The sequence below is a fragment of the Collimonas sp. OK607 genome, assembly GCF_900111995.1.
Lineage (GTDB): Bacteria > Pseudomonadota > Gammaproteobacteria > Burkholderiales > Burkholderiaceae_D > Collimonas.
Genome location: NZ_FOKF01000002.1, coordinates 230,285 through 287,455, shown reverse-complemented (window position 1 = coordinate 287,455; position 57,171 = coordinate 230,285). Strand labels below are relative to the sequence as shown.

At 55.8% G+C, this 57,171-nt stretch carries 54 protein-coding genes and 2 tRNA genes (2 of these 56 only partly in view); 20 read left to right on the top strand and 36 right to left on the bottom strand.

Annotation, left to right across the window (positions count from 1 at the left end):
* From BM029_RS03010 to rpsF, 5 genes are all read right to left on the bottom strand, one after another.
* Positions 1-407 carry the 5' end (the start) of a replicative DNA helicase gene (locus BM029_RS03010; protein ID WP_092351574.1) on the bottom strand. Its footprint begins 994 nt before the window's first position, so 407 of the gene's 1,401 nt are visible here — the first part of the coding sequence; its start codon is at positions 405-407; its stop codon lies off the left edge, out of view.
* Positions 408-536: 129 nt separating this feature from the next.
* Complete coding sequence (gene rplI / locus BM029_RS03005) at positions 537-989, bottom strand: 50S ribosomal protein L9 (RefSeq protein ID WP_092432494.1); 453 nt, start codon at positions 987-989, stop codon at positions 537-539.
* 26 nt (positions 990-1,015) lie between these two features.
* Positions 1,016-1,300, bottom strand: coding sequence for a 30S ribosomal protein S18 (gene rpsR / locus BM029_RS03000; RefSeq protein WP_038488337.1), 285 nt, complete (start codon positions 1,298-1,300; stop codon positions 1,016-1,018).
* 33 nt (positions 1,301-1,333) lie between these two features.
* Positions 1,334-1,678, bottom strand: a complete 345-nt coding sequence (priB, locus tag BM029_RS02995) for a primosomal replication protein N (RefSeq protein ID WP_244544874.1) — start codon at positions 1,676-1,678, stop codon at positions 1,334-1,336.
* A 63-nt stretch (positions 1,679-1,741) separates the two neighbouring features.
* On the bottom strand, positions 1,742-2,110 hold the full coding sequence (rpsF, locus tag BM029_RS02990) for a 30S ribosomal protein S6 (RefSeq protein ID WP_038488331.1): 369 nt from the start codon (positions 2,108-2,110) through the stop codon (positions 1,742-1,744).
* A 327-nt stretch (positions 2,111-2,437) separates the two neighbouring features.
* On the opposite strand from rpsF, the gene lexA reads away from it, so the two are divergent.
* On the top strand, positions 2,438-3,088 hold the full coding sequence (gene lexA / locus BM029_RS02985) for a transcriptional repressor LexA (RefSeq protein ID WP_092432492.1): 651 nt from the start codon (positions 2,438-2,440) through the stop codon (positions 3,086-3,088).
* Between the two features lie 30 nt (positions 3,089-3,118).
* Here lexA and BM029_RS02980 read toward each other — a convergent pair whose 3' ends face one another.
* Positions 3,119-3,898, bottom strand: coding sequence for an RNA methyltransferase (locus tag BM029_RS02980; protein WP_092432490.1), 780 nt, complete (start codon positions 3,896-3,898; stop codon positions 3,119-3,121).
* Between the two features lie 150 nt (positions 3,899-4,048).
* Here BM029_RS02980 and BM029_RS02975 point away from each other — a divergent pair, with 150 nt between their 5' ends.
* The 3 genes from BM029_RS02975 (at position 4,049) to BM029_RS02965 (ending at position 7,132) form a co-directional block, all read left to right on the top strand.
* A complete protein-coding gene (locus BM029_RS02975) occupies positions 4,049-4,852 on the top strand; it encodes an inositol monophosphatase family protein (RefSeq protein WP_092351569.1) in 804 nt (267 codons plus the stop codon).
* A gap of 169 nt (positions 4,853-5,021) precedes the next feature.
* On the top strand, positions 5,022-5,489 hold the full coding sequence (locus tag BM029_RS02970) for a VOC family protein (protein WP_092432488.1): 468 nt from the start codon (positions 5,022-5,024) through the stop codon (positions 5,487-5,489).
* Between the two features lie 299 nt (positions 5,490-5,788).
* Positions 5,789-7,132: a DEAD/DEAH box helicase gene (locus BM029_RS02965; RefSeq protein ID WP_092432486.1), complete on the top strand. Its 1,344-nt coding sequence runs from the start codon at positions 5,789-5,791 to the stop codon at positions 7,130-7,132.
* A 396-nt stretch (positions 7,133-7,528) separates the two neighbouring features.
* On the opposite strand, the gene BM029_RS02960 is transcribed toward BM029_RS02965, so the two are convergent.
* From BM029_RS02960 to BM029_RS02925, 8 genes are all read right to left on the bottom strand, one after another.
* A tRNA-Arg gene (locus BM029_RS02960) sits at positions 7,529-7,605 on the bottom strand.
* Between the two features lie 114 nt (positions 7,606-7,719).
* A tRNA-Pro gene (locus BM029_RS02955) sits at positions 7,720-7,796 on the bottom strand.
* Positions 7,797-8,131: 335 nt separating this feature from the next.
* Positions 8,132-9,451, bottom strand: coding sequence for a phosphate regulon sensor histidine kinase PhoR (gene phoR, locus BM029_RS02950; protein WP_092432484.1), 1,320 nt, complete (start codon positions 9,449-9,451; stop codon positions 8,132-8,134).
* A complete protein-coding gene (locus BM029_RS02945; protein ID WP_092351562.1) occupies positions 9,448-10,146 on the bottom strand; it encodes a winged helix-turn-helix domain-containing protein in 699 nt (232 codons plus the stop codon). Before BM029_RS02945 ends, phoR (BM029_RS02950) begins: the two co-directional genes overlap by 4 nt.
* 58 nt (positions 10,147-10,204) lie before the next feature.
* Positions 10,205-11,542 carry a phosphoglucosamine mutase gene (gene glmM, locus BM029_RS02940; RefSeq protein WP_092432604.1) on the bottom strand — a complete coding sequence of 446 codons (1,338 nt, stop codon included), beginning with the start codon at positions 11,540-11,542 and terminating at the stop codon, positions 10,205-10,207.
* A 65-nt stretch (positions 11,543-11,607) separates the two neighbouring features.
* On the bottom strand, positions 11,608-12,453 hold the full coding sequence (gene folP, locus BM029_RS02935; RefSeq protein ID WP_170850958.1) for a dihydropteroate synthase: 846 nt from the start codon (positions 12,451-12,453) through the stop codon (positions 11,608-11,610).
* A gap of 154 nt (positions 12,454-12,607) precedes the next feature.
* Entirely contained in the window at positions 12,608-14,494 is a 1,887-nt protein-coding gene (gene ftsH / locus BM029_RS02930) for an ATP-dependent zinc metalloprotease FtsH (RefSeq protein WP_092412164.1), read from the bottom strand.
* Positions 14,495-14,642: 148 nt separating this feature from the next.
* Positions 14,643-15,287 carry an RlmE family RNA methyltransferase gene (locus BM029_RS02925; RefSeq protein ID WP_092432481.1) on the bottom strand — a complete coding sequence of 215 codons (645 nt, stop codon included), beginning with the start codon at positions 15,285-15,287 and terminating at the stop codon, positions 14,643-14,645.
* A 31-nt stretch (positions 15,288-15,318) separates the two neighbouring features.
* On the opposite strand from BM029_RS02925, the gene BM029_RS02920 reads away from it, so the two are divergent.
* Positions 15,319-15,789 carry a YhbY family RNA-binding protein gene (locus tag BM029_RS02920; RefSeq protein WP_092412168.1) on the top strand — a complete coding sequence of 157 codons (471 nt, stop codon included), beginning with the start codon at positions 15,319-15,321 and terminating at the stop codon, positions 15,787-15,789.
* Between the two features lie 49 nt (positions 15,790-15,838).
* Here BM029_RS02920 and BM029_RS02915 read toward each other — a convergent pair whose 3' ends face one another.
* The 5 genes from BM029_RS02915 to BM029_RS02895 all read right to left on the bottom strand — a co-directional run bounded on the left by BM029_RS02915 (position 15,839) and on the right by BM029_RS02895 (position 22,527).
* Entirely contained in the window at positions 15,839-16,300 is a 462-nt protein-coding gene (locus BM029_RS02915; RefSeq protein ID WP_092432480.1) for a DUF4149 domain-containing protein, read from the bottom strand.
* 108 nt (positions 16,301-16,408) lie between these two features.
* Entirely contained in the window at positions 16,409-16,885 is a 477-nt protein-coding gene (gene greA, locus BM029_RS02910) for a transcription elongation factor GreA (protein WP_092412172.1), read from the bottom strand.
* 381 nt (positions 16,886-17,266) lie between these two features.
* Positions 17,267-20,488, bottom strand: coding sequence for a carbamoyl-phosphate synthase large subunit (gene carB, locus BM029_RS02905; RefSeq protein WP_092432478.1), 3,222 nt, complete (start codon positions 20,486-20,488; stop codon positions 17,267-17,269).
* Positions 20,481-21,659, bottom strand: coding sequence for a glutamine-hydrolyzing carbamoyl-phosphate synthase small subunit (carA, locus tag BM029_RS02900; RefSeq protein WP_092432476.1), 1,179 nt, complete (start codon positions 21,657-21,659; stop codon positions 20,481-20,483). The genes carB and carA overlap by 8 nt, the downstream gene beginning before the upstream one ends.
* A 460-nt stretch (positions 21,660-22,119) precedes the next feature.
* Positions 22,120-22,527 carry a GlcG/HbpS family heme-binding protein gene (locus BM029_RS02895; RefSeq protein WP_092432475.1) on the bottom strand — a complete coding sequence of 136 codons (408 nt, stop codon included), beginning with the start codon at positions 22,525-22,527 and terminating at the stop codon, positions 22,120-22,122.
* Positions 22,528-22,838: 311 nt separating this feature from the next.
* On the opposite strand from BM029_RS02895, the gene BM029_RS02890 reads away from it, so the two are divergent.
* Together BM029_RS02890 and BM029_RS02885 are read left to right on the top strand one after the other, a co-directional pair.
* Entirely contained in the window at positions 22,839-23,405 is a 567-nt protein-coding gene (locus tag BM029_RS02890; RefSeq protein WP_092432473.1) for a C40 family peptidase, read from the top strand.
* A 275-nt stretch (positions 23,406-23,680) separates the two neighbouring features.
* Positions 23,681-23,938, top strand: coding sequence for a hypothetical protein (locus BM029_RS02885; RefSeq protein WP_092432471.1), 258 nt, complete (start codon positions 23,681-23,683; stop codon positions 23,936-23,938).
* A gap of 97 nt (positions 23,939-24,035) precedes the next feature.
* Here BM029_RS02885 and BM029_RS02880 read toward each other — a convergent pair whose 3' ends face one another.
* From BM029_RS02880 to pstS, 8 genes are all read right to left on the bottom strand, one after another.
* Positions 24,036-24,965 carry a patatin-like phospholipase family protein gene (locus tag BM029_RS02880; RefSeq protein ID WP_170850957.1) on the bottom strand — a complete coding sequence of 310 codons (930 nt, stop codon included), beginning with the start codon at positions 24,963-24,965 and terminating at the stop codon, positions 24,036-24,038.
* Positions 24,966-25,134: 169 nt separating this feature from the next.
* Positions 25,135-26,439 carry a phosphate regulon sensor histidine kinase PhoR gene (phoR, locus tag BM029_RS02875; protein ID WP_092432468.1) on the bottom strand — a complete coding sequence of 435 codons (1,305 nt, stop codon included), beginning with the start codon at positions 26,437-26,439 and terminating at the stop codon, positions 25,135-25,137.
* 83 nt (positions 26,440-26,522) lie between these two features.
* Entirely contained in the window at positions 26,523-27,212 is a 690-nt protein-coding gene (locus tag BM029_RS02870) for a winged helix-turn-helix domain-containing protein (RefSeq protein ID WP_092432466.1), read from the bottom strand.
* A 53-nt stretch (positions 27,213-27,265) separates the two neighbouring features.
* Positions 27,266-27,970 carry a phosphate signaling complex protein PhoU gene (gene phoU / locus BM029_RS02865; RefSeq protein WP_092432465.1) on the bottom strand — a complete coding sequence of 235 codons (705 nt, stop codon included), beginning with the start codon at positions 27,968-27,970 and terminating at the stop codon, positions 27,266-27,268.
* 106 nt (positions 27,971-28,076) lie between these two features.
* On the bottom strand, positions 28,077-28,862 hold the full coding sequence (pstB, locus tag BM029_RS02860; RefSeq protein WP_092432603.1) for a phosphate ABC transporter ATP-binding protein PstB: 786 nt from the start codon (positions 28,860-28,862) through the stop codon (positions 28,077-28,079).
* A 103-nt stretch (positions 28,863-28,965) separates the two neighbouring features.
* Positions 28,966-29,847 carry a phosphate ABC transporter permease PstA gene (gene pstA, locus BM029_RS02855; protein WP_092432463.1) on the bottom strand — a complete coding sequence of 294 codons (882 nt, stop codon included), beginning with the start codon at positions 29,845-29,847 and terminating at the stop codon, positions 28,966-28,968.
* Positions 29,844-30,872 (bottom strand): phosphate ABC transporter permease subunit PstC, encoded by a 1,029-nt coding sequence (pstC, locus tag BM029_RS02850; RefSeq protein ID WP_092432461.1) that lies wholly within the window; start codon positions 30,870-30,872, stop codon positions 29,844-29,846. The genes pstA and pstC overlap by 4 nt, the downstream gene beginning before the upstream one ends.
* Before the next feature lie 188 nt (positions 30,873-31,060).
* A complete protein-coding gene (pstS, locus tag BM029_RS02845) occupies positions 31,061-32,104 on the bottom strand; it encodes a phosphate ABC transporter substrate-binding protein PstS (protein WP_092432459.1) in 1,044 nt (347 codons plus the stop codon).
* Between the two features lie 358 nt (positions 32,105-32,462).
* On the opposite strand from pstS, the gene ppk1 reads away from it, so the two are divergent.
* The 7 genes from ppk1 to BM029_RS02810 all read left to right on the top strand — a co-directional run bounded on the left by ppk1 (position 32,463) and on the right by BM029_RS02810 (position 39,178).
* Entirely contained in the window at positions 32,463-34,607 is a 2,145-nt protein-coding gene (gene ppk1, locus BM029_RS02840; RefSeq protein WP_092432457.1) for a polyphosphate kinase 1, read from the top strand.
* A 23-nt stretch (positions 34,608-34,630) separates the two neighbouring features.
* Positions 34,631-35,089 (top strand): SixA phosphatase family protein, encoded by a 459-nt coding sequence (locus BM029_RS02835; RefSeq protein ID WP_092432455.1) that lies wholly within the window; start codon positions 34,631-34,633, stop codon positions 35,087-35,089.
* 194 nt (positions 35,090-35,283) lie between these two features.
* Positions 35,284-36,519, top strand: a complete 1,236-nt coding sequence (locus BM029_RS02830) for a polyhydroxyalkanoate depolymerase (protein WP_092432453.1) — start codon at positions 35,284-35,286, stop codon at positions 36,517-36,519.
* A gap of 116 nt (positions 36,520-36,635) precedes the next feature.
* Complete coding sequence (rsxB, locus tag BM029_RS02825) at positions 36,636-37,379, top strand: electron transport complex subunit RsxB (protein ID WP_092432450.1); 744 nt, start codon at positions 36,636-36,638, stop codon at positions 37,377-37,379.
* Positions 37,376-38,026, top strand: coding sequence for an endonuclease III (gene nth / locus BM029_RS02820; RefSeq protein WP_092432448.1), 651 nt, complete (start codon positions 37,376-37,378; stop codon positions 38,024-38,026). Before rsxB ends, nth begins: the two co-directional genes overlap by 4 nt.
* 4 nt (positions 38,027-38,030) lie before the next feature.
* Complete coding sequence (locus tag BM029_RS02815) at positions 38,031-38,747, top strand: VIT1/CCC1 transporter family protein (RefSeq protein WP_092412206.1); 717 nt, start codon at positions 38,031-38,033, stop codon at positions 38,745-38,747.
* A gap of 5 nt (positions 38,748-38,752) precedes the next feature.
* Positions 38,753-39,178, top strand: coding sequence for a DUF1841 family protein (locus tag BM029_RS02810; protein WP_092432446.1), 426 nt, complete (start codon positions 38,753-38,755; stop codon positions 39,176-39,178).
* A gap of 120 nt (positions 39,179-39,298) precedes the next feature.
* Here BM029_RS02810 and BM029_RS02805 read toward each other — a convergent pair whose 3' ends face one another.
* The 3 genes from BM029_RS02805 to BM029_RS02795 form a co-directional block, all read right to left on the bottom strand.
* Positions 39,299-39,652, bottom strand: a complete 354-nt coding sequence (locus BM029_RS02805; protein WP_092432444.1) for a c-type cytochrome — start codon at positions 39,650-39,652, stop codon at positions 39,299-39,301.
* A 12-nt stretch (positions 39,653-39,664) separates the two neighbouring features.
* On the bottom strand, positions 39,665-39,985 hold the full coding sequence (locus tag BM029_RS02800; protein ID WP_092412222.1) for a c-type cytochrome: 321 nt from the start codon (positions 39,983-39,985) through the stop codon (positions 39,665-39,667).
* Between the two features lie 479 nt (positions 39,986-40,464).
* Positions 40,465-42,705, bottom strand: coding sequence for a site-specific recombinase (locus tag BM029_RS02795; protein ID WP_092432442.1), 2,241 nt, complete (start codon positions 42,703-42,705; stop codon positions 40,465-40,467).
* A 142-nt stretch (positions 42,706-42,847) separates the two neighbouring features.
* On the opposite strand from BM029_RS02795, the gene BM029_RS02790 reads away from it, so the two are divergent.
* Both BM029_RS02790 and BM029_RS02785 read left to right on the top strand, forming a co-directional pair.
* Entirely contained in the window at positions 42,848-43,702 is an 855-nt protein-coding gene (locus BM029_RS02790) for an AAA family ATPase (RefSeq protein ID WP_092432440.1), read from the top strand.
* A gap of 34 nt (positions 43,703-43,736) precedes the next feature.
* Positions 43,737-44,906: a vWA domain-containing protein gene (locus BM029_RS02785; RefSeq protein WP_092432438.1), complete on the top strand. Its 1,170-nt coding sequence runs from the start codon at positions 43,737-43,739 to the stop codon at positions 44,904-44,906.
* Positions 44,907-45,000: 94 nt separating this feature from the next.
* Here the strand turns inward: BM029_RS02785 and BM029_RS02780 are convergent, their stop codons facing one another.
* Positions 45,001-45,840, bottom strand: a complete 840-nt coding sequence (locus BM029_RS02780) for a response regulator (RefSeq protein ID WP_092432435.1) — start codon at positions 45,838-45,840, stop codon at positions 45,001-45,003.
* 354 nt (positions 45,841-46,194) lie between these two features.
* On the opposite strand from BM029_RS02780, the gene BM029_RS02775 reads away from it, so the two are divergent.
* The 3 genes from BM029_RS02775 (at position 46,195) to parC (ending at position 51,575) form a co-directional block, all read left to right on the top strand.
* The gene (locus BM029_RS02775) at positions 46,195-48,186 is read left to right on the top strand and encodes a DNA topoisomerase IV subunit B (RefSeq protein ID WP_092432433.1); all 1,992 of its coding nucleotides are present in this window, start codon (positions 46,195-46,197) and stop codon (positions 48,184-48,186) included.
* A gap of 175 nt (positions 48,187-48,361) precedes the next feature.
* Positions 48,362-49,231, top strand: coding sequence for a lytic transglycosylase domain-containing protein (locus BM029_RS02770; protein ID WP_092432432.1), 870 nt, complete (start codon positions 48,362-48,364; stop codon positions 49,229-49,231).
* Positions 49,232-49,256: 25 nt separating this feature from the next.
* A complete protein-coding gene (gene parC / locus BM029_RS02765; protein ID WP_092432430.1) occupies positions 49,257-51,575 on the top strand; it encodes a DNA topoisomerase IV subunit A in 2,319 nt (772 codons plus the stop codon).
* A 213-nt stretch (positions 51,576-51,788) separates the two neighbouring features.
* Here parC and BM029_RS02760 read toward each other — a convergent pair whose 3' ends face one another.
* From BM029_RS02760 to BM029_RS02740, 5 genes are all read right to left on the bottom strand, one after another.
* Positions 51,789-52,982 carry an aminotransferase-like domain-containing protein gene (locus BM029_RS02760; protein WP_092432429.1) on the bottom strand — a complete coding sequence of 398 codons (1,194 nt, stop codon included), beginning with the start codon at positions 52,980-52,982 and terminating at the stop codon, positions 51,789-51,791.
* A gap of 168 nt (positions 52,983-53,150) precedes the next feature.
* On the bottom strand, positions 53,151-53,609 hold the full coding sequence (locus BM029_RS02755; protein WP_092412242.1) for a RidA family protein: 459 nt from the start codon (positions 53,607-53,609) through the stop codon (positions 53,151-53,153).
* Positions 53,610-53,758: 149 nt separating this feature from the next.
* On the bottom strand, positions 53,759-54,637 hold the full coding sequence (locus tag BM029_RS02750) for a DMT family transporter (RefSeq protein WP_092432427.1): 879 nt from the start codon (positions 54,635-54,637) through the stop codon (positions 53,759-53,761).
* Between the two features lie 34 nt (positions 54,638-54,671).
* On the bottom strand, positions 54,672-55,265 hold the full coding sequence (locus BM029_RS02745; RefSeq protein ID WP_092432425.1) for a LysE family translocator: 594 nt from the start codon (positions 55,263-55,265) through the stop codon (positions 54,672-54,674).
* Positions 55,265-55,585: a DUF2917 domain-containing protein gene (locus BM029_RS02740; protein WP_092432423.1), complete on the bottom strand. Its 321-nt coding sequence runs from the start codon at positions 55,583-55,585 to the stop codon at positions 55,265-55,267. The genes BM029_RS02745 and BM029_RS02740 overlap by 1 nt, the downstream gene beginning before the upstream one ends.
* A 137-nt stretch (positions 55,586-55,722) precedes the next feature.
* Between BM029_RS02740 and BM029_RS02735 the strand changes: the two genes are divergently transcribed.
* On the top strand, positions 55,723-57,171 hold the 5' portion of the coding sequence (locus tag BM029_RS02735; protein ID WP_092432421.1) for an aminotransferase-like domain-containing protein. The gene runs 54 nt beyond the window's last position; the window shows 1,449 of its 1,503 coding nt (coding positions 1-1,449); the start codon lies at positions 55,723-55,725; its stop codon lies beyond the right edge, outside the window.

Here is a 57,171-nt window from a genome sequence, read left to right as displayed (position 1 = left end):
CCGGAAATTTCATCGGCAACGGTAATCAGCTTGCGCAATACGCCGCGGTCACGCACGATTTCTGCATAGCGGCGGATATTGGCGGCGGACGGGGTGTTTTGAGCGAGTGCGTTGAGATAGCTGAGGCCACCGACTTCTTCAGCCTTGCCGGTGCCGCTCAGCGACTCATAGACAGTGATCACGTCAGCCGGTTTGCTGCCGTTGATCAGCTTGACCATGTGCTGGAAGATGATGCGATGGTCGTAACGATAGAAATCGTCGGCATTCACAAAGTCGGCGATCTTGTCCCAGGCCGCATTATCCAGCAGTAATCCGCCTAAAACGGACTGCTCTGCTTCGATTGAATGGGGTGGTACGCGGAGGGAATCTAACTGTGGATCGGACGGTGCTTTGGAAGGTGCTTTCATGGCGCGAATTATACCTGCTTCTACTATCCGTCTTGCCACCGCTTCCCAAAAAAAGGACATAAAAAAAGCCGGGAAAACCCGGCTTTTTATTACAACAACAACTATTTTCCAGCTGCGTCCAAGACTTGCTTAAACGTGTTCGCCGATCACTGCGATAACGATGTCAACTACAACATCGGTATGCAAGGCAACAGCAACAGCGTGCTCGCCTGTGATCTTCAGTGGGCCGTTAGGCAGACGCACTTGCGCTTTTTCAACTGCGAAACCTTGCTTGGTCAACGCTTCAGCGATATCGAAGTTGGTCACGGAACCGAACAAACGGCCGTCAACACCCGATTTTTGCGAAATCTGCACGGTCAGGCCGTTCAGTTTTTCGCCTTGAGCCTGGGCAATCGCCAGCTTGGCAGCTGCTGCAGTTTCCAGATCAGCGCGCTTCGCTTCGAATTCAGCGATAGCAGTAGTTGTAGCACGACGTGCCATACGTTGCGGAATCAGGAAGTTACGTGCGTAACCGTCCTTGACGCGAACAACTTCACCCAGATTGCCGAGATTAACGACTTTTTCCAACAGAATGACTTGCATGTTTTTCTCCTATTTCAAGTCGTCAATTAAGCGTTGTGCAGATCGGTGTATGGCAGCAGCGCCAGGAAACGTGCGCGCTTGATCGCAGTGTCCACTTGACGTTGATAGATTGCCTTGGTGCCGGTCAGACGTGCTGGCATGATCTTGCCGTTTTCTTGAACAAAATCCTTCAGCGTGTCGACATCTTTGTAATCAACGCTAGCTACGTGAGCAGCGGTGAAACGGCAGAATTTCTTACGCTTGAACAGCGGGTTTTGTTGTTGACGCTTGTTTTTCAGTTTGCTTTTATCGAACTTTTTACCGAATGCCATTTTTGGCTCCTGTATTCAAATTTTGCTTAATAATTAATCTGCAAATTCAGCTTTGTTTCCCGAGGAAGCATTTGCTTCTATTGCAGCGAAATCCGTGATGTGAAATACCAGACTTCTACCGTTGCGACTCTTGCGTGCCATGAATCCTGTAAACCAGAATGTGCTGCCCAATTGCGCCTTGCTGAATCTTCCCGAAATCTCGCCTACGGCCAGCGCGGCAATTTCGAATTCAATCAAGCGTTTGATACCTGCTTCAATCGGTTCCGAGCGATGCTGCAATATCGCAGATACGATCGGGATGCCTGCCGGGGTGTAGCGTATGACTTCACGTTCGGCGACTTCGGCAACCAGTTGAAACACGTTATTGGGTTGTTCCACTCCTGACGGACTCAAAGCGAGCTTAATTTGCTATGCAATGAATGCTGGTAGCTAGCTGATAAATCAGGCAGCCGGTGCTTCAGTACGATGGCTCTTGGCAGCATCTTCCTTCTGCACAGCCTTCATCATTGGCGAAGGACCGGTTTCGGCCTTCTTCAGCTTGACGGTCAGATGACGCAATACTGCATCATTGAACTTGAAGCCGGTTTCGATTTCAGCCAGAGTTTCGCTGTCGCACTCGATGTTGAGGCAGACGTAATGTGCTTTAGCCAGTTTCTGGATCAGGTATGCCAGTTGGCGGCGGCCCCAGTCTTCCACGCGATGTACGGTGCCGCCACGAGTGGTGACGATACCTTTGTAGCGTTCGATCATTGCAGGCACTTGCTCGCTTTGATCTGGATGGACGATAAATACGATTTCATAATGACGCATGTAAGCTCCTTTTGGACTGATTGAAGAATCGCCCACCTCGGCGTCAAGACGAGTGTGGGAAGAGGAAAACCAGCAATAGTACGCGCAATTGCAACAAAACTCAATGCTTTCAGGTGTTTAGGCCAGAGGCGGCTCAAAAATGTAGTTAAAGAGCCCGTAAGAAGCGACTTAAATGCATCAAATTGTCTTGCATTTGCACAAATACTGTACAAAAATACAGACTGTTGTTATGCACAGCATTGTCCAGGCGCAGTAGCGTTGCTTTTGCCACTTTCTTTGCTGCTTTTTTCTAGCATCACCCAGTACTTTCTACGCCAAATACACACCATGATCAAATTGACCGCCCGTCAGCAACAAATCCTCGATCTGATCAAGGACGCCATCGAAAACACTGGCTTCCCGCCGACGCGCGCTGAAATCGCTACCGAGCTGGGCTTTCGCTCAGCCAATGCGGCGGAAGAACACCTGCAAGCGCTGGCGCGCAAGGGTGCCATCGTGATCGCGCCCGGCACCTCGCGCGGAATCCGACTCACCGAAAGCGCTCATCGCAACCAGGGCACACAACTGGCGCTGCCGCACCCTGCCCTGATGCAACTCAGCCTGCCGCTGGTCGGACGCGTCGCCGCAGGATCGCCAATCCTGGCGCAAGAGCACATCCAGGCCAGCTATAACGTCGACCCCGCCTTGTTCAGCGCCAAACCGGATTATTTATTGAAGGTGCGCGGCATGTCGATGCGTGACGCCGGCATCCTGGATGGCGACTTACTGGCGGTAAAAAAAACCGACAGCGCCCGTAACGGCCAGATCGTCGTGGCCCGCCTGGGCGACGACGTCACGGTCAAGCGCTATCAAAAAACCGGCTCCACGATCCAGTTGCTCCCGGAGAATCCTGATTTCGAGCCGATTATCGTGACATCCAAGCAAGAGGATTTCGTGCTGGAAGGACTGGCAGTCGGTCTGCTGCGCAGCTGGGCCTGATGCATTAGAGCCAGATTCGGTTCGCCAGACTCAGGAGCGATCGAGCCGACGCCGCTTGGTCAAGATCTGACTGGCGATACCACGCAAGATATTGACCTCTTCAGTTTCCAGCTGGGCACGAGAGAACAAACGCTTCAAGCGTGGCATCAACTTTTTCGGGCTGGCCGGATCGAGAAACTCAATTTCTATCAAAGCCTTTTCGAGATGTGCGAACATGCCGTCGATATCGGCCAGGCTAGCCGCATTCCCCTGAAAACCGATCTCCGCTCCGGCGGCTACCGGCGGCAACTCTTCGCTCGCCGCGACCCGGCACTCATAGGCCAGCACCTGTACCGCCTGTGCCAGATTCAACGACGAATAATCTGGGTTGGCAGGAATGTTCAACAGCACATTGCATTTTTCAACAATTTCGTTGGGCAAGCCATAACGCTCGCTGCCGAATATGACCGCCGCGTTCAGGCTGACGTCACCGGCAAGCTGTGCCGCCAAGGCGCGTGGCGCGGTCAACGGCGGAGAAAATTCACGCAAACGGGCGCTCAGTGCCGCAGCAAAGTTGCAACCTTCCAGCGCCTGCTCCACGCTGTCGACGATCCGCGCTGCCGCCAGAACGTCTTGCGCGCCGCTGGCAAATGCAATGGCCTCGTCCCGTTGCAACACATCGGGAAAACGCGGATTCACCAGGACCAGCTCGGAAAATCCCATGGTTTTGATAGCGCGCGCAGCCGCGCCGACATTGCCTGGACTGCTGGTTTCAACCAACACAAAGCGCAGGCGTTTGAAAAGAGACGTGTCGATTTTTGCCATCTTCATTTAAAATAGCGCCATTACGCGGATCTCATCCATTAAAAGTTGCTTATTTATTAAAATATTCATCTGGGACATCCGCCTCGTTCATTATCATTCATATAGGTGGTCCTGTTCCCGGTTGGCACAGTGCCGCCATTTTAACGGAACCCGACCATGCATCCAATGCTCAATACGGCCATCAAGGCCGCCCGTAACGGCGCCAAGGTTATCTCGCGCGCGTCTTTCGACCTCGACCTGCTGAAAGTAACAAAAAAACAGCATAACGATTTTGTCACCGAAGTCGACCAGGCTGCAGAGGCAGCGATCATTGATGTATTGAAGAATGCCTATCCGGACCACGCCATCCTGGCCGAAGAATCCGGCGCTTCCGCCAACCTGCATGACGATAATGAAAACGTCTGGATCATCGATCCGCTCGACGGCACAACCAATTTTATCCACGGCTTTCCGCAATACTGCGTATCGATCGCATTGCAACACCGCGGCCAGATCACCCAGGCCGTAGTGTATGACCCGACCCGCAACGACTTGTTCACCGCCACCAAGGGTTCCGGCGCCTATTTGAACGAAAAGCGGATTCGCGTCGGCAAGCGCGACAAGATTGCCGACGCACTGATCGGCACCGGCTTCCCGTTCCGTGAAACCGAAGGCCCGGCGATGGATGAGTACATGAAAATGTTCCGCATCATGACGCAAAGCTGTGCCGGCCTGCGCCGCCCTGGCGCTGCCGCTCTTGACCTGGCATATGTTGCCGCCGGTCGCCTTGACGGCTTCTTTGAAAAAGGCCTGAAGCCTTGGGATATCGCTGCAGGCTCGTTGCTGATCAGCGAATCGGGCGGGATTGTCGGCGACTTCACCGGCGAATCCGATTATCTGTACAAGGGCGATGTACTGGCAGGCAGCCCGAAGGTATTTGCGCAAATGGTTGGCTTACTGTCACCGTTTGCTAAAAAATAAGCTAGCTGCTGGCTAGTTAGCTGTAAGCGCAAGGGGGAACTCCCCCCCTTGCAGCAGGAAATAAAAACCCTTCTTTTTGTCATTTCAACTGCGCAGGCCAGAGACTACAATTCATGCGCATCAGCGTAATTGGACACTCTCAACGACCATCTCACGCAGGAGAACAATAATGGCAGTCAAACCAATTCCGGACGGCTATACCACCGTCACCCCCTACCTCGTTGTAGACGGCGCCGCCACGGCCATCGCGTTTTATCAAAAAGCCTTCAACGCTGTGGAAGTACTGCGTATGGAAATGCCCGATAAAAGAATCGGGCACGCAGAAATTAAAATTGGCGATTCCCACATAATGCTGGCCGACGAATGCCCGGAGATGGAAATCCGTAGCCCGAAAACACTGGGCGGAGCCGGCGTCAGCATCGTGCTGTACGTAGACAACGTGAATGTACTTTACCCGCAGGCAATCGCCGCCGGCGGCACGGAACTGCGGCCACTGCAAGACCAGTTTTATGGCGACCGTTCCGGCACCCTGAAAGACCCGTTCGGCCACGTCTGGACCATAAGCACACATATCGCCGATTATTCAGAAGAAGAAATACGCGAGCGCGCCGCTGCCGCCATGAAAAAAGCCGACTGATCGACCTTTACCTGGCGCATTACTCCCGATCGGCCCTATAGCGATCCGCTTTACTCCCCAGGCGGATCGCTAATGCCAATTTTATGGCGGGTTACCCCGCCACGCGCCGGAATTGCTTGCCTGTAGCGCTTCATTGTTATACTCTCCGGCGACACAGCACATTCTCCAGTCAAATGCTGCTGTTAAGGAGGCTGACAGCCTCCCGGGAGTCGAAACGGCTCCAATCTCCTCTAATCCCGTTTGCCTGCGACTGGCGCCTTATATAAGGCGACAGGCCGATATTATTCTATTGAGTTGTCATGTCTTTTTCTGAACTCGGCTTGTCCGAAGCCATCGTTCGTGCTGTTACCGAACACGGATACACCACCCCTACCCCGATCCAGACCCAGGCTATTCCTGCGGTATTAGCAGGCGGCGATTTGCTGGCCGGCGCCCAGACCGGCACCGGCAAGACCGCTGGCTTTACCCTGCCTGTGCTGCATCGCCTGTCGACCTCCGCAACCAACCCGACTGGCAGCCAACGCCCGATCCGTGCGCTGGTGCTGACACCGACGCGCGAACTGGCGGCGCAAGTCGAAGAAAGCGTTCGTCTGTATGGCAAATATTTGAAGCTGACCTCGGCCGTAATTTTTGGCGGCGTCGGCATCAATCCGCAAATCAAGCTGCTCAAGCATGGCGTTGATATCCTTGTGTGCACCCCGGGCCGCCTGCTGGATCACATGCAGCAAGGCACCGTCAATCTGAACCACGTGGAAATCCTGATCCTGGACGAAGCCGACCGCATGCTGGACATGGGCTTCATCCGCGACATCAAGAAGATTCTTGCGGTACTGCCGAAGAAGCGCCAGAATCTGCTGTTCTCGGCCACCTTCTCGGACGAAATCAAGATCCTCGCCGACAATTTGCTGAACTCGCCGGCCATGATCGAAGTAGCGCGCCGCAATTCCACAGTCGAAGTGATCCAGCAAAAGATCCACCCCGTCGATCGTGATCGCAAGCACCCGCTGTTGGCGCATTTGATCAAGACCCACCAATGGTCGCAAGTGCTGGTATTTACCCGCACCAAGCACGGCGCCAACAAACTGGTCGAGCAACTGGAAAAAGACGGCATCAGCGGCATGGCGATCCATGGCAACAAGAGCCAGTCGGCACGCACCCGCGCGCTGGCCGAGTTCAAGGATGGCAGCCTGCAGGTGCTGGTAGCAACCGACATCGCAGCGCGCGGCATCGATATCGATCAACTGCCCCACGTGGTCAACTATGACCTGCCTAACGTGCCGGAAGACTACGTCCACCGGATCGGCCGTACCGGCCGTGCCGGCGCCACCGGTGAAGCGGTATCGCTGGTGTGCGTGGATGAGCACCAGATGTTGAAAGACATCGAGAAGCTGATCAAACGCGAATTGCCGAAAGAGGTGGTTGCCGGTTTTGAACCGGATCCTAATGCACGTGCTCAGCCGATACAACTGCGTAGCGGTGGCGGCGGCAATCGTGGCGCCGGTGGTGGTGGTGGACGCGGACGCTCGCAAGGCGCAGCACCCGGCGCCAAGCCAGCCCAAGGCCCTTCCCGTGGACATGGCGGCGGCACTGGAACGCAAGCACGTCCTGCAGCCCCACGCCGCTCCGGCGGACGCGGTCGCTAAGACTGGCTAGGCTGAGCTAATACCAGTGCGATGCCGCCTCAAGCGGCATCGCCTAAACACTCTGCAGAACAGACAATGCACGCCGGTGAGGCCCTCTCGTCGACACGCACTCCGGCAAGTTCGCCACATCAGTACATCTGTATTTCCTAGCCATGAGCGTGATCCGCAGCGGATTCAGGCGTCATGCAACTCTTCCGGATTCAGTCATGCAGCTCCCCCAGGCCGAGATGGGGATATCGATCTAGCCAGCCAATCAACGCGCCCAACTTTAGTGATAGAAAATTTCGGAAAAACAAAACGGACGTAAGAAATCCGCGAGCATGCTTATGTCGCAGACGAAATATTGCAAATATGGAATTTAACTAAAGGAAAGTGCGGTAAAGACAGGCAGAAAACTGGTCCGGCCGGAGGGAATCGAACCCCCAACATTTCGGGTAGAAGCCGAATGCTCTATCCAGTTGAGCTACGGCCGGATTCATGCGCCTAGTGATGCTTTGATTCCGATCGTGAGATCTTCAAGTGCCGCGATTGATTTTCATCAACCACAAATGAAAAACGGGCTGTCCGAAGACAACCCGCTTATTTTTTGGTCGGAGTACAAGGATTCGAACCTTGGACCCCCTGGTCCCAAACCAGGTGCGCTACCGGGCTGCGCTACACTCCGAGAAGCAAGATAATAAACAGTATTCCGATTTTTGTCAAATTTTTATACAGGAAAATTTTGAAATTTTGCTGCAAAAACCAACCCAATAACGGTACCGCCAAAAGCTTATCTGCTGAAAAACTTGAGAGACGGATTAGACCAGATTTCAGAAAAATATGCGAGAGAAAATCGCATATTTTCGTAAAAATTTATCTCTTCTTTTACTTCTGCTTAAAACATCGGCAAAACAATGAAAAAAACGCGATGCATTATCCAAATCGCAGCTTCAAAATCATTTACGTAATTCTTTATGAAATTATTTACCGACTAATTCGCAAACTAATTTCCAAACTCACTCAGTCCTGCCGCAACGCTAATTGCGCGCGCTGAAAGCTCACTTTAAAACGACTGCCCTTGCCATATTCCGAAGTGATTTCAAGGCGGCCGCAGTGGCGCAGTAAAACATGCTTTACGATCGCCAGGCCGAGCCCGGTTCCTTGCGTGGAGCGCGAGCGCGTTTTGTCGACGCGATAGAAACGTTCGGTAAGCCTGCTCAGATGTTCTGCTGCGATGCCGATGCCATCATCGACAACAATCAAACTTGCGTACTCGTTTTCCATGCCCCAGCTAACATCGATGTGCCCACCATCCGGCGTATAACGAACTGCATTCGAGAGCAGATTGGCAAACGCGCTTTCCAGCTCGTCGTGATTGCCTTTAAGATCGACTTCCTGCGCTTGCAAAGTGATGTGGTGCTTGCCGCCGGACAGGGCCCTGGCCTCCTCCACTATGCGGTTCAGGAGCGGCTTGATGCGCACCGTATCGCTGGACGGCTGCTGCACCAGGGATTCGAGACGGGTCAACGTCAGCATGTCTGCCACCAGCCGTTGCATGCGCTGTCCTTGCTCGGCCATCAGATGCAGCTGGCGCTGGCGGGTTTCCTCGCTCATTTCGCTGCTCAGCGCGTGCTCCAGAAAGCCGTTGATGACTGTCAGCGGGGTACGTAGCTCGTGCGATGCATTGGCGATGAAATCGCGCCGCATGGTATCCGTTTTTTCATTTTGAGTCACATCGTGCGTGACCAGGATCTGGCGCCGGTTTTCGAAGGAAATCAGTTGCACCAGAATTTTTCTGTCGTGATGCATGAAAGGGAGCGGTTGCTCGAAGCGGCCTGACAACATGTAATCGACGAAATCAGGGGAGCGTATCAGGTTGGTCAGCAAACGCCCTTCATCGCGCTTCAGATCCAGGCCAAGATGGCTTTGCGCCGCCGGGTTGCACCACTCCATATGCATCACGCCGTCGACGATCACCACGCCGTCCGGCAGCAAACTCATGGCTTGCCGAAAACGCGCCAGCCATTCCGCCATCTCGGCGCGCGAGCGCTCATCCTCCAGCCGGATATCTTCCAGCGCAGCGAATGCATGCGCCCATAAGCCCCAGGTTTTCGGCCGCCGGACGCCGACCGGACCATCCATCCAGCGTTCGATCTGATACAGCGACCACATCTGCAGGAACAATAACAGGGTCAGCGACAAACTAAAGAACACCAGTCCGATGATGGCGCCGCAAATGGCCGCTACCGCCACGGCCACCAGCGACAACAAACCAAACCAGAGCAGCGCCGGCACCCAGAATGCGCGCGCGTTGCGGGTGCTGGCCACGGCTCTCGTCACGCTGCGGGCTCGGCGTTGAGTTTGTAGCCGACGCCGCGCACGGTCTTGACGTAATCAGCGGCGAGGCCAAGCGATTTACGCAAACGCATGATGTGCACGTCGACCGTGCGCTCTTCGATGAAAGTATGATCGCCCCAGACTTTATCGAGCAGTTGCGCGCGCGAAAAAATACGGTCCGGATGCGCCACCAGGAAACGCAGCAATTTGAACTCGGCCTGATCCAGTTCGATTTCCTGGCTATCGACGGTAACCTGATAACGATCGGTATCGATCTGAATCAAACCGTGGCTAAGCAGGCTTTGCCCGAGTTCCGGTATCTTGCGCCGTAACAGCGCCTGAATCCGCGCAATCAACTCCTTCGGCGAAAACGGTTTGGTAACGTAATCGTCGGCGCCTGCATTGAGTCCGCGTACCTTGTCCTCATCCATACCCTTGGCAGTCAGCATGATGACCGGCAAGGTAGCGCTGCGCGGCTGACTGCGCCACTCCTGCAATAACGCCAGGCCGGAAGTATCGGGCAGCATCCAGTCCAGCAGTACAGCCTTGGGCAAAATGCCCGTGATCGCTTGCCGCGCCTCATTGGCGCTATACGCAATCTCGCATGAAAAGCCGGCGTCATCGAGCGTGAACCGCAATAGCTCGGCGATGCCGGGCTCATCTTCGACAATCAAAATGTGGGTTTGAAATTTCGACATCGGCAATTAACTCTATTCAGTAGGCAGTCGATAATTATGTGGACACTCAGGCAGACACTCAGTCAGATACCTTATCGGCAATCCGGCGTGCCATCGTTTGCGCCAGATCGGCGCTCTTGGCTTCAACCATGACGCGGATCAGCGGTTCAGTGCCCGAAGCCCGGATCAGCACGCGCCCGTTATCGCCGAGCTCCTGCTCGACAGCGTCCTTCTCCGCCACCATCGCCGGATTTTTTTTCCAGTCGAAGCCCGCGCCCACCTTCTTGTTGATCAAGGTTTGCGGATACATTGCGATATCGGCGGTCAATTGCGCCAGCGTTTCGCCGTCGCGCTTGAGTGCCGACAATACCTGCAAGGCCGATACGATGCCGTCGCCGGTAGTATGTTTATCCAGGCACAGAAGATGGCCAGAGCCCTCGCCACCGAGGATCCAGCCACGCTCTTTCATTACTTCCAGCACATAGCGGTCGCCGACGTTGGCACGGGCGAATTCAACCCCCATTTCCCGGAACGCCACTTCCAGCGCCATATTCGTCATCAAGGTGCCGACTGCACCTTTTACCGGGCCGATCTTCAAGCGATCCTTGACCATCACATACAGCAGCTCGTCGCCATTATAAATACGGCCGCTTGCATCCACCATCACCAGGCGATCGGCGTCGCCGTCCAGGGCAATGCCGATATCTGCACGATTGGAGCGCACTGCCAGCGCCAGCGCGTCCGGCGCAGTCGCGCCAAAGCCGGCATTGATGTTGAATCCGTTCGGCTGGTTGCCGATAGAAATCACTTCAGCCCCCAGCTCATGGAATACGTGCGACGCAATATGATAGGCGGCGCCGTGGGCGCTATCGACCACGATGGTCAGCCCGCGCAAGTCTAACTCGTTAGGGAAAGTGCTTTTACAAAATTCGATGTAACGTCCGGCCGCGTCATCCAGGCGCCTTGCCTTGCCCAGCTTATCGGAGGCCACGCACTCCATCGGCAACTCCAGCGCATCCTCAATCGCGGTTTCCACGGCGTCCGGCAATTTGTTGCCCTGCGCCGAAAAGAATTTGATACCGTTATCTTCATACGGATTATGCGATGCTGAAATCACTACGCCGGCCGCCAAACGCAGCGCGCGCGTCAGGTAGGCAATCGCCGGAGTCGGCATCGGCCCGGCCAGCATCACGTCGACGCCGGCGGCGGCAAAACCTGCTTCCAGTGCAGCTTCCAGCATATAGCCCGAGACCCGGGTATCTTTGCCGATCAGCACAGTTGGCCTGCCTGCGCCGGATTCCGCCTGCGCCAGCACCTTGCCGGCGGCGTAACCCAGTCTCATCACAAAATCCGGAGTAATCGGCGCTACACCGACACGCCCGCGCACGCCATCGGTACCAAAATATTTTCTTGTCATCTCAGTCTTCATTCAAATTTCCTAGTCAATCAACGCCGCATTTCTGTTTGTTTATTGCTGCTTGCCTATGTCCGCTGCGCCGCCTGCCATACCTTGAGCGCGTCTACCGTCTCGGCCACGTCATGCACCCGGACCATCTTAGCACCCTGCGAAACGGCAGCCAAAGCCGCCGCAAGGCTGCCCGCAAGGCGCCGCTCCACCGGCTTTCCGGTCAGGTCTCCCAGCATAGTTTTACGCGAGATTCCCGCCAGCAAAGGCAAGTCCAGCGCACGTTGAATATCACCCATTCTTTGCAACAAGGCAACATTATGCGCCAAGGTCTTGCCAAAACCAAAACCCGGATCGATGCTGATGCGATTGCGCGCTATCCCGGCCAGCTCCAGCACCCTCACCCGCTCTTGCAGGAAAGCGCTGACTTCGGCCACCACATCCTGGTATTCCGGCTTGATTTGCATGGTTTGCGGGTCCGCCTGCATGTGCATGATGCACAGGCCGCAATCGCTGTCGCCTACCGCTTCCAAGGTGCCGGGGGCACGCAAACCGTTGATGTCATTGATCAGGTCGACTCCGGCGGCAAGCGCTTCGCGCATCACGGCTGGCTTGTAGGTATCGATGGAAAGTGGTTTGCCGCAATCGCGCAAGGCGTAAATGGCCGGCATGACCCGGTCCAGCTCTTCTTCCAGCGATAGCGCCGGGCTGCCGGGACGGCTCGACTCGCCCCCTATGTCGATGATATCGACACCGTCCGCAATCATCTGTTCGGCATGCGACAAGGCGAATTCAAGTGACTGGAATTGTCCGCCGTCGGAAAATGAATCAGGCGTGATGTTGAGGATGCCCATCACCAGCGGCCGCGCTTGCGGCGTATTGACCGGGAGCCGATAACGGCCGCATTGGAAATATTCTTGCATAATGAAAAATGGAGTGGGTCTTAAGAATGGATCTGAAGCATAGATATTAAGCGCGCGAAGACAAATAAAAAGGGCGAGGATTGCTCCTCACCCTTGCTTATAAATTTTTACAAGCTACGTTGGAGCCTGTCAACCTGGCAGGCGCCGGACCGGATCAGGCCGGTGCGGTAGCAGTCGGCGAAACACCGCCGGACGAACTGTCGCCAGGCGCCTTGCGGACCGAGCTGCCGGCTTTCGGCAGGCGTGGCTCCAGACCTTCCATGATGTCATTGATCTGATCGGCATCGATGGTTTCCCAATCAAGCAGGGCCTTGGTCATCGCTTCAACCTTGTCCTTGTTTTCTTCCAGCAAACGGCGCGACAAGGCGTATTGCTGATCGAGAATGCTGCGAATCTCGGCATCGACTTTTTGCTGGGTGGCTTCCGACACTGTTTTCGAGGATGACCGGCCGAAGTACGCATCCTGCTCGGTATCTTCGTAGACCATGGTGCCCAGGGTCTCGGACATGCCGTAACGTGTCACCATCGCACGTGCCAGCTTGGTGGCGCGTTCAAAGTCGTTCGAGGCGCCAGTCGACATCTGGTGCATGAAAATCTCTTCTGAAATACGGCCGCCGAACAGGATGGCGATTTCTTCCAGCATTTTGTCCTTATACATGTTGACGCGGTCATGCTCAGGCAATTGCCAGGTCAGGCCAAGGGCAAAGCCGCGTGGCATGATGGTGACCTTGTGCACCGGATCGGCTTTTGGCAGCAACTTGGCTACCACCGCATGGCCGGATTCGTGATATGCCGTATTGCGGCGCTCTTCTTCACGCATCACTGCAGATTTACGCTCAGGGCCCATGACGATCTTGTCCTTGGCATCCTCGAAATCCTGCATCTCTACCAGGCGCTTGGCGCGACGGGCAGCAAACAGAGCCGCTTCATTGACCAGATTGGCCAGGTCGGCACCCGAGAAGCCAGGTGTACCACGTGCCAAGATGTCGGCTTTGACGTCGGTGGAAATCGGCACCTTGCGCATGTGAACATTCAGAATCTGTTCGCGGCCACGGATATCCGGCAAGCCAACCACCACCTGGCGGTCGAAACGACCCGGACGCAGCAACGCTTTGTCGAGTACGTCGGAACGGTTGGTGGCTGCGATCACGATCACGCCGGAATTGGCTTCGAAGCCATCCATCTCAACCAGCATCTGGTTCAGCGTTTGTTCGCGTTCGTCATTGCCGCCGCCCATGCCGGCGCCGCGATGGCGACCGACTGCATCAATTTCATCGATGAAAATAATGCAAGGAGCATGCTTCTTGGCGTTTTCGAACATATCGCGCACCCGCGATGCGCCGACGCCGACAAACATTTCAACGAAATCGGAACCGGAAATGGTAAAGAACGGTACTTTCGCTTCACCGGCAATTGCACGGGCCAGCAAAGTCTTACCGGTACCCGGTGGGCCTACCAACAGAACGCCATGCGGAATACGACCACCCAGTTTCTGGAACTTGGTCGGGTCACGCAGGAAGTCGACCAGTTCAGACACTTCTTCCTTGGCCTCGTCGCAACCGGCAACATCGCCAAAAGTAACGGTATTGCTATTTTCATCCAGCATGCGCGCCTTCGACTTGCCGAACGAGAATGCCCCGCCCTTGCCGCCGCCCTGCATCTGCCGCATAAAGAAAATCCAGACGCCCAGCAACAGGATCATCGGGAACCATGAGATGAAGATCTGCTGCAGGAATGATGGTTCTTCCGGCTGCTTGATCTCGAATTTGACGTTGTTGTTGACCAGGTCGCCTATCAGGCCGCGATCCAGCGACGTGATGGCAGTCTTGACTTTCTTACCGTCCGAAGTAGTGGCAACAATGCTGCGGTCTTCAATCGTCGCATCGGTGATATGGCCTGACCGTATTTCGCTGATGAGATCGGAATAGGCAATCGGCCCTGCGCCGCTAGCCAGTCCTCGCCCATCGAACTGCTTGAATACGGTGAAAAGCACCAGGGCGATGACCACCCAGATGGCGGCTTTGGAAAACATGTTGTTCACTAGAACTCCTTGGACGCGCTGCGCGCCTGACATAGGTACAGCTTCGAGGTATTCCTTAGATTTTACTCGGAATGGGTACGGCTTGCTAGATTGGATATATGGCCGCACCCATGATAAATCAAGGAAAACTTGTTAAGTACCGTGAAAACTACCGCGGATTCTTCAATATCTTTCCAAGCAAGAAGATTTCGGACGATTTATCGCGGCTGGCTTTCGGCTTTCTGGAGGCCACGGTTTTGAATTCCTGACGAAATTTCATCAATATTTCATTGTAACCGGTGCCGTTGAAACATTTTGCCAACAAAGCGCCGCTTGGTTTCATGTGTTGCTGCGCAAATTCAATTGCCAAATCGATAATTTCCTCCATCCGGGCCGCATCAGAAATAGCGATGCCGGACAGGTTGGGCGCCATGTCGGACAACACCAAATCCACCTTACGCCCTTCCAGCAGGCGCTCCAGCTGGCGCAAGCTGTCTGCTTCGCGGAAATCACCCTGGATGAAATAAACGTCGGCAATCGGATCCATCGGTAATATATCCAAGCCGATGATCATGCCATGGATGCCGCCGCCATCCTGGCCGGCCAGCTTGTTGCGAACGTACTGCGACCAGCTACCCGGCGTGGATCCGAGGTCGACAATGATCTGGCCAGGCTTGATCAGCTTGTCCAATTCGTCGATTTCTTTTAGCTTGTAAGCTGCCCGCGCACGATAGCCCTCTTTCTGCGCCAGCTTCACGTAAGGATCGTTAATGTGGTCGTGCAACCAGTTTTTGTTTAATTTCTTCTTTGCCATTCGCGTAGAATACCGTTTTTAAGGAATTTTTATGTTGAAACTTACATCCGCCGAGCGTAGCGAGCTCCGTTCCCAAGCCCACGGACTGGATCCGGTGGTCCTGATCAGCGAAGATGGCTTAAAACCATCCCTGATGAAAGAGATCGATGCCAGCCTGAACGCTCATGGCCTGATTAAAGTGCGTGTATTCGGTGATGATCGCGAGGCACGGATTGCCATCTACGAAACTATTTGCGAAAAACTCAGCGCAGCGCCGGTACAGCACATCGGCAAATTGCTGGTCCTGTATCGCCCGCAAAAGGATGCTGCAAAAGAACGCAGCGAAACTCGCGGCCGGGGCATGCGTGAAGTAACCATCGTCAAACCAAGCCCGAGCGGCACCAAGCGGCCATCGGTGACCAAGGTCATGGTAAAAGGCAATGAACGCGTGACCCAGGGCGGCAACATCAAGCGCGCCAAACCACGTCAGAAAAGCGGCAAGAAATCGGCATTGGGTCGTTAATGCCGGCGTTTATGGTTGCTGCAGCGACTGCGGCAACCATGACGACGCTCTAGCGCAAACTGCGTAACCGCAGAATCAGCCCCACTCCCAACAAACTCTGGATCAGGAAGATGCCGCTGGCAACGCCATGCAGAATCCCGAACTGCGTCCTGGCGCCGTCACTCATCACACCGCCGGTTGCCGCAGACGCTTCGCGCAGACTGGCCATGAATGGCTGGATACCGAAATAACCGACCAGGGTACAGGCCAGCATCGCCAGCGTCAGCTTCAGCAAGGTCTTGCGCAGCGGTGCTGCATCGTCATAGGTCCTGTAGCTGAACAACAGGATCAACGCTACGCCGCAGGCTATCGCCAGCCATGCTTCGACCCTGAACAGGCTGCCGGCGATGGTGCCGGCCAGCACGCGGTCAGGCAAGGTGGCGAACAACGTCGGCGCGACCAGATAACCAACCGTCCACAGACTACCCACCCATAAGGTGGCGATCAACAATCTGAGTCTTACTACAAGCATTGCCACTCCCGGGTTTCTGATCAAGCTACTCGAATCAAGCCGCTCTGATTACTCTCAAGGCATCGGCCGCGTGCGGCGATGCCCGACGTACCTGCCTAGCGCGCTTGCTTAGATGTAGCGAACTTCCAGAATTTCATATTCGCGGATGCCGGATGGCGCTTGTACGCCGACCACGTCGCCGGCGGTTTTGCCGATCAGCGCACGTGCGATCGGCGAGGTAACGGAAACCTTGGACAGCTTGATATCGGCTTCATCGGTGCCGACGATTTGATACGTTACCTTATCGCCCGACTCCAGGTCTTCCAGATCGACCGTAGAGGCGAACACCACGCGCCCGTCTGCATCCAGGGTTGCCGGATCGATAACCTGCGCGGCTCCCAGTTTGCCCTCGAGGTCGGCAATCCGGCCTTCGACAAAACCTTGCCGCTCTTTCGCCGCGTCATAATCCGCGTTTTCCGAAAGATCGCCATGCGCGCGCGCTTCTGCGATGGCCTTGATGACAGTTTGACGCTCTTTGGTTTTCAAATGATGCAATTCATCTTTCAACAATTGCGCGCCATGCTTGGTAAGAGGTACTGAGCTCATAGGGATGGTACTCAACAAATATAAAATAAGGTTTATGACGCAGGGTCTATCACGTACACAATAAAAGGTCACGGAGGTCAAAGCGTACCGAAAAAAGGGTGCGCTTATGACCTCCGCAGGAACTTCTATAGCTAAATTGTACGTTTCGGCGGCTTCCAGACACTAACTGCAGTCCGGAAGCGATTCAGGATGTGCCCCAGGAGCCTGCCGGACTTAGGTGATCGGCTGCAAAAATATCTGAGCGGTCCATATTTCACCGACTTCTTGGTCAATAGCATGGCTATTGACGCTGCGAATCCGGCAAAATCTGTCCTCGCCCAGCTATTTTCTCGCTTCGACCCCCTAAGTCCGGCAGGCTCCTAGGCACATCCTGATTTAACCTTAGTGTAAGGTTTTATGCAGCCCTTGTAAATCATAGACATGCAACTCGTCCAGATGACGCATGCCCTCGACCGCAGCTTCCGCACCGGCAATCGTCGTATAGGTCGTGGCGCGTGCCGCCAAGGCCGAGATACGGATCGCCCGTGAGTCGACAATCGCGCTACGCTTTTCTTCGACCGTATTGATCACCAATGAAATCTCATTGTTCTTGATCATGTCGACCACGTGCGGACGTCCTTCGACCACCTTGTTGACGGTTTCCACGGGAATCCCGGCAGCGCTGATTGCCGCCGCGGTACCCTTGGTCGCCACCACCGTGAAGCCGATCGCCACCAGATCCTTGGCAACCTGCACTGCACGCGGCTTGTCGCTACCCTTGACGCTAAGGAATACCTTGCCCGAGCTTGGCAGCTTGACGCCGGCGCCGAGTTGCGACTTGACGAATGCTTCACCGAAAGTTTTGCCAACGCCCATGACTTCACCGGTAGATTTCATTTCCGGTCCGAGAATGGTGTCGACGCCCGGGAACTTAACGAACGGGAACACTGCTTCCTTGACGCTGAAGTATTTCGGCACGACCTCTTCCTTGATACCCTGGCTGTCGAGCGACTGACCGACCATGCAGCGGGCGGCAATCTTGGCCAGCTGCAAACCGGTAGCCTTGGAGACAAACGGCACGGTACGCGAGGCGCGCGGATTGACTTCCAGCACGAACACGACGTCCTTGCCATCGATCTGCTGAATCGCAAACTGCACGTTCATCAAACCAACCACGTTCAAGCCCTTGGCCATCAGCGATGTCTGCCGCTTGATCTCTTCGATAGTTGCCTGCGACAGCGAGTAAGGCGGCAGCGAACATGCCGAATCGCCCGAGTGGACACCTGCCTGCTCGATATGCTCCATGACGCCGCCGATAAAGGTGCGTTCGCCGTCGGACAGACAATCAACGTCAACTTCGATAGCGTCGTTCAGGAATCGATCCAGCAATACCGGCGAATCGTGCGAGACCTTGACCGCTTCGCGCATGTAGCGCTCGAGATCGCGTTGCTCGTGGACGATTTCCATCGCGCGGCCGCCCAATACGTAGGATGGACGCACCACCAGCGGATAACCGATTTCCTGCGCCAGGCGCAAGGCATCTTCTTCTGTACGCGCAGTACGGTTTGGCGGTTGACGCAAATTCAGGTCGTGCAGCAGCTTCTGGAAACGCTCGCGGTCTTCGGCAGCGTCGATCATGTCCGGCGAAGTACCGACGATAGGCACGCCGTTGGCTTCCAGATCCAGCGCCAGCTTCAGCGGCGTCTGGCCACCGTACTGAACGATCACGCCGTATGGCTTTTCCTTGTCGACGATTTCCAGCACGTCTTCCAGCGTCACCGGTTCAAAATACAGGCGATCCGAGGTGTCGTAGTCGGTTGATACGGTTTCCGGATTACAGTTGACCATGATGGTCTCGTAGCCGTCTTCGCGCATCGCCAGTGCCGCATGGACGCAGCAATAATCGAATTCGATACCCTGGCCGATACGGTTAGGACCGCCGCCCAGCACCATGATCTTCTTTTTATTGGTCGGATTCGATTCGCACTCTTCCTCGTAGGTCGAGTACATGTAAGCCGTGTTGGTCGAAAACTCGCCGGCGCAGGTATCCACCCGCTTGTAGACCGGACGGATATTCAAGGCCAGGCGCTTGAGGCGCACTGCGGTATCGGTTGTCTTCAGCAGCTTGGCCAGGCGGCGATCGCCAAAGCCCTTTTGCTTGAGACGGAACAGCGTGTCGCGGTCCAGCCCTTCCAGCGTCTGGCTGTTTTCCAGCCACAGTTCGATATCGACGATTTCCTTGATTTGCGACAGGAACCATGGATCGATGTGAGTCAGCTGATGCACTTCTTCCAGCGTGAAACCCTGGGCGAACGCATCGCCGACATACCAGATACGGTCCGGACCCGGCTCGCCGAGTTCTTCTTCGATAACTTCGCGGTCTTGCGTCTTTTCGTTCATGCCGTCGACGCCGACTTCGAGGCCGCGCAAGGCTTTCTGGAACGATTCCTGGAAGGTGCGGCCGATCGCCATCACCTCGCCCACCGATTTCATCTGGGTCGTCAGGTGATCGTCGGCAGTCGGGAATTTTTCAAATGCAAAACGCGGAATCTTGGTGACCACGTAATCGATCGAAGGCTCGAACGATGCCGGTGTCGCGCCGCCGGTAATTTCATTGCGCAACTCGTCCAGCGTAAAGCCCACCGCCAGTTTCGCCGCGATCTTGGCGATCGGGAAACCGGTGGCTTTGGAGGCCAGCGCCGAAGAGCGCGATACACGCGGATTCATTTCGATCACGATCATGCGGCCATCGGCCGGGTTGACCGAGAACTGCACGTTAGAGCCGCCGGTATCGACACCGATCTCACGCAATACCGCCAGCGAGGCGTTACGCATGATCTGGTATTCCTTGTCGGTCAGGGTCTGGGCCGGCGCTACCGTGATCGAGTCGCCGGTATGCACGCCCATCGGATCCAGGTTTTCGATCGAGCAGACGATGATGCAGTTGTCCGCCTTGTCGCGCACCACTTCCATCTCATACTCTTTCCAGCCGATCAGCGATTCTTCAATCAGCAATTCCTTGGTCGGCGATGCTTCCAGGCCGCGGCGGCAGATGGTCTCAAATTCTTCGGCGTTATATGCAATACCGCCGCCGGTGCCACCCATGGTGAACGAAGGACGGATGATGACCGGGAAACCGAGCTCCTTCTGCACGCCCCAGGATTCATCCATGGTGTGGGCAACGCCGGAACGGGCCGAACCGAGGCCGATCTTGGTCATCGCTTCCTTGAACTTGGAGCGGTCTTCGGCCTTGTCGATCGCTTCGGGCGAAGCGCCGATCAATTCGACATTGTACTTTTCCAGGATGCCGTGGCGATGCAGATCCAGCGCGCAGTTGAGCGCAGTCTGGCCGCCCATGGTCGGCAGGATCGCGTCCGGCTTTTCCTTGGCGATGATGCGTTCCACCGCTTGCCAGGTAATCGGCTCGATGTAGGTCACATCGGCCATTTCCGGGTCGGTCATGATGGTGGCCGGATTGCTGTTAACCAGGATTACTTTATAACCCTCTTCGCGCAGCGCCTTGCAGGCCTGTGCGCCGGAGTAGTCGAACTCGCAAGCCTGACCGATGATGATCGGGCCAGCGCCGATAATCAGAATGTTTTTTATATCACTACGCTTAGGCATTTTTATTTTTCTCCAACATCGTTTGACTCATCAGCTGAATGAAACGATCGAACAAAGGGGCGATGTCATGCGGGCCAGGCGATGCTTCCGGGTGGCCCTGGAAGCAGAATGCCGGCTTGTCGGTGCGGGCGAAGCCCTGCAGCGAACCGTCGAACAGCGAAACGTGCGTCACGCGGCAATTGGCCGGCAGGGTTGCGCCGTCTACTGCAAAACCGTGGTTTTGCGATGTGATCAGCACTTGCTTGCTATCCAGGTCTTGCACCGGATGATTGGCGCCATGGTGGCCGAACTTCATCTTGAGCGTCTTGGCGCCGGATGCCAGCGCCATGATCTGATGGCCGAGGCAGATGCCGAAAGTCGGAATCCCGCGCTCGATCAGTTCCTTGACGGCGGCAACCGCGTAATCGCACGGCTCCGGATCGCCAGGACCGTTGGACAGGAAAATACCGTCCGGATTGAGTGCCAGTGCATCGGCAGCAGTAGCTTGCGCCGGCAATACGGTAATCTTGCAGCCGCGTTGCGCCAGCATGCGCAGGATGTTGAATTTGACGCCGTAGTCAAACGCCACCACATGATACTTAGGTGTAATTTGCTGATCGTAACCGCGGCCGAGACGCCATTCCGTCTCGCTCCAGCTGTAAGCCTTGGTGGTCGACACCACTTTGGCCAGGTCCATGCCGGCCAGGCCGGGGAAACCGCGCGCCAGTTCCAGCGCTTTTGCGGTAGCGGCAGCGATGTCAGACTCGCCGGCGACGATGGCGCCGCCCTGCGCACCTTTTTCGCGCAAAATGCGTGTCAGCTTGCGCGTATCGATGCCGGCGATGGCAACGATATTCGACTCTTGCAGGTACGCATCGAGCGTTTGGGTGGAACGGAAATTCGATACCAGGCGCGGCAGATCACGAATGATCAGGCCGGCGGCGTGAATTTGGGAGGATTCGACATCCTCTTTATTGACGCCGGTATTGCCAATATGCGGATAAGTGAGAGTGACGATCTGGCGGCTATAGCTAGGATCTGTGAGGATTTCCTGGTAGCCGGTCATGGCGGTATTGAATACGACTTCGCCAGTCGTATGACCAACGGCGCCAATTGAAATACCTTTGAAAATCGTCCCATCTGCTAGCGCGAGGATGGCCGGTACGGTGAGGCCAGAAAAAAATGGCTGCAAGGGGTAACTCCTGATGTTGTTACCGCCGCTGCGCTGCGCCAAACGACCGCTATGAAACCCCAAACAGTTACGGTTTGGCGGCTTTAAATAGTCTTTTTGGGACGAGATGGATGGTGGTATGCGCTACGGCGGAGTAAATTGGGCTAAACCCTGCAATTATAGCCGACAACACCTTGCCCGGCAATCTGGTCAGACGCCAAGCTGGGGGTTTTTGTATAAATAATTACGAAATAATTATGGAAAATTGTGAAAAATCAACAACCATGACTTAATTGATAACAATACTGACAAGCAACGTACTGGCTAGCATCTCAATTGCCAATATAACTGCCAATAATGGTCAGCTTGCCAGTTCGGCATGCCGAACCTGCAAGCTGCCTTAATCCTTGCTCGAAAAACACGGCAGCCATCGCCGATCTGCGCCCGCCAGCGCGGCCAACCGTATTTTCTACAATCCGACTTAAACGCCCAGGGCAGCAATACCTGCCTTGGCGATTTGCACGTCTTCGCTCGACTTCACGCCGGAAACGCCAACTGCACCGAGATACTCGCCACCAACCAGGATCGGCACGCCGCCTTCCAGCAGGCCTTCCAGGTTTGGTGCGGTAATGAACGAAAAACGACCATTGTTGATCATGTCTTCGTAAATCTTCGATTCGCGCTGCCCCAGGGCCGCTGTCTTGGCCTTGGCCGGGGCGATATGGGCCGAGATTGGCGCACAGCCGTCCATGCGCTGCAACCACAGCAGGTGACCGCCATCATCAACGATCGAAATTGTGACCGCCCAACGGTTCTTGACCGCCTCCGCCTCAGCAGCTGCCGCAATTTTCTTTACATCGTCGAGTGTCAAAACTTGTTTCGATTTCATTTTTGCTCCTTGTGAAATAACTGAATATTGTACTTTAGTGCTCTGCAATAGGCATCTGCATCGACCGTTTTGCCGCCAGATTATTTCTGGCGGAATATTTTGACCTGGCACTCCGATCAAATATTCTGGCCTGATATTTGCTTTACAGAAATCCCAAACGCAGGAAAATTCCTGTGGTTTTAAGGATTTATCGGACTTAAATTATCACAATGACATGATACAGTGCTACCCAGTCGCCTGCCAAATTTGACAGGTACCTCTTATTCACTTACATTCGTGCGATCGTAATGTTCCAGAGCCCATCCATAACGATGTCGATTAAAGAAGCCTTCCCCTTATTCCAGACATTTGCACTCGCCTGCGCGCTGATCGCCACGCTGTTGCTGTGTACCCCGGCGCGCGCTTCCGATATCACCGATATCGATCCGCGGCCGCAAGCAAGCAGCACCCGCACCAAGCTCCAGCAATTTACCGACCGGGCGTCGGACCTGGCTGTTAGCGCGATGGGCATGATCGGCATTCACTATAAATATGGTGGCAATAGTCCGGAAAACGGTTTGGATTGCAGCGGTTTGGTACGCTATGTTTTCAAGGATGCGTGGGGCGTCAACGTTCCGCGCACTGCCGCGGAATTGAGCCGCAGCGGCGAAAAGGTCGACAAGCAGGATTTGAAGCCGGGTGACCTTGTGTTCTATAACACGCTGCGCCGCAGCTTCTCGCACGTGGGTATTTACCTGGGTGACAATAAATTCATCCATGCCCCATCCACCGGCGGCAAGGTGCGTATCGAAAGCATGGATCTGGCTTACTGGAAATCGCGCTTTAATGGTGCACGCCGCATCAATGATCCGGAACCGGACAACTACAGCCATCAATAATCGACGTTGCCGCCGCTGCCAGTTCGCAAGCCCCCCCCTTGCATGGTAGATGCTTCGCTTTCCTACATCAGCAATCCACCTAAAATGGCCCATTATCGAGATCCCAGGTCCCGCACAGCGATATTATGAGAAACACAGCGCTCCGCAAGAATTTTTGCAGGGCGGCGTTTTCATAGGTAAGGGATGTTTCTCAGATGATGAACCCAAGGCTTTCACAATTTAACAAACCACAAGCGCGTGCTGATAAACATAGAAGATCATTAAATGATCACGGCATGGATCGCCTGACTGCGCTGGAAGCCAGATTCGACGCAATCTTGCCTACCTTGGCGACACGGGAGGACATGCAAGCACTCAAGAGCGAAATCCACAAGATTGTAGGCGAAACGCACAAATGGATGCGGGCAACCGTTATCGGCTTGTTCATGGGGTTCGGCGGCCTTTTCCTGGCAATGAGCAATGCCCTCAAAACCGGACCGCAACAGCCGATAGTGATACAGCTGCCGGCAAATCTGCCACAGACCTCCCACTAGAAGTCGCGCGTAAGCATGGCTAGCCACTCTGCGGGAATACTCCGGAAGCAGCAACAGCAAACGACAGGTCGTTTTAAGCAGCCGTTTTGAGCAACCTTTACTCCTCCCGCTTTTCCTTCAATTTCTTCTTGATGATCGCCATCTGTGCCATTGCTGCCTGCTCACCAGCCAGGATCGCGGTATTACGCGCGGCAAAATCGTTACCCTTCATCGCCCCCAATTCAGGCCGGATGACAATATCTGCGTCTTTCAACTCATAGCTGTTAATAGTTTGCCCCATGATGGCAAAGGTTTGCAGCAATACGTCGACCGAGCTTGACGCAGCTTGAGCTTCCGGCGAAGCGGAAATATTCACGGCAATCACAAAATCCGCCCCCATTTCATGCGCAAAACGCACCGGCACCGGCGACACCAGGCCCCCATCAACATACAGGCGACCGCCGATATTCACCGACTGGAAAACACCCGGCACAGCCGAAGACGCCCGCACCGCTAAACCAGTGTTACCGCGACGGAACAGAATGGGGACGCCGCTATGCAAATCAGTGGCAACCGCACCAAACGGGATTTTCAGTTTCTCAATCGGCACATTGTGAACGGTCTTGTTGACGTAGTTCTGGATCGCCTCGCCCTTCAACACGCCGCTGACCTTGGCAAAGAACGGCACCGACCAATCCGAAATAGCGGCCTCATCCATTTGCAGCGCGATCTTTTGCAGCGCAAAGCCGTTATTGCCGGCAGCATACATGGCACCGACCACACTACCCGCGCTGGTGCCAACCACGATATCCGGCACGATCCCTTGCGATTCCAGCGCTTTGATCACGCCGATATGGGCGAAACCTCGGGCCGCGCCGCCGCCCAGTGCCAGACCGATCTTGATCGGTTTGGCGACTTTTGGCTGCACAGCGGGAACCACTGCCACTGGCGGTATCTGCGGCGCAATTGGATTGCTGCCGCAAGCGGCAAGCAGAGCGCATAGAACGAGACTAAGTGTACGAGTAGGCAGTAAGCGCGAAAAGGACATGACAATGGAGGGGGCTTGGATGGAAGGGCTTGAATAAGAAACGCGAGCGCTGTCAATCATCGACAACGATCGCGGCAGGCGACACGGGTCTTCCGCATGTCGCAGCAGAATTGTAGCTGATGTTGAAGACTTCAGCCGGCCCGGGTAACCCTCAGTCTGCCCGCCATTTTCAAGCTTTCGCTGTAGCAACCACTGAGGTTGCAGGCAAGTTGACGGTAAACACACTCCCCTCGCCCGGCCGCGACTCAACCCCAAGCGTGCCGTGGTGGCGCAACAATACGTGTTTGACGATGGCCAGGCCGAGACCGGTACCCTGGGTTTCTCGTGAGCGACTCTTGTCGACCCGGTAAAACCGTTCGGTCAGCCGCGAGATATGTTCGCCGCTGATACCGATGCCGGAATCCTTGACCACCAGCTGGGGCCCCAATTTTCCTTTTTGCCAAATGATCTGGATTTTTCCATCCGCCGGCGTATAACGAACGGCATTGGAAATCAGGTTGCTGAATGCGCTGCGCAGTTCGTCCTTGCTACCGGTGACATCGGGCCCGTCGACCGCAAGGGAAAACGTATGTTTTCCCGCAGACAGTACTTCAGCTTCCAGCAACAAGCTTTGCAGCATGGCTTGCATATCTACCGGCTCGGGACGCAAGGGATAATCGACCGATTCCAGGCGCGTCAAGGTAAGCATGTCGCCGATCAGGTTTTGCATGCGATGGCCCTGCTCCGTCATCAACTGCAAATGGGCAGCACGGGTCTTCTGATCAAGATCCGGCTGTGCCTGCGCGATTTCCAGAAAGCCGTTAATCACCGTCAATGGCGTGCGCAGTTCGTGCGAGGCATTAGCGATGAAGTCACGCCGCATCATGTCGATTCTTTCGGATTCGGTAGCGTCGTGGGTCACCAGGATCTGACGCCGATTTTCAAACGGGATGATCTGCACGATAAGCTTACGCTCGCGCAAGCTCAATGTCAGCGGCTGATCATAGCGGCCGAGGATGATGTAATCGATGAAATCCGGGGTACGGATCAGATTGGTGACCCGCATTCCCTTATCGCGCCCGTGCTGCAGGCCCAGATGCCGCTCGGCGGCCGGATTGCACCATTCGAGGAACAAGACGTCATCCATGATGACCACCCCGTCCGGCAATAAATGCATGGCCTGGCGAAAGCGCGCCAGCCATTCGCTCAGTTCAGTCTGATGTTTTTCATCGTCGCGCCGCAAACGGTACAGGCGCGAAAAAATATCGGTCCACGCACCCCAGCCATCCGGTAGTTTTTCGCTGCGCGGATTGTCAAGCCAGCCGCTCAGCCGAAACAGGTAGTGCAGTTGCACCACCACCGCAATCGACATCAAGACCAAGCCCAGCACCAGGCCGGGCACAGCGCCAAACAAGCCCCAGACTACGCCGGAGATGACAAAGATCAGCAAGATCCGCAGCATTGCCGGGATCCAGAACAACATCTGTGGATTCATAAATCACTATTTTGCGAGGGAGGCAATGTTCATAGCTGCGAGCCCCGGCTGGCCGCCGGGGCTTCGGGCTTGAAATTATTGTACTATTTTGCCGAAAGCATGTAGCCGACGCTACGCACGGTACGGATCAGGTGCTCCGATTCCCGCAGCGCCTTGCGCAAGCGCAGTACATGGACATCCACGGTGCGCTCTTCGATGACCACGTGGTCACCCCACACCTTGTCCAGCAACTGGCTGCGCGAGAAGACCCGGTCCGGATTGGCCATGAAAAATTTCAGCAAACGATATTCGGCGTGGCCGATATCGATCTTCTGGTTCTCCAGGCATACCGAGCAGCTGGCCGGGTCGAGCGACACCGAACCGGCCGACATCATGCCAGGGACTTCATCCGCGCCTTTGCGCCGCAATAAAGCCTTGACGCGCGAGGTCAGTTCACGCGGCGAAAACGGCTTGGTCATGTAGTCGTCGGCGCCGTTATCAAGACCCGAGATCTTGTCCTCTTCCATGCTTTTTGCAGTCAGCATCATGATCAGCATCGACTGCAGCTGACGATCGGCACGCATTTGCGACAGCAAGCGCAGGCCGCTCTGGTCCGGCAGCATCCAGTCCAGCAGCACCAGATGCGGCATGCGGCGCTGGACGAACTCCCAGCCTTCGGCTGCGGTATGGACGATGGATGGACTCCAGCCGGCTTCCTTGATCGTGAAACCAATCAGTTCGGCAATTGCCGGCTCATCTTCGATAATCAGGACGGATGTTTTATCGGCAGCCATTTTTTAAGACAAGGTTAATGTTACGTTTCGATTTCGCATCAATTGAGCATCGATTACGCATCATCACCGAGTTGATTGGCAGCGTAATCGGTATGACGGATATCCTTGCCCTCGACGATGTAAATCACGTACTCGGCGATGTTCTTGGCGTGGTCGCCGATACGTTCGATCGCCTTGGCCACCCATAAGGTATCCATCGAAGCCGAAATCGTGCGCGGGTCTTCCATCATGAAGGTGATCAGGTTACGCATGATTGAACGGAAATCGCGATCGATCACCGCGTCTTGGGCGATCAACCTGGTGGCCTGTTTCTCGTCCAGGCGCGCCAGAGCATCCAGCGCGTCGTGCAGCATGTCGGCTGCGCCGCTACCGATGACGCGCACGGTTTCCGTGTGGTCGATGGTGCCGGCGCCGCGCTTGTGCAGGTGAATTGCCGTGCGTGCGATTTTCGCTGCTTCGTCGCCGATGCGCTCGAGATCGGTAATCACCTTGATGGTCGCCATCACGGTACGCAAATCGTTGGCGGTCGGCTGGCGGCGCACGATCAGATGGCTGCAGGCATCGTCCAGTTCGACTTCCAGGCGGTTGACCTGATCGTCATCCTTGATGACTCTTTCCGCGGCATCCAGGTTGCCGGTGCGAAAAACGTTAAGCGCTTCCTGGAACTGGCGCTCAACCAGTCCGCCCATGAGCAACACTTTGGAACGGATGGTTTCCAAATCGGTGTCGTACTGCTTCGAAGAATGTTCGCCGGTCATCTGATTTCTTTCTGTTCTTTGCTATTCAGTGTGTATTTCAGCTGATTTATTGCAGCTTATCTATTTCAGCCTATGATTTTCAGCAATTTCATTAAGAAATTTGCGTTCAACCGAAGCGGCCAGTGATGTAATCCTGGGTTTCCTTACGCGCCGGGTTCATGAAAATCTGATCGGTCTCGCCGAATTCCACCAGCTCGCCCAGATACATGTAAGCGGTGTAATCGGAACAACGCGCTGCCTGTTGCATGTTGTGCGTAACGATGGCGATGGTGTAATCCTGCTTCAGTTCGCTGATCAGCTCTTCCACCTTGGCGGTCGAAATCGGATCCAGCGCCGAGGTCGGCTCGTCCAGCAGCAAGACATCGGGGCGTACCGCAACGCTGCGCGCGATGCACAAACGTTGTTGCTGTCCGCCGGACAAGCTCAGGCCGCTCTTGTTCAGCTTGTCTTTGACTTCGCCCCACAAGGCAGCTTTCGACAACGCCCATTCGACGCGCTCGTCCATTTCGCCCTTAGGCAGGTTTTCGTACAGGCGGATCCCGAAAGCGATGTTGTCGTAAATCGACATCGGAAACGGCGTCGGCTTCTGGAACACCATGCCAACCTTGGCACGCAGCATGTTCAGATCCTGCCCTGCTTCCAGGATGTTGCGGCCCGCGTACATGATCTTGCCCTCTGCGCGTTGCCCCGGATACAAGTCGTACATCCGGTTCAAGGTGCGCAGCAAGGTCGATTTTCCGCAACCGGACGGCCCGATGAACGCGGTCACTTTCTTTTCATTGATATGCAGGTTGATATTCTTCAAGCCCTGGAAATTACCGTAGAAAAAATCCAGTTGCGAGATTTCTATGGTTGGCGGCTTGGTCGAATGCATCGGGTGCATCGACTGCATATCGAGATGATTCAATTTGGTAGAAGTTTGCATGTTATTGACCAGTGAGTGACCAGTGAGTGCTCATTAAGAACGGCAATTTAAATGATTGCAGGTAAGTGCGTTAGCCTGGGATCTTCTGGCTGAACAAAGAACGCGATACGATGTTCAAGGCTAGTACGCTGAAGGTGATCAGCAACGCGCCACCCCACGCCAGCGGTACCCAGTTATCAAACGGGCTCATCGCAAACTGGCTGATGACTACCGGCAGATTCGCTATCGGTTTATTCATGTTGGTGCTGAAGAACTGGTTATTCAGCGCGGTGAACAACAGCGGCGCCGTTTCTCCGGCAATCCGCGCCACTGCCAGCAATACACCCGTGACTACACCAGCCTTGACCGCACGCAAACGCACCAGCAACGCTACTTTCCAGCGCGGCGCGCCGAGGGAAAATGCCGCTTCACGCAAGCTGCCTGGAACCAGTTTCAGCATGTTGTCGGTAGTCCGCACGATCACCGGAACGGCAATCAGGGACAATGCAAAGGAGCCCGCCCAGCCGGAAAAATGACCAACCTTGGCGACATAGATAGCATATACAAACAAGCCGATCACGATCGATGGCGCAGACAGCATGATGTCGGTAACAAAGCGCGTCACCTGCGCCAGCTTGCTTTCCTCGCCATACTCAGCCAGGTAGATACCGGCCAGGATGCCGATCGGGGTACTGACCAGCGTCGCTATGCCAACCATCATCAAACTACCGATAATCGGGTTCAGCAAGCCACCGGGGCCTGAGCCGGGAGCCGGCGTATTTTGCGTCAGGATGCCAAGGTTGAGCGCGCCGAAACCCTTGATCACCAAAGTCGCCAGGATCCAGGCCAGCACCGCGATACCCATCGCCATCGCCAGGAAAGACAAGAGCATACCGATACGGTGCATCAGCAGACGTTTGCGATAGACAGGATTGACCAGCGGGTTCGGCTGGATATCAGCAGAATTCTTCATTTGGCACCTTCTTTACGGGACATGCCCATCAACATGATTTTGGCGATCGACAACACGATGAAGGTAATCACGAACAGGATCAGGCCAAGCGCAAACAAAGCCGATACGTGCAGCGTGGTGGAAGCTTCGGCAATTTCATTGGCCAGCGTCGAAGCGATACTGTTACCCGAAGCAAATAGCGACCACGATAGACGTTGCGCATTACCGATCACGAAAGTTACCGCCATGGTCTCGCCCAAAGCACGCCCCAGGCCCAGCATGACGCCGCCGACGACGCCGGTCTTAGCATAAGGCAGGACAACTTTACGTACCACTTCCCAGCGCGTGCAGCCAAGGCCGTAGGCGGATTCTTTCAGCACCGCAGGGACAACTTCAAACACGTCGCGCATGACGGACGATATAAATGGAATGATCATTACGGCCAGGATCAGACCTGCGGTCAGCAAGCCTATGCCCATTTTGGGACCGCTGAACAACGTGCCGATCAGCGGCAGCTGGCCGAGCGTATCTGCCAGGAACGGCTGGCCGTACTTGGCAAATAAAGGTGCGAATACAAACAAACCCCACATGCCGTAGATGATGCTCGGCACGCCCGCCAGAAGCTCCACGGCGGTACCTAATGGACGGCGCAATTTTGCAGGGCAGATTTCTGTCAGGAACAGGGCAATCCCGAAGCTCACCGGAAACGCGATCGCCAGGGCAATGAACGACGTTACCAGAGTGCCGACGATGGCAATCATCGCGCCATATTGGTCGTTGACGGGGTCCCACTCGACGGTGGTGATGAAGGATGGACCGAATTCGCGGAATACCGGCCAGGCGCCGATCGCCAGACAGACGATAATGCCGAGCAAGACCGCCAGCACGAGTAGCGAGAACACTAGCGTGACTTTGTGAAACAGGAAATCCTGGATGCGTTGCTTACGCATCGTGGCAAGCAGGCTCTGATGCGACAAACCCGCTTCTTCAGCGCTGATTGACTGGGGTGAGATCGATTGTGCCATGACAGGAATATTTGCACTCATGAGTAGCGATATCCGATGAAGAATAACATGCGGCAGCGAGAACTCCAGCGGAACAACTTGTGCTCGACGTCCCGGAGATGCTTCGCGTGAAGATCAGATGTATCAGGAATATTCGGCGAGACGGAATTGAACCAGCCCAACTCCGTCTCGGCGTACAGCTAACTACCTATTTGCTACCTACTTATTTATTACCAGACCGCTTTACCGGCGTTGTCCTTGATCTGGGTTTTCCAGGACTCTTCCACCAGCTTGATCACGGAAGCAGGAATCGCTACGTAATCCAGTTCAGTAGCAGAGGCGCCACCGTTCTTGTATGCCCAGTCAAAAAACTTCAACACTTCCTTGCCCTTGGCTGCATCAGCCTGGCTTTTGTGAATCAGGATGAAAGAAGCGCTGGTGATAGGCCAGCTGGTCTTGCCGGCTGCATCAGTGAAATCTACTGCGAAACCTGGAGTTTTAGCCCAGTCTGCGCCAGCTGCCGCTGCCTTGAAAGTTTCGTCGTCCGGCTGTACAAAACCACCGTCGCGGTTTTTCAGCTGGGTATGCGACAACTTGTTTTTCTTGGCATAAGCATATTCAACATAGCCGATCGAACCCTTGATCTTTTGGACGTTGGCAGCGACGCCTTCGTTACCTTTGCCGCCGACGCCGACTGGCCACTTGACAGCAGTACCGGCACCGACAACGCTCTTGAACGCAGGGTTGGTCTTCGACAGGTAGCTGGTGAAGACAAACGAAGTGCCCGAACCGTCAGCGCGGTACACCACGGTGATGTCGTCAGCCGGCAATTTCACGCCTGGGTTGAGGGCAACGATTTCAGCTGCATTCCACTTGGTGATCTTGCCCAGGTAGATGTCGGCCAGCACCGCACCGGTCAATTTGACCTGACCCGGGGTAACGCCATCCAGATTCACGACTGGCACCACGCCACCCATGATTGCCGGGAATTGCGCCAGATTGTCGGCGTTCAGGTCTTCAACCTTCAATGGCATGTCGGAAGCGCCAAAATCCACTGTCTTCGCTTTGATTTGCTTGATGCCGCCACCGGAGCCGATCGATTGATAGTTCAGGCTGGTGCCGGTTGCAGTTTTGTAGGCTTCAGCCCATTTCGAATAGATCGGGTAAGGAAAAGAGGCGCCGGCGCCGGTGATTTCCGCTGCCATGACGGAAGAAACCGCCAATGTCGAACCCATTGCAAGAACAGCTGCTTTAACGAAGTGATTCAATCGCATTTGTTACTCCCTTGTTGACTATAGATGTGGTGTGCCCAAGTCGAGACTGTTGTGAAATCCATCTCATGCCAGAAAGCAAATTTCACAACAGTCCCTAAGACAGGGCGAACTCTAACCAACATTTATGACAGCTTTATGACGAGATAAAAATGAATGCGAATGACATTAAAATAATAAAAAACCAACTGCAAGTTACCAGCAAGCCATTCTATTTCCACGCGGAATTTTTGACGAGCCAACCATCTGCCGACACTAAGCCAGAATGACTAATACCTGGCAACACTTCCATTTTCTTCATCAAGCTGTCATATTCACTACATACACTGCGCCGTAACCATCAGACCAGCTGCCTGATTTCATGAACAAAAAAACCAAGTCGGACGATGACACCAAGCACCCCAGCGCCAGACTAGGCGCCAACCCAAGCTATCTGAACCGTGAATTGTCGCAACTGGCCTTCAACCGGCGTGTCATGGCGCAGGCTGAAGACCGGCATATCCCATTGCTGGAGCGATTGCGATATTTATGTATCGTAAGCAACAATCTTGATGAGTTTTTTGAAGTCCGCATCGCCAGCCTGCTGGCAAACAGTCAGATCGACGGCGTCAATACAGAACCACCGGCGCTCGTCGCAGCGCTTGAGCGCACCAGCGAAGAATGTCACCAGATCGTCGATCGCCAGTACGCCATTCTGAACCAGACGATTTTGCCGCAGTTGTCGGCCAGCGGTATTCACCTGCTACGGCATAGCGACCGCAACGAAGAACAGCGGGCCTGGGTAAAATCCTTCTTTGAGCAGGAAATCCGCCCCCTGCTGACGCCCATAGGGCTGGATCCGGCCCACCCCTTCCCTCAGGTATTAAACAAGAGTCTCAATTTCGTCGTCGAGATGGCGGGTAAAGATGCGTTCGGGCGCAGCACCTCGATTGCCATCATCAAAGCGCCGCGCGTATTACCGCGGGTGATCAAGTTGCCCGACACGCTGTCGCCAAATGGCACCTCGTTCTGCCTGTTGTCGTCCATCATCCATGCCCATATCGGCGATCTGTTTTCTGGTCGCCAGATATTGGCTTATTCGCAATTCCGGGTTACCCGTAACAGCGAACTGTGGGTTGATGAAGAAGAGGTCAAGAACCTGCGCCAGGCGCTGCAAAGCGAACTCCAGAGCCGCCAGTTCGGGGTTGCGGTAAGGCTTGAGGTGGCGCGCAGCTGCCCGCCGCACCTGGCCCAGTTTCTGCTCGATCAGTTTGGCATTGCGCCCAATCGCTTGTACGCAGTGGATGGTCCCGTCAATATGGTGCGCCTGTCAGAGATGATCGATCAGATCAGCGACGCCAGCTTGCGCTTCCCTTCATTTGCGCCAGGCTTGCCGCTGCAGCTGGATAACGGCAACGATATTTTCGACCAGTTGAAACAGAAAGATGTGCTGTTGCATCATCCGTTCCAATCGTTCCAGCCGGTGGTCGACTTTGTCCGTTCCGCGGCATTTGACAGCAATGTGGTGGCAATCAAGCAAACCATTTATCGCACCGGCATGAATTCCGATCTGATGGAAGCGTTGATTATCGCCGCACAACGCGGCAAAGAAGTCATGGTGATTGTCGAACTGATGGCGCGCTTTGACGAGGAAGCCAATATCAACTGGGCCGACAAGCTGGAACGCGCCGGCGCGCAGGTGGTATATGGCGTGGTCGGATTAAAGACCCATGCCAAATTGTCGCTGGTGCTCCGGCGCGAGCCCGACAAGAACGGTATTGGCGAACTGCGCTATTACGCCCACCTCGGCACCGGCAACTACCATCCCACCACGACCAAGCTTTACACCGACTTCGGCTTGCTTACTTCAAACCAGAAGCTCGCTGCCGAAGTCAACGAAGTCTTCATGCACCTGACCAGCCTGACCAAGCCCAAGAAAATGGATTACCTGTGGCTGGCGCCGTTCCTGTTGCAAAAGGAAATTATCCGGGCCATCCACAATGAAGCCGAGATTGCCCGCAAAGGGCGGCCGGCGCGGATTGTCGCCAAAATGAATGCGCTGCTGGACGAATCCGTCATCCGCGCCTTGTACGATGCTTCTGCCGATGGCGTCAAGATCGAGTTGATCGTGCGCGGTGCTTGCGCGCTCAGGCCAGGCGTTCCGGGCCTGTCCGAGAACATTCATGTGCGCTCCATCATCGGTCGCTTCCTGGAACACAGCCGCATCTACTATTTCCGTAACAACCTGCAGCACAATGTTTACCTCGCCAGCGCCGACTGGATGAACCGCAATCTGTTCCGACGTGTCGAGGTCGCCTTTCCGGTACTCGACAAATCGCTCAAGAGAAGAGTCATCAACGAAGGCCTGACACCCTATTTAAAAGACAACATCAATGCCTGGATTCTCGGGGTCGATGGCAACTGGAAAAAAAACAAGCCGCATCGGCACCATAAGCCATACGGTGCGCAACGGCATTTGATGCTGGCTCTGGGCGCGCTTTCACCGGCGCACTCCTCAGATAAGTAAGCAAAAATCAGCAAGGAAACATCATGGACCTGATTCTATGGCGGCATGCAGAGGCAGAAATCGGCGAACCTGACGAGGGGCGCGCGTTGACGGGCAAGGGACACAAACAAGCCTGGAAAATGGCAGACTGGCTAGACCATAACCTGCCCCACAGTTGCAAGATCATCAGCAGTCCAGCCACCCGCACAATACAAACGGTAGAAGCGCTCGGCCGCAAATTCAAGACCCATCCCGAGCTCGCCCCCGACTGCAGCGCACAGCAATTGCTGGCGGTAGCGAATTGGCCCAACAGCCGCGAGCCGGTATTGATCATCGGCCATCAGCCTACGCTAGGCCGGGTCGCCGCTTTGCTGATAGCCGGCCAGATGCAAGAGTGGACGATCAGGAAAGGCAGCGTCTGGTGGATTGCCCAGCGCGAGCGCGGCGACATCACCACCAACTATCTGAAAGCCGTCATGGCGCCGGATCTGATCGCCAAGTAAGCTTCATCCGGAAAGACCTTACGCCGTGGTAGCGGTAACCTGCTATATTTGCAATTAAATCGTTTACTCTATTTATTACCTTCCCTGTTGTCAAACTACAGGAATTCTGCGACATTCCATTACATAAGATAAAATAACAGGTATGTTGCATTATAGGCAACCTACGTTGTAGCGGATCACCCAAGAGGCAATGCATGCTTTACCAATTTCACGAATTCAACCGGTCTTTACTCCATCCGCTGGTGCAATGGGCCGATGCCGGCAGCAGGCTCTTCACCGACCCGATCTCGCCGTTAGCCCATACGCCGTTCGCACAACGCATCGCCGCCGGTTACGAATTGATGTACCGCCTCGGCAAGCAATATGAAAAGCCTGAGTTTGAAATCAACAGCACGTTGATCAACGGTAAACAGGTCGGGATAGTCGAAGAAATTGCTGTCACGCGGCCGTTTTGCCGCCTGCTGCATTTCAAAAAAGACTTGAGCAGCAAGGAGTTCTCCGCCCTCAAGCAGCCGACTGTATTGCTGGTGGCCCCCTTGTCCGGCCACCATTCAACGCTGTTGCGCGATACCGTGCAGGGCCTGCTGCAGGAACACGATGTCTACATCACCGACTGGACCGACGCCCGCATGGTGCCGGCCAGCGATGGCGCCTTCCATTTGCATGACTATATTTATTACGTACAGGACTTCATCCGCCAGCTGGGTCCGGACCTGCACGTGATTTCAGTCTGCCAGCCAACCGTCCCTGTATTGGCCGCGATTGCGCTGATGGCCAGCGCCAAGGATAGCCACCTGCCGAAGAGCATGACCATGATGGGCGGCCCGATCGATCCACGTAAATCGCCTACCGACGTCAACAACCTGGCCACCGAAAAGCCGTTCAGCTGGTTTGAGAACACCGTCATTTATAGCGTTCCGTCCAACTACCCGGGTTTTGGCCGCAAGGTATATCCGGGCTTTCTGCAACATGCCGGTTTTGTCGCGATGAACCCAAGCCGCCATGCTCAAAGCCATTGGGATTTTTACATGCACTTGCGCGAAGGCGACAACGAATCGGCCGACAGCCATCGCAAATTCTATAACGAGTACAACGCCGTGCTGGATATGCCGGCCGAGTACTACCTGGATACCATCAAGACCGTGTTCCAGGATTTCGCCCTGCCCAAAGGCACCTGGGAAGTCGAAGGCAAGCTGGTGCGGCCGCAGGATATCAAGACTGTCGCCCTGCTTACGATTGAAGGCGAACTGGACGATATTTCGGGCTCCGGGCAAACCCAGGCTGCGCACGACTTGTGCAGTTCCATCCCGAAAGCCAAAAAACAACATTTCACGGCTGAGAAATGCGGCCATTACGGGATTTTCTCGGGTCGCCGCTGGCGTGAAGTGATTTGCCCTAAAATAACGACCTTTATCAAGGACAACGCTTAACTTCGTCTGCCAAGCGTAATAATTCCGCTGCAAAAGCCGTCCCTTCGCCAGGAACGGCTTTTTTTATTTGGTGCGCCGCCTTGGCGCACCGCCGGTTTACTCGGATAATAGCAACCATGTTGTCATCTTCAATCTCCTCACCGCCTGTGCCAGTCCTGCCCTCACCTTCCCTCGCCGACCGCATTGAAGCGCTGCTGCCGCAGACCCAATGCACCAAGTGCGGCTATCCGGCTTGCCGCCCCTATGCCGAAGCCATCGCCGATGGCAGCGCCAGCTACAATCAATGCCCGCCGGGCGGCCAGCAAGGCGTGGCCCGGTTGGCGCAACTGCTGCAGCAACCGGTCATCCCGCTGAATCCGGCGAATGGTGTCGAACGGCCGCGGCCGCTGGCAGTCATCGATGAGGCGGCTTGCATCGGCTGCACACTCTGCATCCAGGCATGTCCGGTCGACGCCATCGTCGGCGCCGCCAAGCAGATGCATACGGTAATCAACGACCTGTGCACCGGCTGCGATCTGTGCGTGCCGCCTTGTCCGGTCGATTGCATCACCATGGTCGAGGTCAGCGGCGCAAATACCGGCTGGGACGCCTGGACGCAGCAACAGGCTGATGAAGCCCGTGCCCGTCACGATTTCCATGTGATCAGGCTGGTGCGCGAAAAACGCGAAAACGATGACCGCCTGGCGGCCAAGGCAGCGGAGAAACTCAAGGCAGTTGCAGCCGAATCTGCTGCAACGCCAGAGCAGCAAGCAGAACAGCTGCGCAAGAAAGCGATCATTCAGGCAGCTATCGAACGCGCCCGTGTGAAGAAAGAACAGCAAGCCCAGCCGAGCATCAAGGACAGCAAGGACGCACAATGAACGCCGAAAAACGCCGGGAAATATTTACCCGCCTGCGCGCCGCCATGCCGCATCCAACCACCGAACTGGAATACACCTCACCGTTTGAACTACTAATCTCGGTGATCCTGTCGGCGCAAGCCACCGATGTTTCAGTCAACAAGGCGACCCGCAAGCTGTACCCGGCGGCGAATACGCCGGCGCAAATCTACGCGCTTGGCGTCGACGGACTGATTCCGTATATCCAGACCATAGGCTTGTATCGCACCAAAGCCAAGAACGTGATCGAAACCTGCCGCATGCTGGTTGCCCTGCATGACAGCCAGGTGCCGCGTAGCCGCGAACAACTGGAAGCCTTGCCCGGGGTTGGCCGCAAAACCGCCAATGTCGTGTTGAATACTGCGTTCGGGGTACCGACGATTGCCGTCGATACCCATATCTTCCGGGTTGCCAACCGTACCGGCATCGCGCCCGGCAAGGATGTCGAGGCGGTTGAACACAAGCTGATGAAACTGGTGCCCACCGAATTCCTGCTGGATGCCCATCACTGGCTGATCCTGCATGGCCGCTATACCTGCATCGCCCGCAAGCCGCTATGCTGGAACTGCAACATTGCTGACCTGTGCGACTTCAAGGTGAAAACACCGTTGCCGGAAAAAGGGATATAAACCTATGCAACAACCTCACTCACACTCCCATTCTCATCCGCATACCGAGCATCATTTCGAAGCCAGCGACACTGTGCGCGATATCGTCATCGGCATGGCCGACGGCCTGACCGTGCCGTTTGCACTGGCGGCTGGCATCAGCGGCGTCGCCGTCGGCATCGACATCGTGGTCACCGCCGGCGTTGCGGAAATAGCCGCCGGTTCGATCGCCATGGGTCTGGGCGGCTACCTGGCCGGACGCACCCAGCGCCAGCATTATTACGCCGAACGCGAGCGTGAAGAGCAGGAGATCCTCAATGTGCCGCATCGCGAGCGCAAGGAAGTGATCGACATCATGGCGCAATACGGGGTCACGAAACAGGAGTGCGAACCGATGCTGGCCGGGCTGGAACGCAATCCTATCGCCTGGCGCGACTTCATGATGCGCTTTGAACTCGGCCTGGAAGAACCACGCCCGGCCGCAGCCAGGAAAAGTGCGATGACCATCGCGCTTTCATACCTGGTTGGCGGCCTGATTCCACTGGCGCCGTACATGCTGATGACCTCGATTCCGAAAGCCCTCGCTGCGTCCACCGTGGTCACGCTTCTCGCGCTGTTTATCTTCGGCTATCTGAAAGGCAGCGTGACCGGCACCGGCGCGCTCAATTCAGCGCTGCAAACCCTGATGGTCGGCGGCCTCGCCGCCGCCGCCGCTTTCGGCATCGCCAGACTGATCAGCTAATCATCATGTTCAACCCATCCCAAGACGACGTACGACGTTTTTTCTGCGAGACCTATCGCAAGCATGAGGCCGGTGAAATACTCACGCCGCTGGAAGCCATCGCCAGCGACTGGTTGCAGCAACATCCCGAGTATGCCGACGACCTGAAAGATGTCGAAGCCGCGCTGAGCGCCGATTACTCGGTCGAAAACGGCCAGACCAATCCCTTCCTGCATTTGTCGATGCATCTGTCGATCGCCGAGCAGATCTCGATCGACCAGCCGCCCGGCATCCGCGCCGCGGCCACCGCTTTGACGCAGCGCCTGCAATCGGAGCATGAAGCGCACCATCACATCATGGAATGCCTGGGCGAGATGATCTGGAACTCGCAACGCAGCGGCCTGCCGCCGGATGGCGCTACCTACATCGATTGCGTCAGGAAACGTGTGTAGCCTGTCCGTGTGCAGATGAAAAAAAACCACGCAATAACGATTGCGTGGTTTTTTTCATTATCCGGCGACGGATAGAGTTTACTTGTACAAACTTATTTGCGTAATCTTATTTGCGTATTCCTACTTGCGCAAAACCAGAGTCGTCGGCAGGCTGTGCAGGTACGCTGCAATGTCCTGTACATCCTGGTGCGACAAGGCCTTGGCCTGGCCGCCCATGATCGCATTGCTGCGGCCGTTAGGGCCGTCGCTACCGCGCTGATAGGCAATCAAGGCATGCTGCAGGTAATCTTGCGGCTGGCCGGCCAGCTTCGGATAGCTGGGATCGATCGGAGTGTGGAAATCGGCGCCGTGGCACGATGCGCAGGAATATTTTTTCACAGCGGCTTCGCCTGCAGCGATATTTCCGGCTGCATGCGCATTCACAAATGCGCCAGTGGAAAGTAGAAACGCCACGCCAGCAAAAATCTTTTTCATTGTGTGGATCCCTTATTTCTGCTGCGAATAATATGCTGCAATATCGGCCATGTCCTGTTCGGACAGGCTGGCTGCGATACCACGCATGGTTGGCATCTTGCGGTCACCCTTTTTATAGGCGTTTAGCGCGCTCTCAATATATTTCGCCGACTGGCCACCAAGCATCGGCACTTGATAGACTTCCGGGAAGGTAGCTTTATAGCCGGGAATGCCATGGCAACCGATACACATCGATACCTTGTTTTCAGCTGCCTTGGCGTTGCCGACCACGTCCGCAGCTGCGGCCAGGTTGGCAAGACTCGCGAGCGCGAGAAGTGCGATTAGTTTTTTCATATTAGCTGGGTAATTTGTAGCGAAACCGGTTTAAGAAACTACGCAAAACCTATGCTGCGGCCGCACTTCCGGCACGATGAAGCTCACTGCACTCCTGCACAGCTACGCGTCCCCTGCCGACCCTGCACCGCTCACTACGGTTTTTCGTGGTCCCTTTTACTGCGAACTTGCCGCGAATATTGCCTTAAATACCGCAAGAAATACAGCTCAGGCAACAGATATATTCTCTATACCTTGCTGCATATACTGCTGCGCCTTTTGCTGAATTACTGCCGCATTTACTAAAAGGTAGCCCTGCCCGACGCCGACTGCCGCCGCCACCCCACACCAAAACCGGTTAATTTTACCCCAAGAAACATGCACAGTCCACGCCCGCCAATGGCAAAATCGCCGCCCGCGGCAATCCGACGACAGTCGTTTGACTGTCGTTTGCTGCGAGGATTGGCGGGGTTGACTGGCTTTGACGGCGCTATCCGGCCTTATCCATGGCGCCTCCCGGGCCGGCGTTGCGGCGCGGGAGATGGCTCCGGCGGCAGCACGGGCTCGGCGCGTTCGGGGGCTTCGCCGCTGACGGTATCGGCAGCATCTGCCTGTAGCGAGGATGATTCCGGCACCGACACCACCGCCCGTTCAAGGAACAGGAAAGAACGCGGTGAGGCGCTGAAGCGGCGCAATACCGCCCGAAATACCAGCCGCCTTATGCGTGCCGGCACGTTACGTGCGCGCAAGGCCAAGGTCAGTGCGCAGGCAAACGACACGCCGACATTCAACATGCCGACACTGACAATCCCGGCTATCGCCAGCCAGAATTGCGGCGCTGCCAGCACCTGCCAGCCCAGGCTGCTGGCGGCGGCGGTCAGGGTACCCGTGGCCAGCGTCACATGGCGCACATCCAGCGGCAAACCGAAGAACTGCGCCAGCACCGGCGTCATGCCCAGCAATAAACCAAGCGAGACGTTACCGGCAATCTGTGCCACGTTACGATCCAGACAGGAGGCCCAGCGCTCGGCCCGCATCGCTCCCAGCACGAATACCAGGCGCCGCTGATGCGTCAGCGCTTCACGCAGGCGGCGCAGGGCAAACCAGTTATCGGCAAAACCCGATACCAGGCTCGACAGCCATAGCAGGATGCCGGTGAAAGCCGCAAACAATGGCGTCGGGCCGATGACGGACAGGCTGTGCAAGCTGGCGCTGGCATGCTCCGCCGTCATCATGGGGGCGCCGGTAGTCAGCAGGATGAGGCCGGAAATCAACAACATCACAGGGATCACACCCATCAGATTACCGAACACGGCAGCGGCTTGCGAGCGCAGCAGCAAGGCGATTTCATTCAGCAGCGCGCGCAAACCTTCTACCGTATCCAGTTGCCCCATCTTCGAGGCCAGCACCGGCGCCGTCACCGCCGGCTGTTTGGTGGCCAGCACGCCACCCACTGCCGAGATGAGCATGAAACTGGCGGCATAATTCAGGGAAGCGAATATCCCCTCAAAAAACCGCGCCGCACCGACCGACGAGAGCAGCGATTTTCCGAGCACGGTAAACGCCGTAATGACGCCGCCGCGACCTGCGGCCTTGAGCATGGCCCGGTATTCCTTGTTATCGCGTGCAATGTAGTGCTCGCCATGATCGGCATTGCGCTCTACCATCTTGCGCGCCAGCAGGGAAAAGCTGCGTCGTATCAGCCCACGTGCCGACGAGCGCTGATGATGCGCGGCGATTAAATCCCCGAGCAGAGCCTGGATCTGGCCGGCGCCCGGCTCTGGGCTCGCGCTCGAGTTCGACTCTGCAATCTGACCCTCCGTGCCGTAAATCGCCGAGCGCAGATCGGTCAGCAACGCCATCCGCGTCAGCTGCGCACGCATGCGCTCGACCCGGTAGACCAGGCTGACCGACACGCCATGCTCGTCAAGGTGGGCGTAAATCCTGTCGGTCTGCGCCTGGCAGACGGCAATCAGCATACGCACGCTGCGCAAGGCGGCCTCATCCCTTGGGGTGACGTACAAATAGGTTTCCAGCTCGCGCCGCAAGACCATGAACGGGGTTGCCTGCAACGGCATCTTGGGGTCCAGTTTCTGGCGGAAAGCCTTGCTGATGCCGTCCGCCAGAATCATCGCGGCAAGATAGATCAACGCCTCGTCGATCTGCTGCTGATAGCTGTGTGCGATACCGTCATCGGCGATCAGCTTCCAGATCTTCGCCACGCTTTGCGTATCCAGCGCCAGCAACCAGTCGGCATCTTCCGAGGTAGGAAACAAGGCGGTAAACAAAGATGACAAGTCCGCCTCGAACGGCGGTTTCGGCAGCACCAGCTTGATGGCGTGCTCCGTCAGCTCGCTAAAAAATGCCGGTTCATTCGGCAAGCCGGTGGCGCAAAAAAGCTCGGGTCCGGCGGCTTCGCGCAGGGTTTTCTGCAACGTGGCCTGCACTACCCGGCGGACGTCGCGGTTGGTATCCAGCCACTCCAGCAAAAAAGCCAGACGCTGCTGCTTGACTCGCAGTCTGGCGTCGTCGTCGAGCATAGATACGGTGGGGACATGGCGCAGCCATTGGACAATATCGATAATCCAGTTAGCGCGTTCTTGCCAGGAATAAAAAGGATTGGCGCGGCGCATCAAAGCGTCGACTTGCGTAGCGTACTGCCGGCTATCGGTTTGCAGGTGCCGTTCGCCATGTCGAAATCGGCGCCACATTACCCGCAAGCGGAGAAACAGAATTTTCATTGGCTATTCTTTATAACAGTGAGGATGTGGTCGTCTGATCATCAAGACAACCCTTCTGATTCTGAGTTTGGCCAGCCAATCGGCCATCTCGTTTATACTCAGACTTACTTATTTCCTAATTGCTTCCCCATCACTAACGACAATGCGACCAGAGACACGTTTTGAAAGTTCCCCCGGCTACGTCGCCACCGACGACCTGAAACTAGCCGTCAATGCTGCACTGACACTGCAAAGACCACTATTGATCAAGGGTGAGCCGGGCACCGGCAAGACCATGCTGGCGGAAGAAGTGGCTGCTGCTCTGAACATGCCGTTGCTGCAATGGCATATCAAATCGACCACAAAAGCCCAGCAAGGCTTGTACGAATACGATGCAGTATCGCGCCTGCGGGATTCGCAGCTGGGAGACGCCAGGGTCAAGGACATTCACAACTACATTGTCAAAGGCGTCTTGTGGCAAGCATTTAACGCAGACGAACAGGTGGTGTTGCTGATTGATGAGATCGACAAAGCGGACATTGAGTTCCCCAACGATTTGCTGCGCGAACTCGACCGCATGGAATTTTACGTTTATGAAACACGTGAAATGGTGCGTGCCAGACACCGCCCGCTGGTCATCATTACCTCGAATAACGAGAAAGAATTGCCGGACGCTTTCCTGCGGCGCTGCTTCTTCCATTACATCAAGTTTCCGGACAAGGCGACCATGCAGGATATCGTCAACGTCCATTTCCCGAACCTGAAAAAAGACATGCTGGCGCAGGCCCTGGAAACCTTCTACCAGGTACGCGACGTGGCGGGATTGAAAAAGAAACCATCGACGTCGGAACTGCTGGACTGGCTCAAGCTGTTGCTGGCAGAAGACATTCCACCGGAAGCACTGCACAGCAGCGACGCCAAGGCCGTGGTGCCGCCGCTGCATGGCGCCTTGCTCAAAAACGAGCAAGATGTGCACCTGTTTGAACGCCTGGTATTCATGGCCAGGAAAAATAGATAAATGCGATAGATAACGGTTATAAGCAAAGCACGCCATGCTGATTGATTTCTTCTTCACCTTGAAAGACGCCAAGATCCCGGTGTCGATTAAGGAATTCCTGATTTTGCTGGAGGCCTTGCAGCGCAACGTCATTACGCCTACGCTCGATAATTTTTATTATCTGGCGCGCACCACGCTGGTCAAGGACGAGGCCCATTTCGACAAGTTCGACCAGGCTTTCGGGCGTTACTTCAAGGGCATCCAGACGGTGTTCGAGAAAAACGCCGAGATCCCGCTGGAATGGCTGATGCAGCGTATCAAGCGCGAATTGACGCCGGAACAACAGGCCCAGCTGGAGAAATTCGGCTACGACAAACTGATGGACCGGCTGCAAGAGCTGCTTAAAGAACAGAAAGAGCGGCACGAAGGCGGCAGCAAATGGATCGGCACCGGCGGCACTTCGCCGTTCGGCCATGGCGGCACCAATCCGGAAGGCATCCGCATTGGCGGTAGCGGCGGCAATCGCACCGCCGTCAAAGTCTGGGATGCGCGCGCTTACCGCGATTACGATGACGACCTTGAACTGGGCACACGCAACATCAAGATTGCCCTTCGGCGATTACGCAAGTTCGCGCGTGAAGGCCTGGCGGAAGAGCTGGCGCTGGACGACACCATACGCGCTACCGCCAACAATGCCGGCTACCTCGACATCAAGATGCGGCCCGAGCGCAAGAACAATATCAAGGTGTTGATGCTGCTGGATGTCGGCGGCACCATGGACGACCATATTGCCCGCACCGAAGAATTGTTTTCTGCCGCCAAGACCGAATTCAAGAACATGGAGTTCTTTTATTTTCACAATTGCGTCTACGATTACGTCTGGAAAAATAATCAGCGGCGCCATGCCGAGCGCTTCCCGACCTGGGATATCTTGCGCAAGTACACGCCGGACACCAAACTGATCTTCGTCGGCGACGCCACCATGAGCCCTTATGAAATCCTGCAGCCTGGCGGCTCCGTCGAGTACAAAAACGAAGAAGCCGGCGCCGAATGGCTGCAGCGATTCACCAAGGCTTTCCCCAAGTTCATCTGGCTCAATCCCGAACCGGAAGGATTGTGGCAATATCGCCAATCGGTAGAAGTGATCCGCCAGTTGATGAGCAACCGCATGTTTCCGGTGACCATGGATGGCTTGGAACGCGGCATGCGGCTGTTAAGTAAATAAGCGGCAACTACCGGCGAATGAAGCCGGTGCGGGATGGCGGCAGACGTTGTTGTTTGCGTTCGTTTTACTGCTAGAGGGCTGCTGTTGCGTCGCTTCAACGACGCAACGACAAGAATTTCCCGAGCGCCAGCAATATCTGCGGCTGCTCCAGATGCCGACTCAGGAAACCGTCGCATTCAACCTGCCGTGCCCGCACGTGATCGTAGGAGAAGTCTTTATCGATCAGGAAAATAACCGCAACTCTGGTGTTGTCGTGCTGTTGTTTGATAGTGCTGCACAAATCATAGGGATCAAACTGCTCCAGCTGTGGATTGATCAGCACCACCGAGATACTTAGCTGGGTGTAAACCTCCGCCGCCGCCTCGGCAGTGCCGACCCACTCGACCGGCACCACATAGTGCGCCATGGCGACTGACAAATCATCGCGAAACGTCGATTGTTCATCGATCACCAGGATACGATCGCTCTGCGGCGCTCTGCTGCGCATGCGCTCATATTCAAGCGGATCGGTCAAATCCAGATCCAGACGCTCGCGCCGCCGACGTTCCGGCACGCTGTTGTGCAATGCGCCGTCAGCGGAATCTTGCTTTGCCAGCATGATCAAACGCCGCTCAATCAAGGTATCCAGCGCGCTGAACAGTTTCAACCAGCGTATCGGCCGCTCGACAGTGGCAAACGGCAATTCCACATGGGGTGCGCCGACCAGCAACGCTGGCCGCAGATTATTGGGTTCCATGTCAGCCAGGATCGCCAGGGCTTTCAGGTCGTCGGCGTTCACCAGATACAGGTCCGGCTCCTGCAGGCTATCTTCGGACAAGCGGTAATACTGTTTCTCGCGGTTTTGCTCGACCGAAAAAGTGGCGTCGAAAATATTGATTTCACGCGCGGAAAACCCGATGAATCTGATGGCGAATGGTGCGTTATGATTTTTCATTTTTTTATGCCCTCCCCTGCTATTCGAACGCGAGCGAAAATATGATAACAGTGTCTTTATTTAACTTTTGTTTTTATCAATATACTGTGCAAAACAACAACATTTTGTTGCTGTGCATCAATTAAATAGGCGCTTAATGGACGCTTAATACACGATTAAATAAGAAATTCATCCTGAACGCCTGTGGCTGATATTTCTTTTACCGCATCTTGCCTGCGCAAGCGAAGCGCTTTTTCATTAGAATGCGCAAGGATAATAACGAGTAATCTCTTCCTCAATTGACAATGCGTTGCAAAAGCGTCGCAAATTAGTTTAAAAACCAACAACAATTCACATTTAACTCATCACAACTGAATGGCAACCAAAAAATCACCGCAATCTGACTATAGCGAATCATCGATCCGTGTACTGAAGGGCCTGGAGCCGGTCAAGCAACGCCCGGGCATGTACACCCGCACCGAAAATCCGCTGCATATCATTCAGGAAGTGATTGACAACGCCTCGGACGAAGCTCTCGGCGGATTTTGCAAGAATATCCTGGTCACCCTGAATACCGACGGCAGCGTCAGTGTCGAGGATGATGGCCGCGGCATTCCAGTCGGCATGCATCCGGAAGAAAAAGTACCGACGGTAGAAATCGTATTCACCCGTCTGCATGCCGGCGGCAAGTTCGACAAAGGCAGCGGCGGCGCCTACTCGTTTTCCGGCGGCTTGCACGGAGTCGGCGTCTCGGTCACCAACGCCCTTTCCTCGCGGCTGGAAATCACGGTCTGGCGCGAAGGCGGCATGCATCACATGGTGTTTGCCGACGGCGATGTAATTGAAAAGCTGAAATCTCAACCGCTCAGCCGCGAAGACAGCAAGAAATCAGGTACCCGCGTTACCGCCTGGCCGAATCCCAAATACTTCGACTCGCCAGCCATCTCGCAGCCGGAATTGCAGCGTTTGCTGCGCTCCAAGGCGGTGCTGCTGCCTGGCGTCAAAGTCACCCTGTTGAACGCCAAGAGCGGCGATAGCCAGACCTGGCAATACGACCAAGGCTTGCGCGGCTATCTGATGGAGTCGCTGGCGCAATCCTCCAATGCCGATCCGCTGATTCCTCTGTTCGAAGGCGAGCAATACGCCAATGCCGACGCCGAAGGATTTGCCGAAGGCGAAGGTGCGGCCTGGGTCGTCGCCTGGACCGAGGACGGCGCCATTGTGCGCGAATCCTACGTGAACCTGATTCCGACTTCAGCCGGCGGCACCCATGAATCCGGCTTGCGCGAAGGCTTGTTCGGCGCGGTCAAAAGCTTTGTTGAAATGCACTCGCTGCTACCCAAAGGTGTCAAGCTATTGCCGGAAGACGTGTTTGCACGCGTCTCCTTCGTCTTGTCCGCCAAGGTGCTGGACCCGCAGTTCCAGGGCCAGATCAAGGAACGCTTGAATTCACGCGACGCGGTGCGGCTGGTCTCCACCTATACCCGTCCGGCGCTGGAACTTTGGCTGAACCAGCACGTTGAATACGGCAAGAAACTGGCCGACCTGGTGATCAAGCAGGCCCAGAATCGTCTGCGCTCGGCGCAAAAAGTCGAAAAGAAGAAATCCTCCGGGGTTGCCGTCTTGCCTGGCAAACTGACTGATTGCGAATCCAGCGACATCACCCGCAATGAACTGTTCCTGGTCGAGGGCGATTCCGCCGGCGGCTCCGCAAAAATGGGCCGCGACAAGGAATTCCAGGCGATCCTGCCATTGCGCGGCAAGGTGCTGAACTCCTGGGAAACCGAGCGCGACCGACTGTTCGCCAACAATGAAATCCACGATATCGCAGTTGCCATCGGCGTCGATCCTCACAGTAAAACCGACACCATCGATTTCAGCGGCCTGCGTTACGGCAAGATCTGCATCCTGTCCGATGCGGACGTCGACGGCTCACACATCCAGGTATTGCTGCTGACCTTGTTCTTCCGCCACTTCCCGCAGTTGATCGACCGCGGCAATATCTGCATCGCCCGGCCGCCGCTATACCGGGTTGACGCTCCGGCGCGCGGCAAGAAGCCGGCACAGAAAATTTACGCCCTGGACGATGGCGAACTGGAAGCCATCGAAGATAAATTGCGCAAGGACGGCGTCAAGGATAGTGCCTGGTCTATCTCCCGCTTCAAAGGCCTGGGCGAAATGAATGCCGAACAACTGTGGGAAACCACGATGAATCCGGATACCCGCAGGTTACTGCCGGTCTTGCTCGGCAATTTCGACCTGGAAGCGTCGGAAAACCGCTTCAATATGCTGATGGGCAAGGGTGAAGCTGCGGCACGCCGGGCCTGGATCGAAGAGCATGGCAATGAGGCCGAGGCGGATATTTAAAAAATTCTCCTTTGGCAACTATGGCGCCTTTACCGGCGCCAGCCATCAGGATCTGCAAAACGTATTATCATGGTCGGAGTTTTACGCGGCTATACTGCGCAGTTGTACGCATCACCGCTTCTATAGCTCAACTCAGCTTGCCGGTTACCCGCAGCTCCGATCCTTTAAAGTAACAATGAAGCAACTCCGCCATCATTTGAGCCGACTTTTCACAGGTACTCTCCTGACGTTCGCACTACTGACCACGGTCGGCAGCGCGCGCGCGGATATCTTCGGCTATATCGATGCGGATGGGATGGGACATTTCTCGATCGAAAAACTGGATAACCGTTATCAATTATTCATGCGCGGCGATGGCTTTTTCGACTCATCCCAGCTAGCTGCCGGCAGTGTCAAGCCACTTGATCCGAAGGTGCGTAACAGTCCGTTGTTCCGCTACCTGTCGCAACATCCGAATCTTAAAAAATACGAAGCGCTGGTGGACCAGGCAGCGCAAGAATTTGCGCTGGAGCCAGCGTTGCTAAAGGCTGTGATGGCCGCTGAATCCGGCTTCAATCCCGCCGCCGTGTCGCCGAAAGGCGCGATCGGCCTGATGCAAATCATGCCGGCCACAGCCGAGCGCTATGGCTTGACCGGCGACAGCAAAAAACCGGTTGAGAAAAAGCTCACCGACCCACGCACCAATATCCGCCTGGGCGCCCGCTACTTGCGCGATCTGCTGAAGCTCTACCCGGCCCAGCAAGAGCTGGTGATTGCCTCTTACAACGCCGGCGAAGGCGCCGTACAAAAGTACAATAACAAGGTGCCGCCGTATCCTGAAACACGCATGTATGTACAACTGGTGCGGCAATTTTATCAATTGTACAAACCAGGATTTGACCAGCCCGCCGAAAGCAAGGTTGACGGCAGTAATGCCGGACTGAAGCGCATCCGCCTGGTAATTCCCGGTCGCAGCAACATGCCGGCAGACATGCCGCCGGTAGCCGCAACGCCAATTTCGCCAGCTGCGGCAATACCCGCAGCAGCAACGCCTTTTATCGAATAAATATCAAAATAAGCACCGACTCTACATGACCGACCAAAACGATCTGTTTGCTACACCAGATGCACCAACCCCGGATGCTGAATCCTTAACCCTTGCCACCTTCGCTGAACGCGCCTACCTTGACTACGCCATTTCGGTAGTCAAGGGACGCGCCCTGCCCGACGTTTCCGACGGCCAGAAGCCGGTACAGCGCCGCATCCTGTATGCGATGAGCGAACTCGGCCTGAACGCCGCCGCCAAGCCGCGCAAATCGGCGCTGGTGGTCGGCGATGTACTGGGTAAGCTGCATCCGCACGGGGATCAATCGGTATATGACGCCCTGGTGCGCATGACCCAGGATTTCTCGCTGCGTTATCCGTTGGTCGACGGCCAGGGTAACTTCGGTTCGCGCGACGGCGACGGAGCAGCGGCGATGCGTTACACCGAGGCACGCCTGACGCCCATCGCCAGATTGCTGCTGGAAGAAATCGACATGGGCACAGTCGACTTCCAGCCCAACTACGATGGATCCACCGAAGAACCGAAGCTGCTGCCGGCGCGTCTGCCCTTTGTATTGCTGAACGGCGCTTCCGGTATTGCGGTTGGTCTCGCTACCGAAATCCCATCGCACAATTTGCAGGAAGTCGCCAAGGCGGCGGTTGCCCTGATCCGCAACCCGGGTTTAAGCCATGCCGAATTGATGCAAATCATTCCCGGCCCGGACTTCCCCGGCGGCGGCCAGATCATTACTTCTGCCACCGCAATTTCGGAAATGTACGAAAGCGGACGCGGCAGCCTCAAGGTCCGCGCCACCTGGAAAATCGAAGACTTGGCGCGCGGCCAATGGCAGGCCGTAGTCACGGAATTGCCGCCTGGTGCTTCCTCGCAAAAGATCCTGGAAGAAATCGAAGAGCTGACCAATCCGAAAATCAAGCTTGGCAAGAAAACCCTGACGCCGGAACAACTCGCGCTCAAGACGTCCATCTTGTCGGTACTCGATACCGTGCGCGACGAATCGGGGCGCGATGCGCCGGTGCGGCTGGTGTTCGAGCCGAAATCGAAGAACCTGGACCAGACCGAATTCACCAACATGCTGTTGGCCCATACCTCGCTGGAAAGCAGCGCCTCGATCAATCTGGTGATGATCGGCGGCGATGGCCGTCCGCGCCAGAAGGGTCTGGGCATGATCTTGCGCGAGTGGATCGATTTCCGTTTCACCACTATTACCCGCCGCTCCAAATTCAAGCTGCAAAAGATCGAAGACCGTATCCATATCCTGGAAGGCCGCGAAGCGATCTTGCTGAATATCGACAAGGTCATCAAGATCATCCGCGAATCGGACGAACCGAAACCGGCGTTGATTACAGCGTTCAACCTGTCCGACCGCCAGGCCGAAGATATTCTTGAAATCCGCTTGCGCCAGCTGGCGCGCCTGGAATCGATCAAGATCCAGCAGGAACTGGCTGAACTGCGCAATGAAAAAGCAACTCTGGTCGATCTACTCGACAATCCGGCATCGATGAAACGCCTGGTCATCAAGGAAATCGAAGCCGACCAGAAACAGTTCGGCGATGCCCGCCGCACACTGATCGAAGCAGCAGAAAAAGCCGTAGTGGAAACCCGGATCGTCGATGAAGCGGTGACTGTCATCATTTCTCAAAAGGGCTGGGTACGCGCACGTACCGGCCACGGCCATGATGCCAGCCAGTTCGGCTTCAAAGCCGGTGATGCGTTGTACGGTGCGTTCGAATGCCGTACCGTCGACAACCTGCTGACCTTCGGCTCCAACGGCCGCATCTACTCCGTGTCGGTGGCTAGCTTGCCTAACGCACGCGGCGACGGCGTGCCTATCACTACCCTGATCGACCTGGCTAACGGCAGCAGCATACTGCACTATTTTGCCGGCCCGTCCGATTTGATGTTGCTGCTGGCTAGCTCGGGCGGCTATGGCTTCACCGCCAAGATCGGCGATATGCTGAGCCGGGTGAAAGCTGGCAAATCGTATGTCACGCTGGATGAAGGCGATCTGCCTTTGCCACCACAAGCTTTGACTAGCGGCGCCAGCGCCATCGCCTGCCTGTCGGAAAAGGGCCGCTTGCTGGTGTTCGGCCTGGATGAATGCAAAACGCTCAGCAATGGCGGCCGCGGTGTGATCCTGATGGAACTGGAGAGCAACGAGAAACTGCTGGCGGCACAACCGATCAGCCAGCGCGGCGTGCTGGTGACCGGCATCGGCCGTGGCGGCAAGGCGCAACAGGTTGCTCTGTCGGCGTCGGGACTGGCGCCGCATATCGGCAAGCGGGCGCGTAAAGGGAAAATGCTGGAATCGAAACTGAAACCGGCGACGCTGACTGCGCAGACCTGAAAATGAAAAAGCCGACTTTGAAGTCGGCTTTTTCATATTGCTATAACTGAGCTCACGAATAACCGCGTTGAAATAAGAAAGAAGTAGGGTGGGCACGCCTTTGTGCCCACGCGTGAACTCACAACACGCACATGCTTATTTCCGTGCCGCACAGGTGTGTACTCCGGTTATCGCGGTCACGCGTGGGCACAAAGGCGTGCCCACCCTACGGAATCAGATTTTAGAAGCGATCAGCTTACCCAGCCGCTCGATCCCTTCGCGTATCTTGGCCGGTGGCACAGTAACGAAACTCAGGCGCAAGGTATGCTGTTCCGGCGTATTGCCATAGAACGGCGCGCCTGGCACAAACGCTACGTGCTGCGCCACTGCCTCGTCCAGCAATTTCATGCTGTCGATATGCTTCGGCAAGGTGACCCAGATAAACATGCCGCCTTCCGGCTTGGTCCAGCTGGTGCCGGCCGGGAAATAGGTCTTCAGCGCATCCAGCATGGCGTCGCACTGATCCGAGTACAACTTGCGGATAGTCGGGATATGCTGGTCGAGGAAGCCGTCCTTGATGGTCTGGTACACCACCATTTGCGTCAGTTGCGCGGTATGCAGGTCGGTGGCTTGCTTGGCTTGCTCAAGCTTCTCGATCAGCGGCCGCGGCGCTACCACGTAACCCAGGCGTATTCCCGGTGTCAGGATCTTGGAGAAGGAACCCATGTAAATCACCCCGCCCGGATTCATGCTCAGCATCTTCGGCAACGGTTCGGTGCGATAGCTGAGTGCGCCGTAAGGATCATCTTCGATCAGCGGCAAGCCGAGTCGCGCGCAGATATCTACCAAGGCGTGACGACGTTCTACCGACAAGGTGCGGCCGGTAGGATTCTGGAAATTCGGCAAGGCATACAACATGCGTGCGCCCTGTCCCAGAGTCGCCACTGTTTCCGGAATCAGGCCGCCTTCATCGGCAGGCACCGAGACGAACTCAGGGCCGTATAGGGAAAAGGCTTGCAGAGCGCCCAGGTAACTAGGCGTTTCCACCAGCACCTTGCTGCCTTCGTCGATCAATACCTTACCCAGCAAATCCAGGCCCTGCTGCGAACCGGAAGTCATCATGACTTGATCCGCCATGATCTTGGCGCCGTTGGTCGACAAGGAATTGGCGACCCATTCGCGCAGCGGACCGTAACCATCGGTAGGGCCGTATTGCAAAGCGACCTTGCCTTGTTCCGACAGCACTTTGTCAAACGCCACCTTCAATTGCTCGACCGGGAAAGTGGCCGGCGACGGCAGGCCGCCGGCGAAGGAAATGATTTCCGGGCGCATGGTGATCTTGAGGATTTCACGGATCGCCGAGCTTTGCAATTTTTGCGCACGCTGCGAAAAATGCCATTGCAGCGGTGTTGGGTTTTCGATTTTCATACGATTCTCTTCAAGTGATCTTATTCTGAGTGACTGTTGTCAATTACCCGGCCGAGCTGAAATTAACACTCAAACCGGATTGCAACAGCCCGTGGATTTTTATGATCTGCCGTCTCCTGGGCTGGCAGCGGATAGCGCTACCAGTGTTACGCAACTGCGTTTTGAGGACTACTCCAGTTCAGCAATCATTTCAATTTCCACGCAAGCGCCCAACGGCAGCTGTGCCACACCAAATGCGGAACGGGCATGCTTGCCCTGTTCGCCAAATACTTCGCCGATCAATTCGGAGGCACCGTTGGTAACCAGGTGCTGTTCCGTGAAATCAGGCGTTGAATTGACCAGGCTCATCAGCTTGACGATGCGTTTGACGCGTTTCAGATCGCCGCCGCAAGCTGCTTGCAAGGTAGCGATCAGATCAATCGCAATGCTGCGTGCCGCCAATTTGGCTTCTTCGGTAGTCGTGTCTTTGCCCAGTTGGCCGACCCAGATCTTGCCGTCTTTCTTAGGTAAATGACCTGACAGGTAAACCGTGTTGCCGCTTTGGGCGTACATCACATAAGCGGCCGCAGGTGTAACTACAGCTGGCAATGTGATATTCAGGGCTTGCAACTTTTCATATACAGACATCTGACACTCCGAAAAAGGGGGATCATTTGCCGACGCTTTTGGCGCTAGCAGCAATGACGGGATAAATGGGATACGGCCGGTTCGATCCCGGCCAATATATGATTATCTCACCTACCGCCAACTTTGCGAATGCCTGACTTTGTATTTTGCTATGCCGTTTGCCGCCGCACCGCCATCTTGCGGCCAAGCGCCACTACCACCAGCACTGCCAGCGCAAACAGCATGTTGCTGCTATCCAATGTCTCGCCCAGTATCAATGCGGCTCCCAGCAACGTCAGGAACGGTTGCAATAGTTGCACTTGGCCAACCCGCGCAATGCCGCCCAGCGCCAGGCCCTTGTACCAAAAGAAAAAGCCGATAAACATCGAAAACAGCGACACATAGGCAAAACCCAGCCAAGCCTTGGGCGAAGCGCTGACGCCATATTGCCAGCCCAGCAAGATAGTTATCGGCAGCAAAATAGGCAATGCCAGCACCAGCGCCCAACAGATCACCTGCTGCCCACCCATGGTTTGCGATAAACGACCACCTTCCGCGTAGCCCATGGCAGCGGCCACCACTGCCGCCAGCAATGCCAGATCTGCAGGTTGCAAACCGCCGCCCCCCTGGCTTAGGGCGAAAACAATGACAATAATGCTGCCGATCACGGCAGCAATCCAGAATCCAGCAGAGGGCCGTTCGCCAAATCGCAAGGCGCCGAACATGGCCGTCGCCAGCGGCAGGATGCCGAGCACGATGGCGCCGTGTGCCGCCGGCACATAACGCATCGCCACCGATGAAAACAAGGGAAAGCCGACCACCACGCCCAACGCAGTCAGCGCCAGGGCTTTCCACTGGGCGGCGGTCGGCAACGGCGCCTTCAGTTTCCACAACAATATGATCGAACACAGCGCAGCCACCACCGCCCGGCCGAATGCGACAAACACCGGATTCAGCTCCGCCACCGCCATCCGGGTAAACGGCAAGGTCAGGCTGAACACCGCCACCCCGACCAGCCCCAGCCACATACCCTTCGTTTCGTCCGTCATGTTGCTTGTCTTTCGCGTTGCTTTTGAATTGTTGTCAGAGCCAGATCGATACTGCGGAATAAATCGTCAGCACCACCATTACGGTACAAAACACGCGTTGCCACAAAGGTTGCGCCAGATAGCGCCGCAATACCGAGCCGGCGCCGGCCCAGACGCCCACGCACGGCAGGTTGATGACGCAGAACACCAGGCAATAGATGGTGATCGACAACCAGATCGGCTGTAGCGGCGGCAAAAATGCCGAAGCGCTGGTGATGCCCATGATCCAGGCTTTAGGATTGGCGGCCTGGAATGCCGCCGCTCCGAAGAACGTCATCGGCTTATGGTTGGCGCCGACCTCCGACTTGAACGACATGTTGCGCAGCTTCCACGCCAGGTACAGCAAATAGGCCGAGCCCAGCGTTTTCAGGATGACGTGAATTGATGGCAACGCCAGCACCAGGCTACCGATGCCGGCAGCGCACAGCACCAGCAACAGGCCGAAACCGAAGGTCACGCCGAGTATGTGCGGGATGGTCCGGTTGAAGCCGAACATGATGCCGGATGAGGTCAGCATGATGTTGTTCGGCCCCGGCGTGATCGACGACACAAAGGCGAATACGGCCAGCGGCAGCAAGGTTTCAAGCATCACGAAACACTCGTCGCAGGATGGAAGTCGGGGCCGCGCAGGCGCGTTAGCAAAGCACGCAACAAGCTGGTCGTGCCGCGTTGGGACTGACCGCTCAAGGTGATGCGGCTGTTTCCCGGATCGGACTCCACCACTACCATCCGGCCAGGCAGTAAAGTCAGCGAGCGGCCGGCGTGCAGCCAATGATCTTCCGGCTGTCCTTCAAATGTTACCCAGACGCGGCCGCTCACTACCCGCAAGATCATTTCGTCGTCAGTGACGCCGGACAGCGCACTGCCGCCCGACAAGTTATGAGACTGTTTTTCGAATAGTGTTTGCATGGCTAAGTCGCTTTCGAAGGCTTGGGGGGAGTTGCTGGATTCAGGATTTAGGTCTATGCTAAGCCACAAAACCAATACAGTACCAATACAGTTAAGCAAGTAATTCCTGACATTGTCCCGGCAAAACCACCAATACAGTGACCAACACGACCCCACCACGCAAGCTGAACAGCAGCCAGTTGCCGATTCCCGCTACGGCTACGGCTCCCGCTACGGTTCCGGCCGCCCAGCAACTGCTGTCGCGCGATAGCGACACCTCTCTGGTCGAGCAAATCGTGCGCTCCATCGAAACCCGCATCAGCGACCGCCTGTTGCGTACCGGCGCCCGCATGCCGTCGATCCGCCAGTTTGCCGATAGCCACAGCGTCTCGCGTTTCACGGTAGTCGAAGCCTATGACCGCCTGGTTGCCAAGGGTTGCCTGGAATCGCGGCGCGGGTCAGGTTTCTATGTGCGTGAACGCTCGCCGCTACTGGCTGAGCGCGGCAGCAATTCTGCCAGCGACAAGCAGCCGCAGCTGATCGATGTAGTCTGGCTGGTGCGCAATATGCACCAGCAGGCGCCGAACAAAAAAATGCCCGGCTCGGGCATGTTTCCCAGCGAATGGCTGGATGCCGATCTGATCGCCAACGCCTTGCGCAGCATCAGCCGGCAAAATCCGGCACAGTTGCTGTCATACGGGATTCCACAAGGCTTCCTGCCGCTGCGCCAGCAACTGCAGCTGAAAATGGCCGAGCTGGAAATCGCTGCGACGCCGGAACAATTCGTCACGACCACCGGCGTCACGCAGGCGTTGGATCTGGTGGCGCGCCACTTTACCCAGCCTGGCGACGTGATTTTCGTCGACGATCCATCGTGGTTCCTGATGTTCGCCTCGTTTGCGGCGCTGGGCGCCAAAGTGGTCGGCGTGCCGCGCCTGGCCGACGGCCCGGATATGGTCAAGCTGGCAGAACTGGCGGCGCTGCACAAACCCAAGTTGTATGTGCTGGTGTCGGTGCTGCACAATCCGACTTCGACCTCGCTATCGGCGGCCAAGGCGTTCCAGATCCTCAAGCTGGCTGAAGAGCATGATTTCATGATCGTCGAGGACGACATCTATTGCGACATGCATCCCGGCTCGGCAATCCAGCCCGCCACCCGCATTGCATCGCTGGACCAGCTCAACCGCGTGATCTACATGGGCGGCTTCTCGAAGACGCTCTCGCCTAACCTGCGCTCCGGCTTTATCGCCACCTCCCTCGAACTGGCGCAGCATTTTGCCGACCGCAAGATGCTGACCAACCTGACCAGTGCCGAAGTCGGCGAACGGGTAGTTTATAAAATCCTCTCCGAAGGGCACTATCGCAAGCATCTCGACCGCTTGCGCAACAAGCTCGACAGCGTACGCGACCGCACCATCCGGCAAATGGAAAGGATCGGCATGACGGTCGACATCAGTACTCCGGCCGGCATCTTCGTGTGGGCCGACACCGGGCACGACACCAATGTGATGGCAGAAAAAGCCTTGGCTGAAGGCTTCCTGCTGGCGCCCGGCGCCCTGTTCTCGCCCAGCCAGCTGCCTTCTTCGAGAATGCGGATTAATGTGGCG

What these genes read in the sequence shown, in the direction of transcription:
- rplI (WP_092432494.1), bottom strand. Translation starts at nt 989, where the DNA reads ATGCAAGTCATTCTGTTGGAAAAAGTCGTTAATCTCGGCAATCTGGGT.
- rpsR (WP_038488337.1), bottom strand. Translation starts at nt 1,300, where the DNA reads ATGGCATTCGGTAAAAAGTTCGATAAAAGCAAACTGAAAAACAAGCGT.
- rpsF (WP_038488331.1), bottom strand. Translation starts at nt 2,110, where the DNA reads ATGCGTCATTATGAAATCGTATTTATCGTCCATCCAGATCAAAGCGAG.
- lexA (WP_092432492.1), top strand. Translation starts at nt 2,438, where the DNA reads ATGATCAAATTGACCGCCCGTCAGCAACAAATCCTCGATCTGATCAAG.
- BM029_RS02980 (WP_092432490.1), bottom strand. Translation starts at nt 3,898, where the DNA reads ATGAAGATGGCAAAAATCGACACGTCTCTTTTCAAACGCCTGCGCTTT.
- BM029_RS02975 (WP_092351569.1), top strand. Translation starts at nt 4,049, where the DNA reads ATGCATCCAATGCTCAATACGGCCATCAAGGCCGCCCGTAACGGCGCC.
- BM029_RS02970 (WP_092432488.1), top strand. Translation starts at nt 5,022, where the DNA reads ATGGCAGTCAAACCAATTCCGGACGGCTATACCACCGTCACCCCCTAC.
- BM029_RS02965 (WP_092432486.1), top strand. Translation starts at nt 5,789, where the DNA reads ATGTCTTTTTCTGAACTCGGCTTGTCCGAAGCCATCGTTCGTGCTGTT.
- BM029_RS02945 (WP_092351562.1), bottom strand. Translation starts at nt 10,146, where the DNA reads ATGTCGAAATTTCAAACCCACATTTTGATTGTCGAAGATGAGCCCGGC.
- glmM (WP_092432604.1), bottom strand. Translation starts at nt 11,542, where the DNA reads ATGACAAGAAAATATTTTGGTACCGATGGCGTGCGCGGGCGTGTCGGT.
- folP (WP_170850958.1), bottom strand. Translation starts at nt 12,453, where the DNA reads ATGCAAGAATATTTCCAATGCGGCCGTTATCGGCTCCCGGTCAATACG.
- BM029_RS02925 (WP_092432481.1), bottom strand. Translation starts at nt 15,287, where the DNA reads ATGGCAAAGAAGAAATTAAACAAAAACTGGTTGCACGACCACATTAAC.
- BM029_RS02920 (WP_092412168.1), top strand. Translation starts at nt 15,319, where the DNA reads ATGTTGAAACTTACATCCGCCGAGCGTAGCGAGCTCCGTTCCCAAGCC.
- BM029_RS02915 (WP_092432480.1), bottom strand. Translation starts at nt 16,300, where the DNA reads ATGCTTGTAGTAAGACTCAGATTGTTGATCGCCACCTTATGGGTGGGT.
- greA (WP_092412172.1), bottom strand. Translation starts at nt 16,885, where the DNA reads ATGAGCTCAGTACCTCTTACCAAGCATGGCGCGCAATTGTTGAAAGAT.
- carB (WP_092432478.1), bottom strand. Translation starts at nt 20,488, where the DNA reads ATGCCTAAGCGTAGTGATATAAAAAACATTCTGATTATCGGCGCTGGC.
- BM029_RS02895 (WP_092432475.1), bottom strand. Translation starts at nt 22,527, where the DNA reads ATGAAATCGAAACAAGTTTTGACACTCGACGATGTAAAGAAAATTGCG.
- BM029_RS02890 (WP_092432473.1), top strand. Translation starts at nt 22,839, where the DNA reads ATGTCGATTAAAGAAGCCTTCCCCTTATTCCAGACATTTGCACTCGCC.
- BM029_RS02885 (WP_092432471.1), top strand. Translation starts at nt 23,681, where the DNA reads ATGGATCGCCTGACTGCGCTGGAAGCCAGATTCGACGCAATCTTGCCT.
- BM029_RS02880 (WP_170850957.1), bottom strand. Translation starts at nt 24,965, where the DNA reads ATGTCCTTTTCGCGCTTACTGCCTACTCGTACACTTAGTCTCGTTCTA.
- phoR (WP_092432468.1), bottom strand. Translation starts at nt 26,439, where the DNA reads ATGAATCCACAGATGTTGTTCTGGATCCCGGCAATGCTGCGGATCTTG.
- BM029_RS02870 (WP_092432466.1), bottom strand. Translation starts at nt 27,212, where the DNA reads ATGGCTGCCGATAAAACATCCGTCCTGATTATCGAAGATGAGCCGGCA.
- phoU (WP_092432465.1), bottom strand. Translation starts at nt 27,970, where the DNA reads ATGACCGGCGAACATTCTTCGAAGCAGTACGACACCGATTTGGAAACC.
- pstB (WP_092432603.1), bottom strand. Translation starts at nt 28,862, where the DNA reads ATGCAGTCGATGCACCCGATGCATTCGACCAAGCCGCCAACCATAGAA.
- pstA (WP_092432463.1), bottom strand. Translation starts at nt 29,847, where the DNA reads ATGAAGAATTCTGCTGATATCCAGCCGAACCCGCTGGTCAATCCTGTC.
- pstC (WP_092432461.1), bottom strand. Translation starts at nt 30,872, where the DNA reads ATGAGTGCAAATATTCCTGTCATGGCACAATCGATCTCACCCCAGTCA.
- pstS (WP_092432459.1), bottom strand. Translation starts at nt 32,104, where the DNA reads ATGCGATTGAATCACTTCGTTAAAGCAGCTGTTCTTGCAATGGGTTCG.
- ppk1 (WP_092432457.1), top strand. Translation starts at nt 32,463, where the DNA reads ATGAACAAAAAAACCAAGTCGGACGATGACACCAAGCACCCCAGCGCC.
- BM029_RS02835 (WP_092432455.1), top strand. Translation starts at nt 34,631, where the DNA reads ATGGACCTGATTCTATGGCGGCATGCAGAGGCAGAAATCGGCGAACCT.
- BM029_RS02830 (WP_092432453.1), top strand. Translation starts at nt 35,284, where the DNA reads ATGCTTTACCAATTTCACGAATTCAACCGGTCTTTACTCCATCCGCTG.
- rsxB (WP_092432450.1), top strand. Translation starts at nt 36,636, where the DNA reads ATGTTGTCATCTTCAATCTCCTCACCGCCTGTGCCAGTCCTGCCCTCA.
- nth (WP_092432448.1), top strand. Translation starts at nt 37,376, where the DNA reads ATGAACGCCGAAAAACGCCGGGAAATATTTACCCGCCTGCGCGCCGCC.
- BM029_RS02815 (WP_092412206.1), top strand. Translation starts at nt 38,031, where the DNA reads ATGCAACAACCTCACTCACACTCCCATTCTCATCCGCATACCGAGCAT.
- BM029_RS02810 (WP_092432446.1), top strand. Translation starts at nt 38,753, where the DNA reads ATGTTCAACCCATCCCAAGACGACGTACGACGTTTTTTCTGCGAGACC.
- BM029_RS02805 (WP_092432444.1), bottom strand. Translation starts at nt 39,652, where the DNA reads ATGAAAAAGATTTTTGCTGGCGTGGCGTTTCTACTTTCCACTGGCGCA.
- BM029_RS02800 (WP_092412222.1), bottom strand. Translation starts at nt 39,985, where the DNA reads ATGAAAAAACTAATCGCACTTCTCGCGCTCGCGAGTCTTGCCAACCTG.
- BM029_RS02795 (WP_092432442.1), bottom strand. Translation starts at nt 42,705, where the DNA reads ATGAAAATTCTGTTTCTCCGCTTGCGGGTAATGTGGCGCCGATTTCGA.
- BM029_RS02790 (WP_092432440.1), top strand. Translation starts at nt 42,848, where the DNA reads ATGCGACCAGAGACACGTTTTGAAAGTTCCCCCGGCTACGTCGCCACC.
- BM029_RS02785 (WP_092432438.1), top strand. Translation starts at nt 43,737, where the DNA reads ATGCTGATTGATTTCTTCTTCACCTTGAAAGACGCCAAGATCCCGGTG.
- BM029_RS02780 (WP_092432435.1), bottom strand. Translation starts at nt 45,840, where the DNA reads ATGAAAAATCATAACGCACCATTCGCCATCAGATTCATCGGGTTTTCC.
- BM029_RS02775 (WP_092432433.1), top strand. Translation starts at nt 46,195, where the DNA reads ATGGCAACCAAAAAATCACCGCAATCTGACTATAGCGAATCATCGATC.
- BM029_RS02770 (WP_092432432.1), top strand. Translation starts at nt 48,362, where the DNA reads ATGAAGCAACTCCGCCATCATTTGAGCCGACTTTTCACAGGTACTCTC.
- parC (WP_092432430.1), top strand. Translation starts at nt 49,257, where the DNA reads ATGACCGACCAAAACGATCTGTTTGCTACACCAGATGCACCAACCCCG.
- BM029_RS02760 (WP_092432429.1), bottom strand. Translation starts at nt 52,982, where the DNA reads ATGAAAATCGAAAACCCAACACCGCTGCAATGGCATTTTTCGCAGCGT.
- BM029_RS02755 (WP_092412242.1), bottom strand. Translation starts at nt 53,609, where the DNA reads ATGTCTGTATATGAAAAGTTGCAAGCCCTGAATATCACATTGCCAGCT.
- BM029_RS02750 (WP_092432427.1), bottom strand. Translation starts at nt 54,637, where the DNA reads ATGACGGACGAAACGAAGGGTATGTGGCTGGGGCTGGTCGGGGTGGCG.
- BM029_RS02745 (WP_092432425.1), bottom strand. Translation starts at nt 55,265, where the DNA reads ATGCTTGAAACCTTGCTGCCGCTGGCCGTATTCGCCTTTGTGTCGTCG.
- BM029_RS02740 (WP_092432423.1), bottom strand. Translation starts at nt 55,585, where the DNA reads ATGCAAACACTATTCGAAAAACAGTCTCATAACTTGTCGGGCGGCAGT.